The organism is Streptomyces sp. NPDC005017, assembly GCF_042873115.1.
GTDB lineage: Bacteria > Actinomycetota > Actinomycetes > Streptomycetales > Streptomycetaceae > Streptomyces.
Window position 1 is genome coordinate 1 of sequence record NZ_JBIALD010000042.1, and the last position, 41245, is coordinate 41245.

Here is a 41245-nt window from a genome sequence, read left to right on the forward strand (position 1 = left end):
CCCAGCTCCTCCTCGAATCCGTCAAGACCCCCGCCGACCCCACCGGCACCCCCGAACAGGAACACACCCCGGAACCCGAACCCGTGAAGTGACCCGGTGACCCCGTAGAGCGGGGAAGAAGCCCCGGGGAACGGGGACATGACGCGTACTGAGGGGCCGCCACGTTGCGGCCCCTCAGTCGTTCTCCGGTCAGGGGACAGGTCCCGGTGAGGTGGTCTCAAGCGAATCTTGAGCGCTGTAGTGGGATCGTGCTGGCAGCCGGTCTCATGGAGAACCGGGAGATATGGAAACCGCGCACGCGGTTTGTTACTCTGGGCATACGGTACGGAACCCACCATGCCGTCTCGGGACCACGGCAATCCCCTTTCTTTGACGTCCCGTTCGCCCCAGGAGACAGCACATGGTCAAGCAGGAGCGAGCCGCTCGTACGCGGCGTTCGCTGATCCAGGCCGCGGCTGAGGTGTTCGCCGAGGAGGGCTTCGTCCCCGCGTCGCTCGGCGCCATCAGTAAACGGGCAGGGGTCAGCAACGGGGCGCTGCACTTCCACTTCGCCAACAAGAACGCACTCGCCGACGCCGTCGAGGAAGAGGCCGCCGCGGCCATACGCCGGCTCACCGAGGTGGCGAGGGCCCGGCACGGCGACTCCTTGCAGGCCGTGGTGGACGCGACGCACGACCTGATTCGCTGCCTGGTCCAGGACGTCGTGGTCCGGGGCGGCTTCGAGCTCGCCTGCGGTGTCGCACGGCGGACGAAGTCCCCGTTACGGGCGGAGTGGCAGCGCTGGGTCGAGGACAGCCTCCGGCGGGCGGAGGGCAGTGGCTCGCTGGCCGACGGGGTCTCCTGGATGGACGCGGCCCATGTCATCGTCGCCGTCACCGCGGGTCTGGAGGTGCTGGGCGGCGAGGACGCCTCCTGGCTGTCCCATCAGCGGCTCACGGGGCTGTGGGCGCTGCTGCTGCCCCGGCTCGCCGACCAGCAGGAACTGGAGGCGCTGCAGTCGGGAGGCTCACAGCCGCAGGCGCCCGCGCTGGCACCCACTTCCGCGCTCCTGCGGGGGCCGTACCTTCACGGGTTCCCTGAGCAGTAGCAGGGCAGTGGGTGCGATGAAGCTTAAAACATACGGACCGTGCGGTTTGATTTTACCATCGCCGGTTGGGTCGCCCGACCGGCCCGAGGCAGGGGATAACCCGTGAGCATCAAGGTACTGGGCGCCCTGGACGTCAGGGAGAACGACGTCTCAGTGGTACCCACCGCGCGCAAGCCGCGGCAGGTGCTCGCCCTGCTGGCCTTCCACGCTGGGCAGGTGGTCGCCCCCGACTGGCTCGCCGAGGAGCTGTGGGGCGACAAGCCGCCCCGCAGCGCCCGCACCACCCTCCAGACCTATGTGCTCCAGCTGCGCGAACGCATAGCGGCCGCTCTGGAGCAGGGCGGGTCGGGTGACGCCCCGCCGCGCACGGCCAAGGACGTCCTGGTGACCACGCCGGGCGGCTACCTCCTCGACAGCGCCGGCGGCGCCGACGATGTGCGGGCGTTCGAGAGCCTGACGCAGGCGGGGTACCGGGCCATGGAGGACGGGGACTTCGCGGGCGCGGCACGGGGGCTGCGAGAGGCCCTGGAGCTGTGGACCGGGCCGGCCTTCGCCGACGTGCGGGCCGGCCGACGGCTTCAGGAGGCGGCCGAACAGCTGGAGGAGGCCCGGCTGTGCGCCCTCGACCGTCGTATCGAGGCGGATCTGCGGCTCGGCCGGCATCGCGAGCTGGTTGCCGAGCTCACCGTTCTGGTCAACCGCTACCCGACGCACGAGTCCCTCTGCGGCCAGTACATGCTCGCCCTGGAGCGCTCCGGGCGGCGCAGCGAGGCCCTGGAGGCCTACCGGCGGCTGCGCACCACGCTCGTGCGCGATCTCGGGCTGGAACCGGCGGCGGAACTGCGCCGGATCCAGCGGCTGATTCTCACCTCCGGGCCCGATGAGTTGCCCGGGCCGGGGTGATCGAGTGCGCTTCCAGGGATATTCGAGAGTGAGTGGGTAGGCGCTCACATCCGGGTTCACAACCGGTTTTTGGCTGGTCCGACGTCACTGGATCCTTGGTTTCTCTTTCTTTCCTCTTTGGCGCGACTTTGCTCGTTTTGTATTTTATTTGAGAATTGCTCAAGCGCCGCTGAAGGAATCGATTCCTCCGCTGTGGGTGCGGCTAGCGTGCAAGTTCGCCCGACGACTTTCCGCCATCGGGGGATGCTCGACGACGAACGGAGGGAACCATGGAGATTCAGGTATTGGGTCCGCTGTGCGCCGCCGTGAACGGGGGATCGATCGTTCCGACTGCTGGGAAGCCCCGGCAGATTCTTGCCCTGCTCGCGCTGTATCCGAGCCGGGTCATGCCCGTTTCGACGCTGATGGAGGAGATCTGGGGAACCGACCTCCCGCAAAGTGCTATGACAACGTTGCAGACGTACATCATGCAGCTGCGCCGCTGCCTCGGTACCGCGATGGGACCCGACGCGCCGGGCGCGGCCAAGAACGTTCTGGCGACCCGGCACGGCGGCTACGTGTTGCAGATACCACCGGAATCGGTCGATGTGCACACCTATGAACGGCTCGTCTCGGAAGGCCAGGAGGCGTTCGAGGCGGGCGACGACGAGCGGGCCGCCCGCTGCTTCCGTCAGGCGCTCGCCCTGTGGCAGGGACCGGCCCTGGTGGACGTACGCCTCGGTCCGGTCCTGGAGATCGAGGTCATGCGCCTGGAGGAGTCGCGGCTGGTGACCGTCGAGCGGCGGATCGACGCCGATCTGCGGCTCGGCCGGCATGCCGAACTCATAGCCGAGCTCACCGACCTGATCGCACGCCACCCGCAGCACGAGGGCCTGCACGCCCAGGCGATGGTGGCGCTCTACCGGTCCGGGCGGCAGGCCTCCGCCCTGGACGTGTACCGCAAGCTGCGCGAGGGTCTGATCTCGGAGCTCGGCGTGGAACCCTCGCCCCAGCTCCAGCGCCTGCATCAGGCCATGCTCGCCGTGGACCCCGAGCTCGACGTGGTGGCCGGACCGCGCCGCGGCTCCACCTTCGACCGGTACGCGGCCTAGGGTCCTTCCTCCACGGAGATCCGTGAGAAGGCTCTGGCCGGCGCGTTCGCGCCTGCCGCCGCGCGGCACCCGGCAGGCTCGGGGGCTGTCGGTTCCGGCCGCACTCCTCGTCCGATCGCGGTCCGGCCGGGTCACCGGGCCGGTGTGCGGACCGGGCCGGGCTTCTCGGCCCCGTCTCGAGCGGTGCTCGAGACGGTCCCGCGATCCTCGAACTCCGCCTTGTGGGCTCAGAGGCGGTGGTCGAGGAGGGTGCCATGCCGGACGAACAGCCAGTGCGACTCCACTGCTTCGCCCACTCCGCCGAGGGCGTCACCGCCTTCGACGGCTGGGCCGCGAGCGTCGGTCCCGGTGTCGAGCCCGTCCCGGTCCCGCTGCCGGGCTCCGCGCGGCGACGGACCGCGTCCCGGCCGGCCACCCGTGAGGCGCTGCTCGCCGACGTGCTGCCCCGGTTCACCGGCCCGGACCCCGCTCCGTACGTCTTCTACGGGCACGGCCTCGGCGCGCTCGCCGCGTACACCGTGGCGCGTGCCCTGCACGAGGAAGGCCTGCCGGGTCCGGCGCTGCTCGCCGTCGGTGCCTGCCCGCCGCCGCACGCCCCCTCCGGACTGCCCGACGTCCGCGGTGTGTCGGACGCCGAGCTGCTGCGCATTCTGAGCGGAAACGGTTCTGTGCCGTCCACCAGCGACGAAGGCATCTTCCTGCGGGCCGTGCTGCCGGATCTGCGCGCCGATCTGGAGCTCGCCCAAGCCCTGCGCGAGGCGGCCCACAGGCACTCGCCGGCCGGGCCGCTGACCACCCCGCTGCTCGTCGTCACCGTCGAGGACGACCTCTTGCCGGCGGCCGACGACGGCTGGAGCCGGTGGACGGCCGGGCCGGCCTGGCTGCGGACCGTCCCGGCTGGCCCTTTCCCGCTGCGTGACCAGTGGTTGCCCCGGCTCCTCGGCCGGGCCTGCCGGGTCACCCGCAGGGTCGCCCGGGAGTTCACCCCCGTGGGCTGACGGCCCACGGCTGCATATATGTGCGGCTCAGTCCGAATTGCGTGTCCCGTGATTCCCGTGTCTGCGGTTCATAAACCCGAGGATCACATCGCTCGACCCGTGTTCCGTTCGCGCTCCAGCGGTTTTCATGCCGTCGTCTGAATTCTGTTCGCGACTCGATCGGGCAAGGTCAAGAGAGAGGTGTGCAGATGTCTGTTGAGCGTGTGGGAGGGGTGAAGCGCAACATACATGTGGCCGCGCCCGCCGGCGTGGTCTACGCGCTGATCGCCGATACATCGAAGTGGCCGCTCTATTTCTCTCCGAACATTCATGTGGAGAGTCTCGAGTTCGACGGCGAGCAGGAACGCATACGCGTGTGGGCCCTCATGGCCGGACAGCTCCAGTCATGGATCTCGGCGCGCCGCCTGGACCCGGTGGAACGGCGCATCGACTTCGAACAGGAACTGCCCTCGTCCTTTCAGGCCGTGCTGGGCGGCGTGATGAGCGTACGGAGCGTGGGCCCGCGCGACACCGTGGTGGAGCTGGGCGTCGAGTTCAAGAACGCCGAAGGCCTCGATGTGTCGTGGCTGGAACTTGCTGCCCGGCGCAACAGCCGTACGCAGCTCGCCGAACTGAAGAGTGTCGCCGAGCAGTGGTCCCGGCTGGACGAACTGACCCTGACCTTCGAGGACTCGAAGCGCATCGACGGACCGGCCGAGGCGGTCTACGACTTCCTCTACCGGGCCGGGGACTGGCCCGGCCTCGTGCCGTACGTCGCCCGGGTCGACCTCACCGAGGAGGCGCCCGGCGTACAGCGCATCGCGATGGAGACGGTGACCGAGTACGGCACCCACGACACCGAGTCGATGCGCATCTGCTTCCCGCACGCGGGCCGCATCATCTGCAAGCAGATCACCAACCCCGCACTGCTGGCCGCGCACACCGCGGAGTGGTCCGTCGTACCGGACGAGACGGGCACGACCGTCACCGTGCGGCACAGTGTCGTGCTGCGCGAGGAGGACATCACCGCGGTGCTCGGCGAGGGCGCCGGTCTGGGGGAGGCCCGTCGGCATGTGCGGGAGGTGCTCGGCCAGAACTCCCTGACGATGCTCACCCTCGCCAGGGAGCATGCGCGGAGCACCGCGCAGCTGCCGTGACGGCCTTGCTGCCGGGCCGCTAGCGGACGGGTCGAGGCCCGCAGGAAGCACCGGCGGTGCCCGGTGGGGTGCCAAGTACCGTGGCTGGTCCGAACACACGGCAAGGAGCTGCAAGTGTTCAACGACATAGGCGTGCTCGAACTGGTGACGCTGGGCATCCTTGCCATGCTCGTCTTCGGCCCGGACAAGCTGCCGAAGGTCATCCAGGACGTGACGGCACTCGTCCGCAGGTTCCGCTCGGTCACCGACTCCGCCAAGCAGGAGATCCGCGACGGACTCGGCCCCGAGTACAAGGACTTCGAGTTCGAGGACCTCAATCCGAAGACGTTCATCCGCAAGCAGCTGGGCAACGACGACCTGGGGCTGAAGGAGATACGCGACAGCCTCGACGTACGCAAGGAGTTCGACCTCAGCAAGGAGCTCGACCTCAGCAAGGAGCTCGACCCGGGCAAGGAGCCGGCCGACGTCACCGAGGCGGTGCGGACCGACGACCCCGCGTCGGCTCGCGGCACTACGTCGGACTACAGCACGGCGCCCGCTCCCTCCGAGGCCACCTCGCTGGAGAAGAAGCCCGTTCCGTTCGACGTGGACGCCACCTGACCCGCCCCTCTGCCATCCCCCTCCGGCCGCCGTTCTAGGGCGCCGCTCGGGCACCGCTGCACACCCACTTGGGAAAACGGACCCCGGGCCGAGGCGGCCGTTAGCGTGCTGAGTCTGACCGTCGTGGACCAGAGGCAGGTGCGGAGGGGGAGAGCCGTTCATGGGGGAGAGGCAGCGTGGCCCGGATTCCGTGACCGTGCACCGCTTTGCGCACACGCCGGTCTCCGTGATCGTCGACCCCGGCTCCCCTCCGTACACGACCCCGTGGGATCTGGAGCTGCACGGGTCGCTGGACACGGCCGTGCTGCACAGCCTCCTGGACGAACACCTGCCGACCGAGGGGCGCCAGCTGTTCCGGCACGGCCCCGAGCACCACACGCTGCGGTTCACGCAGTCGCGGGAGGCGCCCGCCGCTGCGGTGACCGGCCGTATCGCCGACCGGCTCACCGAACCGTCCGAGGCCGCCGCCCGCCCGCTGACCCCGGCCCAGCGCACCGCCCTCGCGCGGCACACGGGGCACGGCTACGAGGCCGTGCTGCTCGACATGGCGCCGGTACCGGCAGCGGACGCGCTGCGCGCGGCGGTATGTGTCGTGGTCGCCGCCCATCCCCAGCTGCGCGGCCGCCTGAACACGACGGACGGCTGGCTCGTCGACGAGCCGGGACAGGGAGCCGCGCTCCAGCAGGTCGTGGCGGAGGGGGAGTTCTCCGACGAGGCCGGGTTCGACGCCCTGCTCGAGGCGACCGCCCGCACGCTCGACGAGTACGCCGGGGTCCAGCTGAGGGTCCTGCTGGCCAGGGACCGCCGCCGGGCCGGGCAGCGCGCCGACCGGATCGCCGTGCTCGTTCATCCGCTCGCCGTGGACGCCGCGTCCTGGCGCGTTCTCCTCGACGGGCTGACCGGGGCCCTGACCGACGTGCCCCCGCCCGCGCCCGACGCACCGGACGACCTCGCCGACTGGGTCACCGAACTGCGCGAACTGGCCCGCGACTCCTCCGAGGCCCAGCACTGGAACCAGGTCGCCGAGCGCAGGGCCCGCTGGACGGAGGCGCTGCGGGACGACGCCGCGACAGTAGCCCGGTACGCGGAGAGCGTGCCGGCCGGGGCCATCGTCACCGAGGCCGTGCCGGCTGAGGACGTGCCCCCCGAGGCCGCGGTCGCGGAGGCCGCCGCCACCGGGCCCGCCGCCACCGGGCCCGCCCCGATGTCCCGCTCCGCCCACCACAGCCACTTCCTCCTGGACGAGGACGCCACCGAGCGCATCACACACGGCCTGGCCCGGCGGCTGGCGCTCAGCGCCGGGCAGGTGCTGGCCGGGGCGTTCGCGCTGGCGCTGGCCCAATGGCAGGGCTCGGACGACGTCGGCTTCGACGTACGCAGCGACCCGCGGGCCGGACGGCAGGGCCTGCGGCGTCAGGTGGGCCGACTGACGGAGCCGTACCCCGTCCAGCTCATGGTGACGTGCGGCAACCCCGGCCTGCTCGACCGGCTGACCGCGCTGGCCGGGCCGCTGGCCGCCTGCGCCGGCCGGGCCGAGGGCGGCGCGGGCTTCGGGGCCTGCCGGGAGTGGAGCCCCGACCCCCTGCTGCGCCGCACACTGCGCGAACTGCCGCCCGCCCTGGCCTGTCTGACCCTTCAGGCCCCCGGCGAGATGCTGCCCGACACCGCCCGGCCCCTGCCCGGCACCGTGTCGGCCGGGCCCGCGCACCGCGTCGAGGTGAGGGTCCAGCTCGTCGACGACCGGCTGCGGATCGCGCTCGACTGGGTGCCCGACGCCGAGGCCGGCATCACCGACGCCTCCGTCGCCGACCTGGCGCGGCTGCTGCGGGAGCTGCTGGAGGAACTGGCCGCCACGCCCGCGACGCCCTTCCCACCCGCCTTCCGGGCCACCCCGCAGCAGTCCGCGCTCTACACCGGCGGAGACGCCCATCCCGGCACCGAGCGCCACGTCGAGCAGCTCGTCTGGGTCTGGCACGGCCCGCTCGACACCCGTCGTTTCACCGCCTCCTGGCAGTCCGTCTTCGATTGCGAAACGATTCTGCGCACCGCGTTCACCCGTGACGCCGAGCCGATGCTCGTGGTGCACGACAAGGTCGTGCCCGAAGTCACCCGCCAGATCCTGCACGAGGGCGACTGGTCCGCCCTGCTGGAACGCGACCGGCTGCGCGGCTTCGACCTGCATCGCCCCGGAGCCCTGCGCCTGACCCTGCTGGAGACCGAACAGACCGAGCCCGTCGGGGCCGTCGTCCCCACACGGATCCTGATCACCTACCACCGTGCCCTGCTCGACACCTGGAGCGCGCACATCCTGCTGCGCGAGTTCTACAGCGCCTATCTCGCGGGCGGCACCCTGCCAGGCGGGGAACGCCGCCCCGACCTGCGCGACTACACCGCCTGGGTGGCCGCCCAGGACCTGGAGCCCGCCCGCGGGTTCTGGACGCGCAGCGCACCGCCGGAGCCCACGGCGGCAAGGCCCGGCCGGTCCACCGGGCTGACCGGCATCGGCCGGGCCAGACTGCGCCTGGACCCCCTCGACACCAGCCGGCTCACCCGCTGGGCGGGCACCTGGGGCACCGCCGAGTCCAGCGTGCTCCAGGCCGTGTGGGCGATGCTGCTCTACTGGTCCTCCGGCGCCGAGGGCCCCGCTCCGGTCGCCTTCGCGGTGACCGTGTCGGGGCGGGGCATCCCGCTGGACGGCGTGGCCCGGATGCCGGGGCCGCTGCGCAACCACCTGCCGATGTCCGTCCAGGTGGACCCGGCTGGCACCGTGCCCCAACTGCTGCGGCAGCTGCGCGATCTGGCCCTGGACATCGCCGCCTACGAATGGGTGCCGGCCGACTGGATCCGGACCTGGGGCGGAGGCGGCGGCGCCGACACCGTCATCGTCTTCGAGGACCCGCCGCATCCGCTGGACGGCCTCACCGCCGAGCTCGCCGCGCACGGCATCCACGCCGAGTTCCCGGGCACCCTGCCGGCCCGCTCGGTGCTCCCCGTCGGACTGCTCGCCCATCACGACAACGCGGGCGGCCTGGTGCTCACGGCCGTGCACGACCGGGCCGTGCTCAGCGAGGAGTCGGCCGCCGAGGTGCTCGCCCAGAGCGCCCTGCTGCTGCGGGCGCTGCCGCTGTCGGCGGGCGAGTACACCACCGTGGGCGAGGCCCTGAAACTGCTCGAGGACAGCGCCGGGCCGGGCCGGGCCGAGGCCGCCACGGCGGGCCGGGACTCCGCGCTGGTCACCCTGCGCGCGGCCCGCGAGTCGGAGGCGGGCGCGATCTGCCTGGTCACCCCGCCGGGCGAGCCCGGCAGCTGCTACGACCTGCTCGCCCACACCTATCCGGGGCCGCAGGAGCTGCTCGTGCTGACGTCCGACGCCGAGAGCGCCTGGTCCGACGTGGCGGCGCTCGGCCTGGACCGGACCGTGCTGCTCGCCGGCTTCTCCGGGTCCGGCACGTCCGCGTGCGAGATCGCCCGCCGCGTCGCCGCCCACGGCGGCCGCCCGCCGCGGGTGGTGCTGGCCGACGCCGCGGCCGACGGCTGGGAGCGGGCCCGCGCCCTCGCCGACGCCCTGCGCACGGCCACCGAACCGCCGGCCTGACGCCCACCTGACGGCCTGACGCCGAACGACGGACTGGCGGACGGACCCGGGCCGACCGCTGGTTCGAGTGATACGGACGACGGCCCTCCACCCTTCTCCCATCCGCCCTCGAGTACTCCCCGACCGTTCTTCGGCATGGTTGCCGGGATACAGGTACGCCCGACCGGGCCGACGGGCAGGAGGATCAGATGTACGACTCCGAGGAGGAGGACGGCAGAGCGTCCTGGGAGAACGCGGACCTCTCCCTGTTCCACACCCCGCCGCTCCGCCTGGCCGGGGTCGACGAGGACGACGCCTGGGAGCCCCATCTCGTGCGCGGCATCGACTGACGCCCCGGCGGGGCCGGATCCGAGCCCCGGAATTTCTCGACCGAGCCGCTAGCAGGCCTTGTCAGTCTGTGGAGACGGTCGCGAGCGAGGGACGGAAGGGGCAGCCATGAGACGGATGTCGCGCGCCGCACGGCACGCGCTGACCCTCCACGTCCTGCGACCGCTCTGGCGGTCCATGGTGCTGTTCGGGGCGACCCAGTGCAGCCCGTCCGTCTACCGCGAGGTCTCCGCGTCCATGTCGGCCGCGCACCTGGAAGACCTCTTCGCCCGCCACACCCGGTGCGGACCGCCGCCCGCCCACCCCGAGCGGCTGTGCGGGAACACCCCGCTCTCGGAGGCGGAACTGCGGCTCGCCCACGAACTGTGGCTGTCGTACGACGCGAGCGCCATGGAACGGATCAGGAGGCGGTGACGACCTCGTCGTGGCCCAGGTGCGGCAGCCGAAGGGCGACCTGCGCGGTGGAGACGTCCGTCAGGTGACGTCCGCGGAGTCGCCGATGCTCCCCGGGGTGAGGTCGAGCGAGGACGCCTCGTCGTCGCCGAGCCCGGCGTCGGGATCGTTGCGGGCGCGGCGCCTGTCGTTGAGCAGGCAGAAGCACAGCGCGACGAGGTACAGGAGCGTGATCGGCACGGCCAGCGTCAGCATGGTCAGCGGGTCACCGGTCGGTGTCGCGATCGCGGAGAAGACGGTGATGCCCATGACCATGCCGCGCCACCAGCCGGCCAGACGCCTGCCGCTCAGCGCTCCGGTGAGGTTGAGCAGCACCAGCAGCAGCGGGAGCTCGAAGGCGAGCCCGAAGACGATCACCATGCGAGTGATCAGGTCGAGGTAGTCGTCGACCGGGAGCAGGTTCTTGGTGCTGTCCGGAGTGAAGTCCAGCAGCACGCTCGCGGTCTGCGGAAGGATCAGGTAGGCGAGGACGGCACCGCCGAGGAACAGCGGCACTCCGGCGCCGACGAAGCTCAGCGCGTACCTGCGCTCATGGGCGTGCAGGCCGGGGGCGAGGAACGCCCACAGCTGGTAGAGCCAGATCGGCGAGGCGAGGACCACCCCGGACATGAGCGAGACCTTCAGCGCGATGGAGAAGGGCGCGATGAGGCCGTTGACGGTCATGTCGGCGCAGCCCTCGGTGTCCGCCTGCTTCAGCGAGCCGCCCTCACAGCCCACGGAGTCCAGGATCGGTCTCAGCAGGAAGTCGATCAGGTCCTTGTAGAAGACGGCGGCGACGATCGTGACGACCAGGATCCCCACGACGGACTTCAGCAGGCGGTTGCGCAGTTCTCGCAGGTGTTCCCCGAGGGACATCCGCCCCTCGGCGTCGTTCGTGCCGTTCGTCCCGGTGTCCTGCTTCTCCTGCTTGCGGGCGGTGATCAACACCCCGGATTCCTCCGTCTCGTGCGGCGGCGCCGGCGGGGTGTCAGCTCTGGACGCTGTGGTTCGGCTCGGTCAGCGGACGGGCGCCCTGGACGTCACCCGGCGCGGCCGCGATGGTGCGCGGCGCGGTCTGCGGGGCGGCGTCGGCGGGGGCCTGCGGGGCCTGCGCGCTCTCGCCGTCCTTCTTCATGGCCCTGGCCTCGCTCTTGAGGATGCGGGCCGACTTCCCGAGTGAACGGGCCATGTCGGGAAGCTTCTTGGCGCCGAAGAGCAGCGCGATGACCGCGATGATGAGGAGGAGCTCCAGGGGCTTCAGGTTGCCGATCATGTGCTGAATCCTTCTCGCCGAAGCTGATGGGGGCGGTGTCGCTCATGTGGCGGTGGCTACCGAATGGAGCACGAAAAGGGAGAGTATGTCGCCGTGAGCGGCGTCGCCCGTTCCCACCACCGCCTCTTGAGCAGGCTTCCAGCTGCCGATACGGCCTCTCCGGCGCCCCTTGAGGTCACCACTCGACGAGCGCGAAGCTCGCCGCCATGCCACCGCCGAAGCCGGCCATCAGGATCAGCTCACCCTTCTTGAAGGCGCCCCGCCGGACGGCCGCGTCCAGGGTGATCGGGATGGAGGCGGCACCGGTGTTGCCGTAGCGCGTCAGCGTCTTGTGCATGGTGGACCGGTACAGGCCGAGGTCCTCGACGACGGCGTCGAGCATGACCCCGTTCGCCTGGTGCGGCACGAAGTGGCTGATGTCGCCGGGCTCGACGCCCGCCTCGTGCAGGAAGCCCTTGACCAGCTGAGGGAGCTGCTCGACGACGAAGCGGCGCACCTCGCGCCCGTCCATCGCGAAGTACTGAAGGCCCGCGTCGAGGCCCGCGGCGTCCAGCGGCTGCCGGCTGCCTCCCCCGGGCACCTCGATCAGGCCCGACAGGTCGCCGAAGGTGTGCAGGGCGACATGCCGAACCTTCGGGCCCTCGGTGGTGGGCGCGAGCACCATCGCCCCGGCCCCGTCGCCGAACAGCACGACCGTCCTGCGGTCGGCCGGGTCCAGGATGCGCGAGTAGACGTCGGCGCCGATGACGAGCGCGTAGCCGCCGCGCCGCAGCAGTGTGCTGCCGACCGCGGACAGCGCGAACACCGTGCCGGAGCAGACCGCGTTGACGTCGAACGCCGCCGTGCCGGCCGCGCCCAGGTTGCGCTGGACGTAGGCCGCAGTGGGCGGCTGCGGCCGGTCGGGGGTGGACGTGGCCACCGCGATCACCGACAGCTGCTCGGGTGTGATGCCCGCGGACTTCAGCGCGGCGAGGCCGGCGGCCGTCGCCAGGTCCGAGGTGGCCTGGCCGGGGGCGGCCCAGCGGCGCTCGAGGATCGCCGTCTTGCGCGCGATCCACTCGCCGTCCACCCCGGCCGGCGCGCCGACCTCGTCGTTGGAGACGATCCGGTCCGGCACGTAGGCACCCGTGCCGATGATCCTGATGTCCTTCATGACGTCGCTCATTGAGCGTGCCCTCCCCTCACGTTGTTGTCTGCGTTGGCTGCGGTACTGCGGACCGCGCGCGGGGAGCCCTCGTGACGACGGGCTCCCCGCGCGCTCACGGACGTGCTGCTCAGCGGGTCTCGTAGAGCCGCTTGTGGTCGCTGATCCCGGCCAGCCGGAACGGGCCGGAGGTCTGCGCCGGGTTGGCCTGGTCGCTGCCGTCGGTGGGGAAGGAGTGCTCGTGCAGCTCGCGGTAGCCCGCGTAGTCGACGGGCTTGCGCCGGTCGATGGCCTCACGGTTGGCGTCCGTGCGCAGGTGCTCCTTGTAGCCGGGGACGACCGTGCCGGCGAAGAACTCGGCGACGGAGCCGGAGCCGTAGCTGAGGAAGCCGACGGCCCGCTCGGTCAGGTCCTCCGCCTGGTCCAGCAGCGCGGCCAGACCCAGGTACACCGAGGCGGTGTAGCTGTTGCCGATGACCGCGTTGTACGCCGTGGTCCTGCCGAGGTCGGACTCGATGACGTCCTTGTCGGTGTCGCGGCCGCAGTAGTTCAGCAGGTGACGGTGGGCCTTGTAGGCCATCTTGGTGAAGGGCTGGTGGTAGCAGAACGCGGCGAAGTCCTCCAGCGGACGGCCGCCCTGCTCGCTGTAGTCCTTCCAGGTGCCCTCCACGGCCTGGAGGTAGGCGGAGATGGACTCCTGGCCGTCCACCAGGGCGGTGCTGAGGTAGTTCGGCCGCCAGAAGTCCATGACGTCGGCGGTGAACACGCCCGACGGGTCCTCGATGCGCACCAGGGCCGGGTCGGCGGCGACCAGCATGGCCACCGCGGCCGCGCCCTGGGTGGCCTCGCCCGGGCTGTCCAGCGCGTACTTGGAGACGTCGCTGGCGACGACCAGGACCTGCTGGGAGGGGTCGCGCCGGACCAGGCCGATCGCGAACTGAAGGGCCGCCGTGGCGCCGTAGCAGGCCTGCTTGAGCTCCACGACCCGGCAGGCTGAGGGCAGCCCGAGCAGGGAGTGGACGTACACGCCGGCCGACTTGGCCTGGTCGATGGAGGACTCGGTGGCGAACACGACCGTGCGGATGCGGTCGCTGCCGTGCCGGGCGACGATCGGCGCGGCGGCGGCGGCGCCGAGGGTGACGATGTCCTCGTCGGCGGCGGGCACGCTCATCGACCGCTGGCCGATGCCGACGTGGTACTTGCCGATCTCCGTGCCGTTGTACGCGGCGAGCTCCTCGTGCGACAGGACGAACTCGGTGGTCGCGAACGACAGATCGTGTATCCCGATCGGGGACTCGGTGGCCATGCCCTAAACACCAACCTTCTCAGTCTTGTTGTCGCGTTCCAGCTGGACGTGCGCGCGCATCAGCTCACCCGGGTTCGTCTGCGCCGCGAGCAGCGAGAGCTCGCCGCACAGCACCGTGGCGGCCGCGAGGACGGCGAGCCGACGGGCGTTCTCCCCCGGGGCGCGGTCGTCCTTGCAGCCGAGCCGGGCGAGGTTCGTCTCGACGAAGCCGAGACCCTTGCCGTTGCCGACCGTGCCGACGATCAGGTTCGGCAGGGTGCAGGCGAAGTAGAGGTCGCCGTCTCGGTCCTCGGCCATGACGACGCCCTGCGAGCCCTCGATGATGTTGGCCGCGTCCTGGCCGGTGGCCAGGTAGAAGCCGAGCAGCATGTTGGCGAAGTGGGCGTTGGCCGAGCGGATGCCGCCGGCGAGCAGGGTGCCGAGCAGGTTCTTGCGGATGTTCAGCTCGACGATCTTCGCGGCGGTCGTGTGCAGCACGTCGGTCACCACGTCGCGCGGCACGAGCAGCTCGGTGACCACGTTCTTGCCGCGGCCGAGGATGCCGTTGATGGCGGTGGCCTTCTTGTCCGTGCAGTAGTTGCCGGAGATCGAGCCGTAGGAGATGCCCGGGACGGTGTCCAGCAGGTGCTTCAGCAGCACGTCGGAGGCGAGCGTCGCCATGTTGTGGCCGGATGCGTCGCCGGTGGTGAACTCGAAGCGGATGAACAGCAGGTTCGCGTTGATCTCGTGCTTGATGCTGATCAGCTGGGCGAACCGGCTGCACCCGCGCACCACCTCGCGCAGCTCGTCGATGCGCGCGTGGATGCTCTGCGCGGCGGCGAACGCGGTGTGCGCGTCCCTCGCCTCGACGATGACCGAGCGGGTCATCCGCTCGTCGACGAGGGTCGCGACGATGCCCTTCTCCGCCAGCCGGGAGACCTTCGCGCCGCGGCCCACCGAGGGCCACAGCGGCGACTCGTAGGTGGCGAGCGGCACGTGCGTCTCGGTCTCGGCGACGTTGCCGGAGATACGAAGGGGTCCCACCCACCTCATCGGGACTCCGGCGATCGCGTGCGTGTCAGTCATCGTGTGCTTCCCGTCGTCATCTCGTGCAGGGCGTCGATGGAGCTGGACCGCTGGGCCAGTCGCCGCGTGTCGATGCCCCGGTCGGCGCAGAACTCGCGCAGGGTGCCGTGGATCAGCAGGTCGCAGTGCGTCAGGTCGGCCGGGGTGCGGGCGCCGAGCATGGTCTGCAGGGCGGCCAGCTGGTCCAGCCAGGTGGTGATCTTCGCGACCAGTGCCGGCACACCGCCGTCGAGCAGGGTGTGCAGGAAGCCCGCCGAGGCGCCGACCGCGGAGGCGCCGAGCGCCAGCGCGCGGGCCACGTCGAGCGGGTGGCGCACACCGCCGGAGGCCAGCACCGGGATGCCGACGTCCTGCGCGTCCAGCAGGCAGGCGGCGGTGGACTGGCCCCAGCCGTGCATGAAGGCGTACTCGGCGAGCTCGCGCCGGCCGTTCTCGATGCGGGCGAAGTCGGTGCCGCCGCGGCCGGACAGGTCGGCCACCCGCACGCCCAGGTTCTGCAGCGTCAGGACGGTCTGCCGGCTCAGTCCGTTGCCGACCTCCTTGACGATGACGGGCACGTCGACGGCCGCGACGATCCGCTCGATCTGCGGGCCCCAGTCGGAGAACGACCGGTCGCCCTCCGGCATCGGTGTCTCCTGGGCGGTGTTGACGTGGATCTGCAGGGCGTTCGCCGCGATGAGGTCGATGGCGCGCCGCGCGTTGTCGACCGAGGTCGTCGCGTTGATGTTCGCCAGGACGAACCCGTCCGGGTTCTCCTCGCGCAGCACACTGAACGTGCCCGCGCACGAGGGGTCCTTGAGGTAGGCGTTCATCGAGCCCGACGCGATGGGCACCCCGGTCTCGCGGGCGGCGATGGCCAGGTCCCGGTTGATGATGCCGGTCTTCTCGCTGCCGCCGGTCATCGCGTTGATGTAGATCGGCACCTGCCAGGCGATGCCGGCGAAGCTCGTGCCCAGCGTCACGTCCGGCCGGTCGATGCCGGCGAGGGCGTGGTGGACGAACGACACCTCGTCGAACTGGTTGCCCGCGCGGGACACCTGGTGCTGCTCCATGGCGAGCCGGACGTGGTCGTCCTTGCGTGAACCGCTCATTCCTCGATCCCTTCCAGGGCGGGACGGACAGGCAGGGGCAGCACCCCGGCCGCGGCCCACCGTTGCCGTACTTCTGAGATGTCCCGCGACGCCTCGGCGTCCAGCAGGGCGATGCCGCAGTCGCCGCCTCCCGCCCCGGAGGGCTTGGCCGCGCCGCCGACGGCCTCGGCGGCCTCGCACAGGGAGGTCAGCTCGGGGGTGAAGATGCCGAGACCGACCTCGTCGTCGAGGCGTGCCAGTTCCTGGCGGGCCCGGCGGATCTGGTGCAGCAGTCCCTCGCGGTCGCTGCCCTGTAGGGCCTCGACGCAGGCGTGCACCAGGTCGGTGCTGGTCCTGACGAACCGGTGGTGGGAGTCGCTGCCCCGCCAGGTCCGGCGGTGCAGGCCGGAGACCATCGTCCCGGTGGAGGCTGGTTCCCCGGTCCAGCCCACCTGGAGTGAGAGGCCCTCCGGTGCCCTCAGGCGGCGCACCTCGTGCCCCGGCCAGGGGGCGCGCAGCGTCCGCTCGACGCCCAGCCGCCGGGCCAGGTCGAGGACGAACTCCCGGTCGGGCGACTGGTAGGAGATCCAGCCGCCGAAGGTGGAGGCGGCCAGGTCGCCGCCGGAGCCCTTGGGGTCGAGTCGGGCCGAGGCGAGCAGGGCCAGCCGGAACCGGTCGCCGGCGGGCAGTTCCAGTCCGCAGAAGGCGGCCACGGCGTCGACGGTCGCGACGGTCACCGCGCCGCTGGAGCCGAGGCCGTACTTCCTGCCGTCCTCGTGCAGCCGGGAGGTGATGGTGATGTCCAGCGCGGGCACCGGCAGGCCCCGTTCGGCCAGCAGTCGCGCCACGGTCTCGACCGCCGCCACGACATGGGCCAGCGCGCGGCGCGCCCCGTGCTCGTCGTCCAGTGCGCGGGGGACGAGCCGGCCCTCGTACCAGCGCCAGGGCACTCTGCGGGCGCCGAGGTCGGAGGTGATCACCACATCGGCGCCGGCCGAGCCGGTCACGGCGACCGTGATGTGCCGGTCGACCGCCACCAGGATCGCCGGGGCGCCGGGTTCCACCACCGCGTACTCGCCCGCCACGAACAGCTTGCCCGGCGCGTGGCGGACCACGGTCCGCCCGGCCACCGTCTGCTCGGCCACTGTCCGTTCGACCGCTGTCTGTTCGGTCATCGTCATCCGGCCTCGTCCAGCAGGCGGGCGCCCGGGCCCGGACCGGCGATGTGCACCGCGCCGCCCTGGGCGGCCGCGCGCACCGCCTCGGCCACCTGCTCGGCGTCCGCGCGGCGGCAGAGCACCTTCACGTTGGGGCCGGCGTCCATGGTCGCGTAGGCGAGGACGCCGTCCCTGCGCAGCTGGAGGACGGCGTCGAGCACGGTCAGCGAGGCCGGGGCGAGGTAGCGCACCGCGGGGCGTGCCGCGAGCATCGTGGCGTGCATGCCGAGCGCGTTGCGCTCCGCGATCTCGCCGACCGAGGCCAGGTCGCCGCGCAGCAGCGCCGACCGCATCACCGTCAGGTCGTCCAGGCTGGAGGCGGCCCACGGCTCGTACAGCGGCGAGGTGTCGACGGTCCGGCGCATCGCGGTACGGCTGGAGACGTCCTTGGGGCCCGCGTTGACCACGGCGATGACCAGCGCCGGGTCGAGATCCGCCGCGGGCACGGGCTCGGCGTGGGAGCTGAGGTCGGCCTCCTCGTCGGAGCCGGTGTCCACGCCCGCGTTCCACTGGGCGAAGCCGCCGAACAGCGACCGGGACGCCGAGCCGGAGCCGCGCCGGGCCAGCCGGGACAGCGCCGTGGCGTCGTAGCCCAGCCCGTAGGCCGAGGCGGCGGCGACGGCCAGGGCGGCGAACCCGCTGGCGGAGGAGGCGAGTCCGGCGCCGGTGGGCACGGTGTTGCGGGTGTCCACGACGGCCCGCTCGCCGCTGCCCGCGCGCTCGCGCACCAGGTCCAGGAAGGCCGAGATGCGCCGCAGCGCCTCACCGGTGGCGGGCACCCCGTTGAACGTCACCTCGTCCTGCCCGGCCCCGGGAGCGAGCTCGACTCGGGTGGTCGTGGGGAAGATGTCGAGGGTCAGGGACAGGCTGGGGGTGCGCGGCAGGAACAGCCGCTCGTCCCGCTTGCCCCAGTACTTGATCAGCGCGATGTTCGGGTGCGCGACCGCGGTGGCCCCGCCTGCGGTGTCCTGCTCCCGCGGCCGGACCGCGGTCGCCGGGTGTTCATACAGCATGCTTGTCGAGCCCCTTCAGCGGTACGGCCCAGGTCTGTGCGGCGCCGGCCTCGTGCAGTCGCCGGGTGACCTCCCGGGCCTGCTCCGGCTGGGTCAGTGCGATCACGCAGCCGCCGAGACCGCCGCCGGTGATCTTGGCGCCGAGGCTGCCCGCGTCGAGCGCGGCCCCGACCATGGCGTCGATGCGGTCGGTGCTCAGCCCGGCCGAGCGCATCAGCTCGTGGTAGTCGACGAGACGGGCGCCGAGCTCCTCGGCCCTGCCCTCGGCGAGCGCCTGCTCGGCCGCCTCGGTCAGCTCCGTCGCCCGGTCCACGAACGCGTCCTGCGCCCCGGAGCGTGCGTGGAAGCTGTCGCGCAGCATCTCCACGGCCTCCTTGGTGCTGCCCGAGGTGCCGGAGTCGGCGACGAGGAACAGCCCGTCGCAGCCGATGCTCAGCTGCCGGACCTCGCCTGCCTGGAACCGCAGGGGGCCGGGCGATCCGACGGCCCGGGCGTCGACGCCGCTGGCCCGTCCGTGCGCCATGTTCTCGGCCGTCTGGACCAGTTCGAACGCCCGGTTCTCGGTCAGCTCGCGGCCGAACAGGTCGGCGAGGGCGAGGACGATCGCGCGTGAGGTCGCCGCGCTGGAGCCGAGGCCCCGTCCGGGCGGGACACCGCCGTCGAGGATCACGTCGAGGTGCGGCCCGCCGGGCACGCCCAGGCTCTCCTTGAACGCGTCGACCAGGCGGCGCAGGCTGTCGGAGGCCTGCGTCACCAGTGCCCGCGAGGGGGAGCCGGTCATCGTGTAGGACAGGTCGTCCTCGCCGTCGGAGGCGTGGGAGGACCAGCCGGCCGTCGCCGTGACGGTGAGCTGGGGGATCGGCAGAGCGAGTGCCGGGGCTCCGTAGACCACCGCGTGCTCTCCCAGCAGGATGGCCTTCGCGTGGGCGCGACCGATGCCGACCGATCGTGCCCAGCGGCGGCTTCCGGATACCCCCTCCACTGAGGTCGGTAGAGTCAACGCACTCAGCTCCCCTTTGTCTTCATCGAGTTCGCCTGGTCATTGGGATCGCTCGGCATGCCGGCAGCGCGCGGGCACGACGAAAAAGCACCCGCGCTGCTGCGCGGGTGCTTGCTTGGAAGGAGGCTGGTGTCGTACGCACTTGGACCGGGTCCGTCGTGCTGGACCGGCGGGTACGACACGCGATCCGCTGCCCTGTAGCCGTTTTCGGGCAGGGTAGACGTCGCTCGATAGTGACACGGGGACGACTCCGCGCCAACCCCGGTGAACGTGACCTGGGTCACTCCAACGGGATGAGCTGCGGGAACACCGCTCGACGCACCAGGGCCGGCGCCGCCTCGTCTGTGGCGGTCCGGCCCTGGTGCGTCGAGATATGGAGAGATGTGTGCGTACGGCCCTGCGGCGGCTCAGTGCTGACGGCGCATCGCGATCGCGGTGAGCTCCTCGATGTCGAAAGCCGAACGGCAGTGCGGGGCGCCGTAGCGGGTGATCTTCCCCCGGCTGACCCACTTGCGGATGGTCGCCTCGGAGACGCCGACGGCGAGTGCGGCCACCTTCGTGTCGACGAGCTGGTGGCGCGGAGGCCTGATCATGCGTGGACACCCTCTCGCTGCTGTTTCATCAGTTCCCTGAGCACGAGCCACTCGCGCATTTCCCAGGAATGGCCGGAGGAGCACTTGAGGCTTCCTGCTCCAGTGGCCGTTCCGCTTTTCGGCGCGGCGCTGATGGTTCCGTTGCAGTTGTCGACGACGCACTTCCTGAGAAGCGTGTGCCGTTCGGCCGGTTCGGGGTCGATCACCTGGCGCAGTTCGCCGACGAGACCGTGGATCTCGTTGACGAAGTCGGCGGCCGGCGGCTGTGCCGCGAGCCAGGGAAGATGCCGGGTCAGAAAATGTGCCAGCTGGGGAACAGAACGCGACGGAGCGGCCGTTTCCAGCTTTTCCGCGACCATGCCCGCCCATGATTCCAGAACGGTGAGGATGTTCAGCCGGGCGTCGAGCGCCGACACATCCAGGTGATCCCGTGTGCGGCTGCCCGACACCCTGGTCGGGTTGGTCCGCCTGGGCGACGACGTCGCGCGGTGCAGGCACTCCTGGTGGAGGACGGGCAGCGCGCGCAGGTTGCGTTCCACTTCCTTGACACAGGAAGCGCAGAGGTGGGACCCGTCGGCGGCACAGTTTTCCTGGGTGTGGCTTCTAGGGCATGGGTGAACCTTCATCCAAGCTCCTTCATGAGGCGGCTCGCCCTCGCAACCCGCTGTAATTCGCATGGAATTCCCGTGTCGATTGCGACAGCTGCCTACTGCGTTCCTGCTCTTGATCGATCGCGTTTACGGGAACTCCACATTCCTCACCAGTGCCCTGGTCGGTAAGGCTGCACGAGACCCGCGAGAAGACCAGTCCAGAACATACCGAGCAGTCACTCGAGCCCCGATACAGCATCGTTCGGGGCTCGGCCGCACAGCGGCGGCCGCCTTCCCGCCCGCTCGTCCAGGCCTCTCAAGTCGGCTTCCACCCGGAAACGAGTCTTGGTTGAGGTGATGCCCCGACGGTGGCGGAGGAAGGAGGCACTGTGGACGGTACGCACGGTGGCGAACGCACAAAACGCGTCGAACTCACCGCAGGGCCGCTCGTTAGGGCGGCCGCACATTTTTCCCCGAGTGACCCGTCATCACCCGGACAACCGGACGCCCGGGAATCCCCCCTGCCGACCGGTGACACCGACGGCGCCCATCTTCGGCTGTGCATCGTCGGAGCCGGTCCCCGCGGCCTTTCCGTACTGGAACGGCTGTGTGCGCAGGAGCGGAAGTCACCCCGCTGGCAGACGGTCACCGTGCATGTCGTCGACCCCGATCCGCCGGGCTCGGGACGGGTGTGGCGCCCCACGCAGTCCCGGCACCTGCTGATGAACACCGTCGCCTCCCAGGTGACGGTCTACACCGACGCCAGCGTCCGCATCGACGGTCCGCTGGAAGAGGGCCCCAGCCTGCACCAGTGGGCCAAGGCCCTGGAGTCGAGGTCGCTGGAGACCGTCGGCCCGGACGTCGACCACGACGAGGAGATCCTCGCCGAGGCGCGTCGGCTCGGACCCGACACCTACCCCACCCGCGCTCTCTACGGCTGCTATCTGACCTGGGCGTTCCAGCAGGTCGTCGCGAACGCCGCAGCGCACGTGACCGTACGCACCCACCCGGTGCGGGCCGTCGCCCTCGAGGACGCGGGCGCCGGGCACACGGGACCGCAGACCGTCACCCTGGAGGACGGCACCCGGCTCACCGGCCTGTCCGCCGTCGTCCTCGCCCAGGGACACGTCCCCGCCGAGCTGTCCGACACCGAGCGGGACCTGGCCGCCTACGCCGACCGGCACGGGCTCACCTACCAGCCGCCCGCCAACCCGGCGGACGCCGACCTCAGCTCCGTCCGGCCCGGCGAGAGCGTGCTGCTGCGCGGGCTCGGGCTCAACTTCTTCGACTACATGGCCCTGTTCACCCAGGGCCGCGGCGGCGTCTACACCCGCGTCGACGGCCGCCTGGTCTACCGGCCCTCCGGCCGTGAACCGCGCATGTACGCGGGCTCCCGGCGCGGAGTGCCCTACCAGGCACGCGGCGAGAACGAGAAGGGCGCCCACGGCCGCTACCACCCGCGGCTGCTCACCACCGGCTACATCGCCGCCCTGCGCGCCCGCGACGCCCGCAGCGAGGCCATCGACTTCGCCGCCGACCTGTGGCCGCTGATCTCCAAGGAGGTGTGCGGGGTCTACTACGGCGCCCTGCTCGCCTCGCGCGGCGACAGCGCACCGGCTTGCGAGGAGTTCACCGAGCGGTATCTGCACGCCGAACCGGGCCCGGCCGAGGACGCCCTCCTCGACGAGGCCGGCATCGCCCCGGCCGACCGCTGGGACTGGGAGCGCGTCGCCCGCCCCTACGGCGACCGCGTCTTCGAGGACCTCGCCGCGTTCCGCGACTGGCTGCGCGGCCACCTGGCCGACGACGTCCGCCTGGCCCGCCAGGGCAACGTCAGCGGGCCGGTCAAGGCCGCCCTCGACGTCCTGCGCGACCTGCGCAACGAACTGCGGCTCGCCGTCGACCACGCCGGACTGACCGCCGACTCCCACCGCGACCACCTCGACCGCTGGTACACCCCCCTCAACGCGTATCTGTCCATCGGCCCGCCCGCCTCCCGCATCGAGGAGATGACCGCGCTCATCGACGCGGGCGTCCTCGAGGTGACCGGCCCCGGCCTGGACGTCACCGCCGACCCGCACGACCCGCAGGGCCCCTGCTTCACCGGCACCTCCAGCGCGATAGCGGGCGTACGCGTACGCGCCACCGCCCTCGTCGAGGCCCGGCTGCCCGAGATCGACCTGCGGCGCACCGCCGACCCGCTGATGAGACGGATGCTGCGCACCGGGCAGTGCCGCCCCTACCGCATCCCCGCCGGGCGGACCGGCACCGGCGGCGCGGGCCACGAGACCGGCGGCCTCGCCGTGACGGAGCGGCCCTACCACCTGATCGACGCCCAGGACGTGCCGCACCCGCGGCGCTTCGCCTACGGCGTGCCCACCGAGTCCGTGCACTGGGTGACCGCCGCCGGCATCCGGCCGGGCGTCGGCTCGGTCACGCTGGAGGACTCCGACGCCATCGCGGCGGCCGTCCTGGCCGTCGCCGAGGCGGGCCCCGAGCGGGTCGCCGTACCGCAGCAGCTGGCCGCGGCGATCACGAGCGCGAGGGCGGACGCATGACGCACGAGGCGCCGGCCCCCTCGGCCCTGCCCGCCCACCTGGACGCGGGGCTGCTCTCCCCGGTCCGGGCGGGCACCCCCGTCGAGGCGGCCGTCGGCGACAGCGCGTGGCTCCAGGCGATGCTCGACGCGGAGGCGGGCCTGGCACGAGCCCAGGCCCGCTGCGGCACGGTACCCGCGCGGGCGGCCGAGGCCATCACGGCCGCCGCCCGCGCGGACCTGCTCGACGTACGCGAACTCGCCCTTGCCGCACGGGAGACCGCCAACCCGGTCGTGGGCCTCGTCAAGGCCCTGACCGCGGTGGTCGCGGCCCGCTCACCGCAGGCCGCCGAGTACGTCCACCGCGGCTCCACCAGCCAGGACGTGTTCGACACCGGCGCGATGCTGGTCGCCCGGCGCGCCCTGGACCTGATCACGGCCGACCTGCGCACCACCGCCGACGCGTTCGGCGGCCTCGCGGCCGAGCACCGCGACACCGTGATGGCGGGCCGCACCCTCGCCCTGCACGCCGTACCCACCACCTTCGGGCTCAAGGCGGCCGGCTGGCGGCAGCTCGTCCTGGACGCGGCCGAGCGCCTCGAACGGGTCCGCGACGGGCTGCCGGTGGCACTCGGCGGAGCCGCCGGCACCCTCGCCGGCTACCTCCAGTACGCCGGTGAGGACGCCGACCCCGCCACCGTGCTCGACGGACTCGGCGCCGCCTTCGCCGCCGAGACGGGCCTCGCGGAACCCGTTCTGCCCTGGCACGCCCTGCGCACCCCGGTCGCCGACCTGGCGGGCACGCTCGCCCACACCGCCGGGGCACTCGGCAAGATCGCCGCGGACGTGCTGGTCCTGACCCGCACCGAGATCGGCGAGGTCACCGAACCCTCCGTCGCCGGACGGGGCGCCTCCTCGGCGATGCCGCACAAACGCAACCCGGTGCTCGCCACCCTGATCCGCTCCGCCGCCCTCCAGGTGCCCGCCCTGGCCACCGTGCTGATGCAGTGCCTGCCGGCCGAGGACGAGCGCTCGGCCGGGGTGTGGCACGCCGAGTGGCAGCCGCTGCGCGAGGTGCTGCGGCTCACCGGCGGCGCCGCGCACACGGCCGTCGAACTCGCCCGCGGCCTGCGCGTCCACCCGCAGCGCATGCGCGCCAACCTGGAGGCGACCGGCGGACAGCTCGTCTCCGAACGGGTCTCCGCCGTCCTCGCCCCGCGCATCGGCAAGGCGGCCGCCAAGGAACTGGTCACCCAGGCCTCCCTGGTCGCCGCCACGACCGGCCGTCCCCTCGCCGACGCCCTCGCCGAACTTCCCCAGCTCGCCGGCGTCCTCACCCGCACCGAAGCGGCCGCCCTGCTCGCCCCGTCCGCCTACACCGGCCTCGCCGGCCCCCTGGTCGACCGCGCCCTGAAACCGGGGGAGGGGGCCGCCCGGACACCGAAGCCGTAGCGCGCCCGTTCCGGACACGGCCGCCGTGGCTCCAGGACTTGCGTGAACGACGTGACACTGATGGGGATCAGGCACACCTTCGACCGCCTGTGACTAGCCCTGCCCTCAGCAGGCACCTGGCAAGGCCGAGGTGTCAGAGGGCGTTCAGCGCCTTGCCGACCTCGTAGGCGGTCGGCCGGTCGGCGGGCTCGTGGCTGAGCATGGTGTCGATCAGTGCGCCCAGCTCACCCGGCACCTTCACGTCCCGCCGGCGGCCGCTCGCCACGGCCTCCCTCTGGACGGGGCGTGGGGCGTCATCGGGGTACTCGACTGCCCGTCGGCCGGTGGCTGAGATCAGCAGTGAGGCGCCGAGGGCGTAGATGTCGGCTTCCTGTGTGGGTTCCGCCTGCCCCGTGGCGAGGACGCTGCGCGCGATCTCGGGTGCCTCGTAGTGGACGAGGCAGCCGCGGAACGGGAAGTCGTAGCCCGTGGGCACGTACCCGCCTCGGGCAAGGGCGAGGTCGATGAGATGCGTTCGCTCGATCCCGATGATGAAGTGGGCGGGCTGCACATCCCCGTGGGCCCAGCCCTTGCCGTGGAGTTCGGCCAACGCTTCCACGCAGCCCAGCGCCACGCTGATGTGCGGCTGGACGGCGGCGTCCGGCCTGCGGCAGGGCTCCCACAGCTGGTACAGGTCGGGTCCTTCGTGCCACGGCTGGTAGTTCCACGTCCCGCCGTCCCACTCGCCGTACGCGAGGTCGTCGAGGCCGAGGCGATGGAGCACGGCTCCTTCGCGTGCGGGTGCGAGCGCGGTCCATGGCTGGGCGGGCCAGTCGGCCGTGGCCTCGATCGGATACCCGGCCTTCACGGCGTAGTGGCCGCGAGGGCTTTCCGCTTCCCAGACCGTGGAGCCCCGGCGGTTGACGACCAGCCGCTGGGCCGTGGGCGTGAGGGCGTCGAGCACTGCGGCCGGCATTTGAGGGGGTGACCCGGACAACGTCTCTGTCTCCTTCCGGGCGAACGCGGCCGGCCCGCTCGAGGCCGGCCGCGACGCTGCGGGCTGTGGTCAGGCCTGACCGTACGGCCGGCCGCAGTCGGCATCGCACTGGGCGAGGTTCGTGCCGTCTACGGTCCACAGGTCGTCGAAGACCATGAACCCCGCCGCCTTCATGGCCCGCGCCGAAGCGGCGACCTGCTTCGGGTCACGGGCGCCTGCGCCCGGCTTCGGGTTGTGGTGCAGGAAGCGGCCCGCGTGGGCCTCGCACAGCGCGGCGTACTCCTTGGTGTGCAGGATGAGCGCGTGCAGGCCGAGGTCCACGTCGTCCGACGGGACCATGGGGACGGTGGCGGTCGCTGCGGTGACCACGAACGCCACCGCCTGGTCGGCGATGCGCTCGGCACGCTCACGCGGCTGCCCGTTGTGGGTGACCACGAAGTGGGTGAGGCTCTCGAACAACTCCTCACCCGCGGTCGCGCGACCGGTCCGCTGATCGTCGGCAATTGCCGTCATGCGAAAACTCCTCGTGTGTGGCGGTTCATGACATCCACCGCCCGTACCGGTCGCCGGGTCTGCCCGGCTGACCGGGAGGCAGGGTGGGAAGACCGCCCCGGACGGGGAAGGGGGAGCCAGGCATCTGGCATCCGTTCGGGGCGGCCGGTCTACTGGCCGAGAGCGAGACCCATGCCGATCACCAGGCCGCACGACCCGCTGATCACGATGATGAACAGGACTCCCGCGTAACGGCCGATGGCGCGCATCACAGCCCGGCCCGGCTGTTGCCGTTCCTGACGGCCAGGCGTGCGCTCAGTGCCTCCTGCGCGCTCGGTGACTCCACGTCGCCGGGCAGGGCATCCCACTCCCTGCCGCCACCGACCGGCCGGATCTGCACCCGGCCGCCGACCTCGCCCATGACGACGCCGATACGTGCGCTGGCGCTGTCCTTGGCCAGTTCACCGATGCCTGGTCTGGCCTGCTGATTGCTCGCCATACGGACAAGCATCCTGCGACCCATCAGGACGTCGGAACCACCACCAAACCCCCACTTCAGGACGTCCCGCATCGGGTAGAACGTCCCTAGTGCCGTCCTCGGATGTCAGGAGAGATTGGGATGCCGAACGAGAGATTACGTGCCGCCATGGCGGCCGGCGGCTGGACGTACACCGCCCTCGCGGACAAGGTCGAAGTCGACCCCAAATCCATCGAACGATGGGTCAACCAAGGGCGTGTGCCGCGCCGCACCACGGCCATGGTGGCAGCGGAAACGCTAGGAGAAGACGTGCACGCTCTATGGCCCGCGCTCCGGCAGGCACGCCCTGCCCGCGCCGTCAGTCCCGAACTTGTGGCTCTCTACAACCAGCGGGCGGACATCCCCGTGTCCACCTTCGTGGACATGATGGCCCCGGCGCGCGAACAGATCGACGTGCTGGTGTATGCCGCCGTCTTCTTGCACGAGGCGTACCCGAGACTGAACGAGCTCTTGAAGGAGCGGGCAGCCGAGGGCTGCGCAGTCCGTGTCGCGCTCGGCGACGCGGACAGTCAGAACGTTCAACAGCGGGGCGAAGAAGAGAGGTTCGGTCACGGCATCCAGTCCCGCTGCCAGCTCGCGCTCATGCACTATCGCCCACTTGTCGGGATACCTGGCATCGAGGTGCGGACCCATGCCACCACGCTCTACAACTCGATCTACAGAGCTGATGACCAGGCGCTGGTCAATGGTCATGTCTGGGGCGTGAACGCCTACGCTGCCCCCGTCTGGCACCTGCGCCGAAATGGGCCAGGGGGCATGTTTGATACGTACGCTGACAGCTTTGACGCAGTGTGGGCGACAGCGACGCCGGTCGGAGAAAGGTGATCATGGCGCGGACCGAGTACTACGACGATCCAGGCGCCCCCAAGCCCAACAGCCTCGTCGTCGCGGCGTCCGCAGTGGTCACTGACGACGAAGGACGCATTCTTCTCCAGCGCCGGCGAGACAACGACCTCTGGGCACTGCCCGGTGGCGGCATGGAGATGGCCGACTCGCTGCCGGGCACCGCCGTCCGGGAGGTGAAGGAGGAGACGGGCCTGGACGTGGAGATCACCGGGCTCGTCGGGACGTACACCGACCCCCGCCACGTCATTGCCTATACGGACGGTGAGGTGCGGCGACAGTTCAACGTCTGTTTCACCGCCCGAGTTGTCGGCGGACGGCTCGCGATCTCCGACGAGTCCACGGAGCTGCGCTTCGTCCCCGCGGAGGAACTGGCCGCCCTGCCCATGCACCACACCCAGCGGCTACGGCTTCGGCACTTCCTGGAGCATCGCGAGCGGCCGTACCTCGGCTGACGTCGAACCCTTCTGGGGGCCAGCGCTGGGAGACGGCGCGGACGCGGGCGATGAGCTGCCCGAGCAGGCGCTGGACTCGCGCGTTCCTCAGCAGGCCGCGGCACCGTCCGGACCCGGGCTGCCTGGACAGTCGTGCCCCGGCGCGCGCTCCCCGCTCAAGCCCCCCTACAACCCGCCTGGAGCATGGCTCGAACCTCTTCCCCCGGCGGCGCAAATACCGCCCTAATAGAAGCGGTTCCCCGCATGATGCAATCACAACGCACGGGGAGGGCAGGCGAGTTGAGTCTTGACGGACGAGTTCGCGACGGGGGCGGAGGGCACGGCCATGCCGTGGTCATCGGTTCGGGCATCGCCGGACTCACCGCGGCACGCGCTCTGGCCAATTTCATGGACCGGGTCACCGTGATCGAACGCGACTGGGTGCCGCGAGGCCCCGGCCGCCGCCGCGGCGTGCCCCAGGCCCGGCACACCCACACCCTCTCCACCGCCGCCCAGCACGGCCTGGAACAGCTCTTTCCCGGCATCGGCAAGGACCTCACCGACGCCGGGGCAGACCGCATCCGCATGCCCCTGGACACCCTGCTGCTCGGCCCGGCCGGCTGGCTGCCCCGCTTCGACGCGGACCTGTCGGTGCTCAGCGCGAGCCGCGACCTCATCGACGCGGTCATACGCGACCGGCTGCGCGCCGACCCCGCGGTGGCCTTCTTACCCGGGCACGAAGTCGCCGCCCTCGAGCCGGGCCCCCAGGACACCGTCACCGGCGTATGGATACGCGAACGGGACCGCAAGGCCCCCGACGGCTGGACCGCCCGCCGCCTGATCTCGGCCGACTTCGTGGTCGACGCCACCGGACGCGGCTCGCACGCCCCCGAGTGGCTCACCGAACTGGGCTACCAGCCCCCCAGAGAGACCGTGGCCACCTCCCGGACCACGTACGCCACCGCCCTGCTCACGCCGCCCGTCGGACACTTCGCCGACTGGAAGAGCCTGCTGATCACGGCCTCCCCAGACCATCCAGGCCAGGGCGTGCTGCACCCCGTCGAAGGAGGCCGCTGGTCGGTCACCCTCTGCTCCGCCGACGACAACCCTCCGCCCGCTGACCACCAGGCCCTGGTGCGCGCCGCGGGCGCACTGCGCCACCCGCTGCTGCGCGAGGTCATCGAATCCGCCACCCCGCTCGGCCCCGTCTACTCCTGCGGCCGCACCGAGAACCGCTGGCGCCACTACGAGGAACTGCGCCGCTGGCCCGACCAGTTCCTCGTCGTCGGCGACGCCCTCGCCGCCCTCGACCCGGTGCACGGCCAGGGCATGACCACCGCCGTGGACTGCGCCCTCGTCCTGGACCACATGCTGGCCTCCCACGGCACCGCCATCGGCCTCGGCTACCGGCTGCGCCGCGCGCTCGCCCACCGGCTCGCCCCGTCCTGGCAGCTGAGCACCCACAACCTCACCGCCGCGGGCGGCGCGACGGACCAGCTGGCCGGTCTGCGCGCCCGCATCGGCCGCCGGTACGCGGCCCGGATCGCGGCCGCCGCCACCACCGACCGCCATGCCGCGACGCTGCTGGTCGAACTTCTCCAGGGCGCCGCCCCGCCCGTCGCCGCACTGCGCCCGGCCGTTCTGCGCGCGGCGGCCCTGCGCGGCGGACGCGGCCGGGACGCCTCGACACCCCACAGTTCGACCCATGGCCCGGGCGCCTCGCGCCGCCGCGCCACCGCTCCGGAGGCACCCGCCCGAGGCGGCACCCCGGGCAATCCGTACCCGGCCGCAGGCCGGACGGAGCGCAGCAATACCCTTCACCTATGACAGGAGTACTTCAACTGGCCTCTACGGGCGCCAACTTGAGTGGCCTGTGGTTACGCCGGACTCGTAACGAGCCCGCGAGCCCGGCCCAGTTGAGCCCGAAAAAGGACGACATGCGCGCCGCAGACTCGCAACTCACTCAAGAACCACTCGAGTCGAGCCCCCTCTTAGGCTCGATCGCGGTTGTCGGGCCGCGTCACGCGTCGATAGCGTTTCAGCAGCTCCAGGGCACTGGCCCGCTTCCGCCGCGGCAGGCCGCCTTCCTCTCCGACAGCCGAACGGCCGGAGAAGGTGTGCCTGGGACGGCCGAGCGGCGAGGGGAGGGCGTCCGGGTATGAGCACGACCGAAACGGCGCCGCCGAGTGCGCGCGCCGAGGCACCCAAGGGTGAGCGCCTCGCGGACTGGGCGGACGGACGGCTCGGGGTTTACCACTTCCGATTCCTGGTCCGAAAGGTGTTCCCCGAGCACTGGTCCTTCATGTTCGGTGAGATCGCGCTCTACAGCTTCATCATGCTGTTGCTCACCGGGACCTGGCTCACCTTCTTCTTCGACCCGAGCATGTCGGAGACCGTCTACAGCGGTCCCTACGAGCCGCTCCAGGGCTCCCACATGTCGCAGGCCTTCGCCTCGACGATGAGGATCACCTTCGAGGTGCGCGGCGGTCTGCTGATCCGCCAGCTGCACCACTGGTCCGCGCTGGTCATGATCGGCGCACTCATGCTGCACACGCTGCGGCACTTCCTCACCGGCTCGTTCCGCAAGCCGCGTGAGGCCAACTGGGTCATCGGCTTCATCATGCTGATCCTGGTGACCCTCGAGGGCTTCTTCGGCTACTCGCTGCCCGACGACCTGCTCTCCGGCACCGGCCTGCGCATCGCCTCGGGCATCACGCTCGCCGTCCCGGTGGTCGGCACCTACACCCACATGCTCCTGTTCGGTGGCGAGTTCCCCGGAACGGAGATCGTGCCCCGTCTCTACCCGGTGCACATCCTGCTGCTGCCGGCGCTGGTGTTCATCCTGCTCTCGGTGCACCTGATCCTGGTCTTCTACCACAAGCACACCCAGTTCCGGGGCCCGGCCCGCACCGAGCAGAACGTCATCGGCCAGCCCCTGTTCCCGCACTACACGGCCAAGGCGGGCGGCTTCTTCTTCCTCGTCACCGGCATCCTGACGCTGCTGGCGGGCATCGCCCAGATCAACCCCGTGTGGAAGTACGGCCCCTACCGCGCCGACCAGATCTCCCAGGGCTCCCAGCCCGACTGGTACATGGGCTTCCTCGAGGGCGCGCTGCGTGCCATGCCGCCGTGGGAGTTCGTCGTCTGGGGCGGCTACACCGTCAACATGGGCATCATCATCCCGGCCGTCATCCTGCCGACCGTGATGATCGTCGTGTTCGGCGCCTGGCCGTTCCTGGAGGCCTGGGTCACCGGTGACCGGGAGGAGCATCACCTGCTCGACCGGCCGCGCGACCATCCCACGCGCACCGCGTTCGGTGTGTCCTTCGTGTCCCTCTACCTGGTGCTGTTCTTCGGCGGGGCCAACGACGTCATCGCCGAACGCTTCCACCTCTCGCTGAACGCCATCACCTGGGCGATCCGCATCGGCATCTTCGTGGTGCCCGCGCTGGCGTACGTCCTCACCCGGCGCATCTGCCTGGGCCTTCAGCTCCGCGACCGCGACAAGCTGCTGCACGGCCGCGAGACCGGCAAGATCCGCAGGCTGCCGCACGGCGAGTTCGTCGAGGTGCACGAGCGCCTCGACCGCGGCACGGAGTTCATGCTGCTGGACCGGGAGGCCTACAAGCCGCTCCCCGCACCCACCGCGGAGAGCAACGGCGTGCCCAACCCGAAGGCCCGCAAGCAGGTCCTGCGGTACAAGCTCAGCCGCTGGCTCTACGGCAACCAGATCGAGAAGCCGACGCTCGAGGAGATGCGCGAGGCCATCGAGCACATGGAGCACTCCTCCAACGGTCACGGCGGCTCGCTCAACGGCCACGGCTCGGCCGACGGCCACAAGGTGCCGGCCCAGGCCTCGGTCGAGGGGCGGGAGTCGGAGCAGGAAACGCACTGACCCGGCGGTACGACGCCGAGCCAGAAGCGAGCGGCGCGGGTGATCAGGGGACGGTCACCCGCGCCGCCGCGTTCACCGGACCGGTCGTCGACGCCGCGCACCGGCCCCGACGCCCCCGCCGCCGCGCATCACCCACGGCATCCCCGCCGCCGCGTAACGCCCGCCTCGACCCCGGCCGCCGCGCACGGCCCGCACCGTCCGGCGCCGCCACGGCCCCGCAACCGCGCACCCCGTCCGCATCGTCCGCCGCCGCCGCGAGCCGTTCGCCCGTCGACGACGTCCCTCCGCGCAGGACCGGCCGCACCGCCGCACGCCGACGACTCGACGAACGCCCCCTGATCGAACCGCCGCCCTTTTCGGTTGTCCGGCGTTCTCGCCGGAGTGTCCACGGAGGCCCGATGAGCACATCGCACTGGCGCCGGGAAGCCCCCCGGGCCGAGTCCATCACCAAGGCACGCACCGGCCTGACACAGGATCTGCGCGGGCGCCAGCGCCGCTATCTGGCGGCCATGCTGGTGCGCACCGCGTGTGTGGTGGTCATGGCCGCCACCTGGAGCCGCTGGCCCGTCGTCGCGGTCGGCGCACTGGTGGGTGCGGCGTTGATCCCCTATCTCGCCGTGGTGGCGGCCCAGGCCGGCTGGCGTCAACAGCGCGGTACGAGACCCGCGTTGGCACCGGTGCACACGGAGCCGGAGGCGGCACCCCGTGTCGTCCTCGAGCCCACCCTGATTCTGCCGCCGGAGCACAACTCCGCCGCCTAAAAGCCCACTTGAGGCCCGCAAGGGCCGTCGTGGAGATCAAGTCGGCGTGAGCCAGGTCACTTTGGAGTGACCTTGGCGGGGCGCTGCCAGGCGTGTCACTATTTCAGCACGCCTTCCCTGCCCAAAATCCGCCGTGTCCAGGCGGTGGCGCCCATCGCTCGCACATCTTCGGGCGATCTCGTCGAAGCCGCCTCGTAGCAGGGTTTCCGCGTACAGGCTCCCGCACGGCCCCGGGCGTTCGCCCCTGGCATGCCGTGCCGCTCTGTACCCCCGTCACCACCATGCACCCCGTGGGGCCGTCGTTCGCCGACCGCCCCACGGGGTGCATGGTGCTGCGCCCGGCCGGGCCGACGCCCTGCCGGGTGGCGCCGGAGTGCGCGAAAGGCCCTTCACGCAGGCAGACTCTACAGAAAGTGGAATCCAGGATGCCTAGGCTCTGCAAGCCCGCGGTGCACGCGCCGGAACACATCATCACGATGGAAGAGACTCTGGAATTCGCCGAGAGGGTCCACGCTGGCAAGCCGCAGCTTCCTCTGGCACTCCGCCTGATCCGGAACACGGGCGTGCAGAAGCGGCACCTCGTGCAGCCCATCGACAAGACCCTCGAACACCCGGGTCTGACCGAGCGCAACCGCATCTACGAGGTCGAGTCCAAGAAGCGCACGCCCGCGGTCATCGAAGAGGCTCTGAAGAACGCGGACGTGGCGGCCCGTGACATCGACGCGATCATCTACGTGTCGTGCACCGGCTTCCTCATGCCGTCGCTGACCGCCTGGCTGATCAACAAGATGGGCCTGCGCTCCGACACCCGCCAGATCCCCATCGCCCAGCTCGGCTGCGCGGCCGGCGGCGCGGCGATCAACCGTGCCCACGACTTCTGCATGGCCCACCCGGGCAGCAACGTCCTGATCGTCTCCTGCGAGCTGTGCTCGCTGTGCTACCAGCCGAGCGCCGACGACATCGGCTCGCTGCTGTCCGACGGCCTGTTCGGCGACGCGGTCGCCGCCGCCGTGGTGCGCGGCAACGGCGGTGTCGGCATCGAGCTGGAGCGCAACGCCTCCTACCTCATCCCGGACACCGAGGACTGGATCTCCTACGCCGTCAAGGACACCGGCTTCCACTTCCAGCTGGACCGCCGCGTACCCGGCACGATGGAGCCGCTCGCCCCGGTGCTGCGCGAGCTGGCCAAGGACCACAGCTGGGACGCCGGCAACCTGGACTTCTACATCATCCACGCCGGCGGTCCGCGCATCCTCGACGACCTCGCGAAGTTCCTCGAGGTCGACCGCACCGTGTTCCGGCACAGCTGGTCGACCCTGACCGACTTCGGGAACATCGCCAGCGCCGTCGTCCTCGAGGCCGCCCGCCGGCTGTTCGAGGAGGAGCCCCCCAAGGCCGGCGCCACCGGCATCATCGCCGGTTTCGGCCCCGGCATCACCGCCGAGATGGCGCTCGGCACCTGGGCGTCCGACTCGACGCGCACCATCGCCTGAACCCGGGACAAAGGAAGCGAAGGAAATGACCGACCTCATTGTCCCGGCGGGCGCGGGGCGCAAGCTGATCACCCCGGCGCAGGAGGTGACGTTCAAGGCCACCAAGGAGATGGGCTCCTCCGTGTCGATCTTCGAGGTGGTCGTGCCGCCCGGCTTCGACGTCGGCGCGCACGTGCACGGCGAGGCCGAGGAGTTCTTCTACGTGCTGGACGGAGAGCTGGACCTGCTGGCCTTCGAGCCGGTCGAGCGGACGAAGGACAACTGGCACACCTGGCAGTCCGCCAAGGGCGACCGCGTGATCCGCGCGGGCGAGGGCAGCGCGATGTTCGTCCCGCCCGGCACCCCGCACGCGTTCCGCAACGCCACGGACAAACCGGCGCGGATGCTCTTCCAGTGCTATCCCTCGCCCGTCCACGAGGACTACTTCGAGGAGATCGCGGAGATCTGGTCGCGCGGCAAGGCGGTCGACGCGGCGGCCGTGGAGGAGATGCGCCGGCGTTACGACGTCCAGCAGCTCACTCCGCTGCGCTACGAGCCGCCCGCCCCCCTTCCTTCCCAGCCGGCAACAGAGCGTGGAGCGTGAGCACCATGGACAAGATCCCCCTCGTCTACGCGAGCCTGGGCGAGAAGGAACTCGCCGCCGTCGCCGAGGTGTTCGCCTCGGGCTGGCCGGCCGGCCAGGGCCCCCAGGGCAAGGCCCTCGAGGCCCAGCTGAAGGAACGCTACGGAGCCGGTGACGCGGTCGCGGTCAGCAACTGCGGCGCCGCCCTCCACCTGGCGATGCTCGCCTTCGGCGTCAAGCCGGGCGACGAGGTCATCGTCGCCGACTACACCTTCCCCGCGCCCGCCCACGCGGTGCGCTACGTCGGCGGCACCCCGGTCTTCGCCGACGTACGCCGCGACACCGGCACCATCGACCCCGAGGCCGTCGCCGCGCTGGTCACCCCGCGCACCGTCGGCATCATCGCCGTCGACACCCTCGGCCTGCCCGCGGACTACACCGAACTCCAGCAGATCGCCGACCGCCACGGCCTGTTCGTGATCGAGGACGCCGCCTGCGCGGTCGGCGCGACCTACAAGGGCCGCGAGGCCGGCTCACTGGCCGAGGTGGCCTGTCTGTCCTTCCACGGCCGCAAGGGCGCGACCGCGGGCGAGGGCGGTGCCCTGATCGCCGCCGACCCGGCCATCGGGGCGGACGCACGCCAGCGGTCCTCCTTCGGCATCGGCAGCATCTACGACCAGGCGCAGGTCATCGACATGCCGATCCCGCAGTTCACGGAGATCGGCTACAACTTCAAGCTGTCCGACATCGCCGCCGCGATCCTCCAGGTGCAGCTCGGCCGCATCGAGGAACTGCTCGACCGCCGCCGCGCCGTCGCCGCCCGCTACGCCGAGCTCTTCGCCGACGAGGAGCTGCTGACCACACCGTACGTACCCGCCGACCGCACCCACGCCTGGCAGTCCTACCTGGTCACCCTGGCCCCGGGCGTGAACCGCGCGGGCGTCGCCGCCGAACTGCGCGAGCAGGGCATCGGCTGCCTGCACGGCACCTGGGCCAGCCACCTCCAGCCCGCGTTCGAGGCCCGGCAGGTCTGCCCGGTCTCGGCGGACCTGTTCCAGCGCAACCTCGGCATCCCCATGCACGCCGAGCTGACCATGAGCCAGGTCGAGCGCGTCGCGGAAGCCGTCCGCGCCGCCGTCCGCACCCACGCCACGTCCGCCCGGCGCGCCGCCTAGGCGCACCCACGCCACGAGCGGCCGACCCGCCGCCTGGGCGCACCCACACCCGAGAAGCCGGCCGGCCCGCAGGACACTCTCCCGCGGGCCGGCCGGCTCCTTGCGTTCTGCTCCCCGGGCAGCCGCAAACCCGCGTAAAGGCCCTGACCGTCGGCTTTGCCGGGAGTCCAGCGGCACTTGAGACGCGGTTCATACGCTCCCGACGCCCCCCGCACACAGCCGCGGCACCTCGGTTCGGCCCGGCCACGGATCCCGCACATGCGCCGTTGACCTCGCAGCGCGCCCAAAGGAGACAGACCCCATGAAGGGTTCCACGGTCTACAAATCGATACAGAAGCGCGGTCTTCACATCGGCCTTCTGCCGGAGATGGCCGCGGCCGTCAACCCGTCCACGCCCATCACACTGGACCACGACCTGGACGTCCTCCCCGAGGTGGGACGGCGGCTGACGGTGGCCCAGTACGCCGAGCACGTGGACGACCTGGCGGCCCGCCTGTGGGCGGCCGGCGTACGCACCGACGAGCGTGTGGTGATCTTCAAGACCGCCAACGCCGACCACTGGATGCTCGCCGCCGCGGTGTCCCGCATCGGCGGCATCGTGGTGAACCTGTCGCCCGCCCTGGACGCCGAGACCGTCGCCGTCCTGCTGGAGCGGCTCGACCAGCCGTCCCTGCTCACCGACGGCACCAAGCTCGACCTCCTGGCCGACGTGCCGCTGGCCGGCCTCACCCGGCGGGTGATCACCTCGGCCGACCACCGGCCGGGCTCCGTCTCGCTCACCGAGCTGGCCGGTTCGCCCCGCGTCAAGCCGGTCGTACGGCCCATCGACGAGGCCGCCGTCATCACCCACACCTCGGGTACCACCGGCATCCCCAAGCTCGTGGTGCACACACCGCGCACCCAGGGCATCCGGCTCCTCCCGCAGTGGCGGCTGCTGTCGCTGATGCGCAGGAAGGAGACGGTCGCCATCAACGTGCCCTTCGTGCACTCGCGGATGGTCGCGGCGATGTCCCTGGCTCTGCTGAAGGAGTACCCGGTCCTGCTGATGCGCGAGACGGGCCCCGCCGAGGTCGCCGAGCAGTTCATCAAGCACCGGCCCGCCTTCATCGAGGCGCTGCCGAACTCCTTCATGGAATGGGAGGAGCTGGCCGACGACCCGCGCGCCCCGTTCGGGTCGGTGAAGGTCTTCAGCAGCACCTTCGACGCCATCCACCCCGGCACGATGAGCAGGCTGCTCAAGGCGTCCGACCGCAGGGGCGCCCTGTTCTTCCAGATCTACGGGCAGAGCGAGGTCGGCCCCGCCGTCGGCCGCGCCTACTTCCGCCACTCCGCCCACAAGGCCAACGGCCGCTGCGTCGGCTGGGCCATGCCCAACGGCGCCGCGCGCATCCGTGTGGTGAGCCGGGACGGCCACACCCCGTCCGAGGCGAACCCCGGCTACATCGAGGTCGCCTGGGACGGCATCGCCAAGACCTACCTGGGCGAGCAGGACCGCTACGACACCAACCGCGACGGTGAGTGGTGGCGCACCGGGGACGTCGGCTACCGCACCAGGTTCGGCTGCCTGCACATGCTCGACCGCGAGGTCGACATGATCCCCGGGGTGCGCAGTTCCCTGGAGGTCGAGGACGTCGTCCTCGGCAAGCTCAGCGAACTGAGCGAACTGGTCGTCGTGCAGGGCCCCAACTCCGAGCCGGTCCCGGTGATCTGCACCGTCGACGACCAGCCGCTGGACCTGGGCCGCTGGCGCGCCGCGGTCGCCGACTTCCCGCAGCTCGCCGAGCCCTTCCAGATCCCGCAGGCCGAGCTCCCCAGGACCGCCACGCTCAAGGTGCAGCGCCTCGCGCTCGCCCGGCGCTTCGAGGAGCTCCAGAAGTCGGCCTGACCCGCGCACGACGCCTTCAGGGAGTGCCCCGCAGCCGGCCGGGCACTCCCTGAAGGCTGTCTCTCGCGGGCCGTTCGGCAAGCGCTCGAGGCGTACCCGACCACGCACCTCTTCAATGACGGCAGACGACCGGACCGCGCCGTCCTCCCGAGTCCCAGCCGACCAGCGCCGTGCACCACGCCGCGACCCACCTGCTCACAGGCCCCGCTCAAGGAGATACGCAGTGACCACCGACGTGACCTCCCGGCCCGCCGACGGCCAGGAGACGACCGCCTCCGTGCGCCGTGTCACCGATGACCTGCTGGAGCGCGTGGAGCACAGGCTGCGCTCGTTCCTCGCGGCCGAGCGCGACCGCTTCGCCGAGGTGGACGACCGGGCGGCCGTCGTCCTCGACACGCTGTCCGAGCTGGTCGCCTCGGGCGGCAAGCGCATCCGGCCCGCCTTCTGCATCACCGGCTATCTCGCCGCCGGCGGCGACCCGCGGGACCCCGCGATCGTGGACGCCGCCGCGGGCCTGGAGATGCTGCACGTCTCCGCCCTCATCCACGACGACGTCCTGGACAACTCCACCCAGCGACGCGGCAAGCCGACCATGCACACCGCGTTCGCCGAGCACCACGAGAACAGCGGCTGGCGCGGCGAGGCCCGCCGCTTCGGCGAGGGCATGGCCATCCTCATCGGCGACCTGGCCCTCGTCTACTCCGACGAGCTGATGTCCCAGGCGCCCGCGGGCCTGCTCGCGGAATGGCACCGGCTGCGCTCCGAAGTGCACGTCGGCCAGTGCCTGGACGTCACCGCGGCCGCCGAGTTCTCCGTCGACCCCCGCCTGTCCCGGCTGATCGCCCTCATCAAGTCCGGCCGCTACACCATCCACCGGCCGCTGGTCATGGGCGCCGACGGGGCCGGCCGCCCCGACCTCGCCGCCGCCTTCGCGGAGTACGGCGAAGCGATCGGCGAGGCCTTCCAGCTCCGTGACGACCTGCTCGACGCCTTCGGGGACTCCGCCGAGACCGGCAAGCCCGCCGGACTCGACTTCAGCCAGCACAAGATGACGCTGCTGCTGGGCTGGGCCATGCAGCGCGACGAGCACGTCAGCACCCTGATGACGGAGCCCGGCCACACCCCCGACGAGGTGCGCCGCCGCCTGCTGGACACCGGTGTCCCCGAGGACGTCGAACGGCACATCGCCGACCTCGTCGAGCGGGGCCGCAAGGCCATCGCCGACGCCCCCATCGCCCCGGCCTGGCGGGCCGAACTGGCGGACATGGCCGTGCGCGTCACCTACCGGAAGAACTGAGCCCGCCTTTCCGGCACCTCCGGCGGCAGCACTGGACGAATCACCGCGACCAGGAGCGCCCTTCCATGGAGCACTTAGTACGGCACGCCGTCACCATCATCCGAGAGCGCTTCTGGGAGCCCCTCACGCTCGACGACCTCGCACAGAGCGTGATGCTCAGCAAGTACCACTTCCTGCGGGTGTTCAGCCGGGTCACCGGCGTCACCCCGGGACGGTTCCTGACCGCCGTACGGCTCCAGGAGGCCAAGCGCCTGCTGCTGAGCACGCCGCTCAACGTCGCCGACGTCTCGGCGCGCGTCGGATACAGCAGCACCGGCAGTTTCACCCGCCGCTTCACCGAGTCCGTCGGGCTCTCGCCCACCCAGTACCGCAGACTGTCCGTCGCCGCCCGCGGCGGGCCCGGTGAGCCCGAGCTCGCCGAAGCGCTCCCGGCCACGGCCGCCCCGCCGCCGGCGGCGGGCTCCACCGGCTCCGTGACCGGCGTGCTGCACGCCCCCGGCATCGACGTCTCGACCGTCTACGTCGGAGCCTTCGACGGCGCCATTCTGCAAGGCGTCCCCGCGTCCTGGAGCAAGGCCCGCGCACCGGGCGACTTCACCCTCGCCCGCGTCCCCGAAGGCACCTGGTACATCCACGCCGTGGCCGAGGGCGCCGACCCCGCGGACACCGGCGGCCCCGAACGCTCCCTGCTGATGGCCACGTTCGGCCCGGTACGGGTGCAGAGCCGCACCGGCCGCCCCCTCGACATCACGCTGTCCCCCATGGACTGGACCCGGCCCCCGATCCTGACCGCGCTGACGGGCCTCGCCCCGCAGCCGCTGGCGGCCTGACCAGGCCGGTCGCGCCCCCAGGCCCGGTCGGCCCGCCCCCCACAACTCGTCGCCGCGTTCCGCCGCCCCCGACCCCCACCTCACGCCGCCTGCCCCTGCCCGCGCGCCCGCCCCACCCGCACCGGACGCGCGGAGAACACCGGCTAACGGAGACAGACCGTATGAACACGCATCAGACCACGTCCCTGCTCATCGGCCTGGCCGCCATCGTGCTGCTGGCACGCCTGTTCGGCATGCTGGCCCAACGGCTCGGTCAGCCGGCGGTGATAGGCGAGGTCCTGGCCGGCATCACGCTGGGCCCGACCCTCTTCGACGGGGCGGTCTCCGACGCGCTGTTCCCGGTCGACACCAGGCCGCTGCTCAGTGCCCTCGCCGCGGTGGGCATCGCGGTCTTCATGTTCATCGTCGGCCTAGAGGTGGACGGCGCGCTGCTGCGCGGCAACGGAAGCCTGGCCACCACCGTCTCGTTCAGCTCCATCCTGGTGCCCTTCGGCCTCGGCATGCTCCTCGCGCTCTACCTGGCGGACGACTACGGCACCGACGACAAGACGGCGTTCATGCTCTTCATGGGCATCGCCATGGCCATCACGGCGTTCCCGGTACTGGCCCGCATCCTCACCGACCGGAAGATGACGCACACCACCCTGGGAGCGATGGCGATCGCCTGCGCCGCCATCGGCGACGTCCTGGCGTGGATCCTGCTCGCGGCCGTGGTCGCCGTCAGCGGCTCGGCGGGCGCCGACCAGTGGCGCATGCTCCTGGCCGTCCCGTACCTGCTGGGCATGCTCTTCGTGCTGCGCCCCCTGCTGCACCGTTACGCGGATCGCCGGACGGAACGGCTCCGGCTCACCCCGACCGTCTTCGCCTGCGTCCTGGCGGGCCTGCTGCTGTCCGCCGCCGCCACCGAGTGGGTGGGGCTCCACTACATCTTCGGCGCGTTCCTCTTCGGCGCCGTCCTGCCGCGCACCGGTACCGAGCGGCTTCGCACCCAGGTCCACGACCGGCTCGGACAGATGACCGGCACCCTGCTGCTGCCGGTGTTCTTCCTGGTCTCCGGCCTCCAGGTCGACCTGTCGAAGCTGGACATGAGCGGCCTGGGCGCCCTGGTGCTGATCCTGCTGGTGGCCGTGGGCGGCAAGTTCATCGGCGCGTTCGCCGCGGCCCGGCTGAACCGGATGCCGACCCGGCAGTCCGCCGCGCTCGCCACCCTGATGAACACCCGTGGCCTGACCGAGCTGATCGTCCTGAACGTCGGCCTGCAACTCGGCTTCCTCGACCAGGACCTCTACTCGCTCATGGTCGTCATGGCCGTGATCACGACCGCGATGACGGGCCCGCTGCTCAACTGGATCATCGGCCGCCCGAAGACCGGTGACGTCGAGGCGACGCCCTACGTGCCCGGGTCCACCAGCGAGGCAGAGACCGTACGCACGGCTGCCTGACCTCTCCGATCCGCAGTCTTCTTCCGAGGAGTCCTCATGCTCGGCTCTCACCCCACCCGGTCCGACGGGAGGACCGTGCGGCGTCTGGACCGTGTCGTGATCCGGTTCGCGGGGGATTCGGGTGACGGTATGCAGCTCACCGGTGACCGTTTCACCTCGGAGACGGCGTCGTTCGGGAACGATCTGTCGACGCT

37 protein-coding genes are annotated in these 41245 nt (G+C 71.3%); 23 read left to right on the forward strand and 14 right to left on the reverse strand.

The window, feature by feature from the left end:
• Positions 1-400 precede the first annotated feature (400 nt).
• The 9 genes from ACFYR0_RS36115 (at position 401) to ACFYR0_RS36155 (ending at position 10151) form a co-directional block, all read left to right on the forward strand.
• Positions 401-1087 carry a ScbR family autoregulator-binding transcription factor gene (locus tag ACFYR0_RS36115; RefSeq protein WP_389338056.1) on the forward strand — a complete coding sequence of 229 codons (687 nt, stop codon included), beginning with the start codon at positions 401-403 and terminating at the stop codon, positions 1085-1087.
• A gap of 102 nt (positions 1088-1189) precedes the next feature.
• Positions 1190-1990 carry a BTAD domain-containing putative transcriptional regulator gene (locus tag ACFYR0_RS36120; protein ID WP_389338059.1) on the forward strand — a complete coding sequence of 267 codons (801 nt, stop codon included), beginning with the start codon at positions 1190-1192 and terminating at the stop codon, positions 1988-1990.
• A 269-nt stretch (positions 1991-2259) separates the two neighbouring features.
• A complete protein-coding gene (locus tag ACFYR0_RS36125; protein ID WP_389338062.1) occupies positions 2260-3081 on the forward strand; it encodes a BTAD domain-containing putative transcriptional regulator in 822 nt (273 codons plus the stop codon).
• A 254-nt stretch (positions 3082-3335) separates the two neighbouring features.
• Positions 3336-4079, forward strand: a complete 744-nt coding sequence (locus ACFYR0_RS36130) for a thioesterase II family protein (RefSeq protein ID WP_389338065.1) — start codon at positions 3336-3338, stop codon at positions 4077-4079.
• Between the two features lie 212 nt (positions 4080-4291).
• Positions 4292-5215 (forward strand): aromatase/cyclase, encoded by a 924-nt coding sequence (locus ACFYR0_RS36135; RefSeq protein WP_389338068.1) that lies wholly within the window; start codon positions 4292-4294, stop codon positions 5213-5215.
• A gap of 114 nt (positions 5216-5329) precedes the next feature.
• Entirely contained in the window at positions 5330-5815 is a 486-nt protein-coding gene (locus ACFYR0_RS36140) for a sec-independent translocase (RefSeq protein ID WP_389338071.1), read from the forward strand.
• Between the two features lie 160 nt (positions 5816-5975).
• The gene (locus tag ACFYR0_RS36145; RefSeq protein ID WP_389338074.1) at positions 5976-9410 is read left to right on the forward strand and encodes a condensation domain-containing protein; all 3435 of its coding nucleotides are present in this window, start codon (positions 5976-5978) and stop codon (positions 9408-9410) included.
• A 188-nt stretch (positions 9411-9598) separates the two neighbouring features.
• Positions 9599-9739, forward strand: a complete 141-nt coding sequence (locus ACFYR0_RS36150) for a hypothetical protein (RefSeq protein ID WP_389338076.1) — start codon at positions 9599-9601, stop codon at positions 9737-9739.
• Positions 9740-9845: 106 nt separating this feature from the next.
• The gene (locus ACFYR0_RS36155; protein ID WP_389338079.1) at positions 9846-10151 is read left to right on the forward strand and encodes a DUF6059 family protein; all 306 of its coding nucleotides are present in this window, start codon (positions 9846-9848) and stop codon (positions 10149-10151) included.
• A 60-nt stretch (positions 10152-10211) separates the two neighbouring features.
• Here ACFYR0_RS36155 and tatC read toward each other — a convergent pair whose 3' ends face one another.
• The 11 genes from tatC to ACFYR0_RS36210 form a co-directional block, all read right to left on the reverse strand.
• Complete coding sequence (gene tatC, locus ACFYR0_RS36160) at positions 10212-11117, reverse strand: twin-arginine translocase subunit TatC (RefSeq protein ID WP_389338082.1); 906 nt, start codon at positions 11115-11117, stop codon at positions 10212-10214.
• Positions 11118-11157: 40 nt separating this feature from the next.
• Positions 11158-11442: a Sec-independent protein translocase subunit TatA gene (tatA, locus tag ACFYR0_RS36165; protein ID WP_389338085.1), complete on the reverse strand. Its 285-nt coding sequence runs from the start codon at positions 11440-11442 to the stop codon at positions 11158-11160.
• A 175-nt stretch (positions 11443-11617) separates the two neighbouring features.
• The gene (locus ACFYR0_RS36170) at positions 11618-12607 is read right to left on the reverse strand and encodes a 3-oxoacyl-ACP synthase III family protein (protein WP_389338088.1); all 990 of its coding nucleotides are present in this window, start codon (positions 12605-12607) and stop codon (positions 11618-11620) included.
• A 109-nt stretch (positions 12608-12716) separates the two neighbouring features.
• Positions 12717-13892 (reverse strand): hydroxymethylglutaryl-CoA synthase, encoded by a 1176-nt coding sequence (locus tag ACFYR0_RS36175; RefSeq protein WP_389338091.1) that lies wholly within the window; start codon positions 13890-13892, stop codon positions 12717-12719.
• A gap of 3 nt (positions 13893-13895) precedes the next feature.
• On the reverse strand, positions 13896-14957 hold the full coding sequence (locus tag ACFYR0_RS36180) for a hydroxymethylglutaryl-CoA reductase (protein ID WP_389338094.1): 1062 nt from the start codon (positions 14955-14957) through the stop codon (positions 13896-13898).
• Positions 14954-16048, reverse strand: a complete 1095-nt coding sequence (gene fni, locus ACFYR0_RS36185) for a type 2 isopentenyl-diphosphate Delta-isomerase (RefSeq protein ID WP_389338097.1) — start codon at positions 16046-16048, stop codon at positions 14954-14956. The genes ACFYR0_RS36180 and fni overlap by 4 nt, the downstream gene beginning before the upstream one ends.
• Complete coding sequence (locus ACFYR0_RS36190) at positions 16045-17202, reverse strand: phosphomevalonate kinase (RefSeq protein ID WP_389338100.1); 1158 nt, start codon at positions 17200-17202, stop codon at positions 16045-16047. The genes fni and ACFYR0_RS36190 overlap by 4 nt, the downstream gene beginning before the upstream one ends.
• Before the next feature lie 2 nt (positions 17203-17204).
• Positions 17205-18257, reverse strand: a complete 1053-nt coding sequence (gene mvaD / locus ACFYR0_RS36195; RefSeq protein WP_389338103.1) for a diphosphomevalonate decarboxylase — start codon at positions 18255-18257, stop codon at positions 17205-17207.
• Positions 18247-19239 (reverse strand): mevalonate kinase, encoded by a 993-nt coding sequence (gene mvk, locus ACFYR0_RS36200; RefSeq protein WP_389338106.1) that lies wholly within the window; start codon positions 19237-19239, stop codon positions 18247-18249. Before mvk ends, mvaD begins: the two co-directional genes overlap by 11 nt.
• Before the next feature lie 425 nt (positions 19240-19664).
• Positions 19665-19850: a hypothetical protein gene (locus ACFYR0_RS36205; protein WP_386386848.1), complete on the reverse strand. Its 186-nt coding sequence runs from the start codon at positions 19848-19850 to the stop codon at positions 19665-19667.
• On the reverse strand, positions 19847-20389 hold the full coding sequence (locus ACFYR0_RS36210; RefSeq protein WP_389338109.1) for a hypothetical protein: 543 nt from the start codon (positions 20387-20389) through the stop codon (positions 19847-19849). The genes ACFYR0_RS36205 and ACFYR0_RS36210 overlap by 4 nt, the downstream gene beginning before the upstream one ends.
• A gap of 572 nt (positions 20390-20961) precedes the next feature.
• Between ACFYR0_RS36210 and ACFYR0_RS36215 the strand changes: the two genes are divergently transcribed.
• Positions 20962-22998 carry an FAD/NAD(P)-binding protein gene (locus ACFYR0_RS36215; RefSeq protein WP_389338152.1) on the forward strand — a complete coding sequence of 679 codons (2037 nt, stop codon included), beginning with the start codon at positions 20962-20964 and terminating at the stop codon, positions 22996-22998.
• A complete protein-coding gene (gene pcaB / locus ACFYR0_RS36220; RefSeq protein ID WP_389338112.1) occupies positions 22995-24428 on the forward strand; it encodes a 3-carboxy-cis,cis-muconate cycloisomerase in 1434 nt (477 codons plus the stop codon). Before ACFYR0_RS36215 ends, pcaB begins: the two co-directional genes overlap by 4 nt.
• Before the next feature lie 133 nt (positions 24429-24561).
• Here pcaB and ACFYR0_RS36225 read toward each other — a convergent pair whose 3' ends face one another.
• The 3 genes from ACFYR0_RS36225 to ACFYR0_RS36235 form a co-directional block, all read right to left on the reverse strand.
• Positions 24562-25383, reverse strand: coding sequence for a protein kinase (locus ACFYR0_RS36225; RefSeq protein WP_389338115.1), 822 nt, complete (start codon positions 25381-25383; stop codon positions 24562-24564).
• A gap of 90 nt (positions 25384-25473) precedes the next feature.
• On the reverse strand, positions 25474-25917 hold the full coding sequence (locus ACFYR0_RS36230; protein ID WP_389338118.1) for a hypothetical protein: 444 nt from the start codon (positions 25915-25917) through the stop codon (positions 25474-25476).
• Between the two features lie 247 nt (positions 25918-26164).
• Positions 26165-26407 carry a hypothetical protein gene (locus ACFYR0_RS36235; protein WP_389338155.1) on the reverse strand — a complete coding sequence of 81 codons (243 nt, stop codon included), beginning with the start codon at positions 26405-26407 and terminating at the stop codon, positions 26165-26167.
• A 108-nt stretch (positions 26408-26515) separates the two neighbouring features.
• On the opposite strand from ACFYR0_RS36235, the gene ACFYR0_RS36240 reads away from it, so the two are divergent.
• The 12 genes from ACFYR0_RS36240 (at position 26516) to ACFYR0_RS36295 (ending at position 41051) form a co-directional block, all read left to right on the forward strand.
• Positions 26516-27259 (forward strand): XRE family transcriptional regulator, encoded by a 744-nt coding sequence (locus ACFYR0_RS36240; RefSeq protein ID WP_389338121.1) that lies wholly within the window; start codon positions 26516-26518, stop codon positions 27257-27259.
• A 2-nt stretch (positions 27260-27261) separates the two neighbouring features.
• Positions 27262-27732 carry an NUDIX domain-containing protein gene (locus ACFYR0_RS36245; protein ID WP_389338124.1) on the forward strand — a complete coding sequence of 157 codons (471 nt, stop codon included), beginning with the start codon at positions 27262-27264 and terminating at the stop codon, positions 27730-27732.
• 330 nt (positions 27733-28062) lie between these two features.
• A complete protein-coding gene (locus ACFYR0_RS36250) occupies positions 28063-29538 on the forward strand; it encodes an NAD(P)/FAD-dependent oxidoreductase (RefSeq protein WP_389338127.1) in 1476 nt (491 codons plus the stop codon).
• 331 nt (positions 29539-29869) lie between these two features.
• Positions 29870-31606 (forward strand): cytochrome bc complex cytochrome b subunit, encoded by a 1737-nt coding sequence (locus ACFYR0_RS36255; protein ID WP_389338130.1) that lies wholly within the window; start codon positions 29870-29872, stop codon positions 31604-31606.
• A 398-nt stretch (positions 31607-32004) separates the two neighbouring features.
• Entirely contained in the window at positions 32005-32367 is a 363-nt protein-coding gene (locus tag ACFYR0_RS36260) for a DUF3099 domain-containing protein (protein ID WP_389338133.1), read from the forward strand.
• A gap of 476 nt (positions 32368-32843) precedes the next feature.
• Positions 32844-33860, forward strand: a complete 1017-nt coding sequence (locus ACFYR0_RS36265) for a type III polyketide synthase (protein WP_386387278.1) — start codon at positions 32844-32846, stop codon at positions 33858-33860.
• A 25-nt stretch (positions 33861-33885) separates the two neighbouring features.
• Complete coding sequence (locus ACFYR0_RS36270) at positions 33886-34443, forward strand: cupin domain-containing protein (RefSeq protein ID WP_389338136.1); 558 nt, start codon at positions 33886-33888, stop codon at positions 34441-34443.
• Positions 34444-34448: 5 nt separating this feature from the next.
• Complete coding sequence (locus tag ACFYR0_RS36275; protein WP_386387273.1) at positions 34449-35597, forward strand: DegT/DnrJ/EryC1/StrS family aminotransferase; 1149 nt, start codon at positions 34449-34451, stop codon at positions 35595-35597.
• A gap of 301 nt (positions 35598-35898) precedes the next feature.
• The gene (locus tag ACFYR0_RS36280) at positions 35899-37482 is read left to right on the forward strand and encodes a class I adenylate-forming enzyme family protein (RefSeq protein WP_389338140.1); all 1584 of its coding nucleotides are present in this window, start codon (positions 35899-35901) and stop codon (positions 37480-37482) included.
• 223 nt (positions 37483-37705) lie between these two features.
• Complete coding sequence (locus tag ACFYR0_RS36285; protein WP_389338143.1) at positions 37706-38779, forward strand: polyprenyl synthetase family protein; 1074 nt, start codon at positions 37706-37708, stop codon at positions 38777-38779.
• A 65-nt stretch (positions 38780-38844) separates the two neighbouring features.
• Positions 38845-39609, forward strand: coding sequence for a helix-turn-helix transcriptional regulator (locus ACFYR0_RS36290; protein WP_389338146.1), 765 nt, complete (start codon positions 38845-38847; stop codon positions 39607-39609).
• Positions 39610-39770: 161 nt separating this feature from the next.
• Complete coding sequence (locus tag ACFYR0_RS36295) at positions 39771-41051, forward strand: cation:proton antiporter (protein WP_389338149.1); 1281 nt, start codon at positions 39771-39773, stop codon at positions 41049-41051.
• Positions 41052-41245: the final 194 nt, after the last annotated feature.

Excerpts from the sequence above, each read along its gene's own strand:
- ACFYR0_RS36180 (WP_389338094.1), bottom strand. The coding sequence starts at position 14,957 with ATGACTGACACGCACGCGATCGCCGGAGTCCCGATGAGGTGGGTGGGA.
- ACFYR0_RS36205 (WP_386386848.1), bottom strand. The coding sequence starts at position 19,850 with ATGATCAGGCCTCCGCGCCACCAGCTCGTCGACACGAAGGTGGCCGCA.
- ACFYR0_RS36115 (WP_389338056.1), top strand. The coding sequence starts at position 401 with ATGGTCAAGCAGGAGCGAGCCGCTCGTACGCGGCGTTCGCTGATCCAG.
- ACFYR0_RS36265 (WP_386387278.1), top strand. The coding sequence starts at position 32,844 with ATGGAAGAGACTCTGGAATTCGCCGAGAGGGTCCACGCTGGCAAGCCG.
- ACFYR0_RS36260 (WP_389338133.1), top strand. The coding sequence starts at position 32,005 with ATGAGCACATCGCACTGGCGCCGGGAAGCCCCCCGGGCCGAGTCCATC.
- ACFYR0_RS36290 (WP_389338146.1), top strand. The coding sequence starts at position 38,845 with ATGGAGCACTTAGTACGGCACGCCGTCACCATCATCCGAGAGCGCTTC.
- tatA (WP_389338085.1), bottom strand. The coding sequence starts at position 11,442 with ATGATCGGCAACCTGAAGCCCCTGGAGCTCCTCCTCATCATCGCGGTC.
- pcaB (WP_389338112.1), top strand. The coding sequence starts at position 22,995 with ATGACGCACGAGGCGCCGGCCCCCTCGGCCCTGCCCGCCCACCTGGAC.
- ACFYR0_RS36150 (WP_389338076.1), top strand. The coding sequence starts at position 9,599 with ATGTACGACTCCGAGGAGGAGGACGGCAGAGCGTCCTGGGAGAACGCG.
- ACFYR0_RS36280 (WP_389338140.1), top strand. The coding sequence starts at position 35,899 with ATGAAGGGTTCCACGGTCTACAAATCGATACAGAAGCGCGGTCTTCAC.
- ACFYR0_RS36255 (WP_389338130.1), top strand. The coding sequence starts at position 29,870 with ATGAGCACGACCGAAACGGCGCCGCCGAGTGCGCGCGCCGAGGCACCC.
- ACFYR0_RS36190 (WP_389338100.1), bottom strand. The coding sequence starts at position 17,202 with ATGACCGAACAGACAGCGGTCGAACGGACAGTGGCCGAGCAGACGGTG.
- ACFYR0_RS36275 (WP_386387273.1), top strand. The coding sequence starts at position 34,449 with ATGGACAAGATCCCCCTCGTCTACGCGAGCCTGGGCGAGAAGGAACTC.
- fni (WP_389338097.1), bottom strand. The coding sequence starts at position 16,048 with ATGAGCGGTTCACGCAAGGACGACCACGTCCGGCTCGCCATGGAGCAG.
- ACFYR0_RS36240 (WP_389338121.1), top strand. The coding sequence starts at position 26,516 with ATGCCGAACGAGAGATTACGTGCCGCCATGGCGGCCGGCGGCTGGACG.
- ACFYR0_RS36155 (WP_389338079.1), top strand. The coding sequence starts at position 9,846 with ATGAGACGGATGTCGCGCGCCGCACGGCACGCGCTGACCCTCCACGTC.
- ACFYR0_RS36235 (WP_389338155.1), bottom strand. The coding sequence starts at position 26,407 with ATGCTTGTCCGTATGGCGAGCAATCAGCAGGCCAGACCAGGCATCGGT.
- ACFYR0_RS36130 (WP_389338065.1), top strand. The coding sequence starts at position 3,336 with ATGCCGGACGAACAGCCAGTGCGACTCCACTGCTTCGCCCACTCCGCC.
- ACFYR0_RS36245 (WP_389338124.1), top strand. The coding sequence starts at position 27,262 with ATGGCGCGGACCGAGTACTACGACGATCCAGGCGCCCCCAAGCCCAAC.
- ACFYR0_RS36125 (WP_389338062.1), top strand. The coding sequence starts at position 2,260 with ATGGAGATTCAGGTATTGGGTCCGCTGTGCGCCGCCGTGAACGGGGGA.
- ACFYR0_RS36170 (WP_389338088.1), bottom strand. The coding sequence starts at position 12,607 with ATGAGCGACGTCATGAAGGACATCAGGATCATCGGCACGGGTGCCTAC.
- ACFYR0_RS36175 (WP_389338091.1), bottom strand. The coding sequence starts at position 13,892 with ATGGCCACCGAGTCCCCGATCGGGATACACGATCTGTCGTTCGCGACC.
- ACFYR0_RS36295 (WP_389338149.1), top strand. The coding sequence starts at position 39,771 with ATGAACACGCATCAGACCACGTCCCTGCTCATCGGCCTGGCCGCCATC.
- ACFYR0_RS36225 (WP_389338115.1), bottom strand. The coding sequence starts at position 25,383 with ATGCCGGCCGCAGTGCTCGACGCCCTCACGCCCACGGCCCAGCGGCTG.
- mvaD (WP_389338103.1), bottom strand. The coding sequence starts at position 18,257 with ATGCTGTATGAACACCCGGCGACCGCGGTCCGGCCGCGGGAGCAGGAC.
- ACFYR0_RS36145 (WP_389338074.1), top strand. The coding sequence starts at position 5,976 with ATGGGGGAGAGGCAGCGTGGCCCGGATTCCGTGACCGTGCACCGCTTT.
- ACFYR0_RS36270 (WP_389338136.1), top strand. The coding sequence starts at position 33,886 with ATGACCGACCTCATTGTCCCGGCGGGCGCGGGGCGCAAGCTGATCACC.
- ACFYR0_RS36230 (WP_389338118.1), bottom strand. The coding sequence starts at position 25,917 with ATGACGGCAATTGCCGACGATCAGCGGACCGGTCGCGCGACCGCGGGT.